This is a genomic window from Leptospira brenneri (assembly GCF_002812125.1).
In the GTDB taxonomy this organism is placed as follows: Bacteria; Spirochaetota; Leptospiria; order Leptospirales; family Leptospiraceae; genus Leptospira_A; species Leptospira_A brenneri.
The window spans coordinates 230001-287671 of sequence record NZ_NPDQ01000003.1; the positions used below are offsets into that span (position 1 = coordinate 230001).

General features: G+C 39.0%; 59 protein-coding genes and 2 tRNA genes (2 of these 61 cut by a window edge). 40 read left to right on the forward strand and 21 right to left on the reverse strand.

Annotation, left to right across the window (positions count from 1 at the left end; all coding sequences use genetic code 11):
* The 4 genes from CH361_RS07705 to CH361_RS07720 form a co-directional block, all read left to right on the forward strand.
* Positions 1–274: the 3' portion of a S41 family peptidase gene (locus CH361_RS07705; protein WP_165782233.1), read on the forward strand. Its footprint begins 1034 nt before the window's first position; the window shows 274 of its 1308 coding nt (coding positions 1035–1308); its start codon lies beyond the left edge, outside the window; it ends in the stop codon at positions 272–274.
* 1 nt (position 275) lies between these two features.
* On the forward strand, positions 276–1010 hold the full coding sequence (locus CH361_RS07710; protein ID WP_100790249.1) for an ankyrin repeat domain-containing protein: 735 nt from the start codon (positions 276–278) through the stop codon (positions 1008–1010).
* A complete protein-coding gene (locus tag CH361_RS07715) occupies positions 1011–2147 on the forward strand; it encodes an ankyrin repeat domain-containing protein (protein ID WP_100790250.1) in 1137 nt (378 codons plus the stop codon).
* Between the two features lie 103 nt (positions 2148–2250).
* Positions 2251–2574 carry a YkvA family protein gene (locus tag CH361_RS07720; protein WP_100790251.1) on the forward strand — a complete coding sequence of 108 codons (324 nt, stop codon included), beginning with the start codon at positions 2251–2253 and terminating at the stop codon, positions 2572–2574.
* A gap of 100 nt (positions 2575–2674) precedes the next feature.
* Here the strand turns inward: CH361_RS07720 and CH361_RS07725 are convergent, their stop codons facing one another.
* The 3 genes from CH361_RS07725 to CH361_RS07740 form a co-directional block, all read right to left on the reverse strand.
* On the reverse strand, positions 2675–5836 hold the full coding sequence (locus CH361_RS07725; protein ID WP_100790252.1) for an efflux RND transporter permease subunit: 3162 nt from the start codon (positions 5834–5836) through the stop codon (positions 2675–2677).
* Positions 5837–6067: 231 nt separating this feature from the next.
* Positions 6068–8785 carry a PAS domain S-box protein gene (locus CH361_RS07735; protein ID WP_100790254.1) on the reverse strand — a complete coding sequence of 906 codons (2718 nt, stop codon included), beginning with the start codon at positions 8783–8785 and terminating at the stop codon, positions 6068–6070.
* A 22-nt stretch (positions 8786–8807) separates the two neighbouring features.
* Positions 8808–9374, reverse strand: coding sequence for a Tll0287-like domain-containing protein (locus CH361_RS07740; RefSeq protein WP_100790255.1), 567 nt, complete (start codon positions 9372–9374; stop codon positions 8808–8810).
* Positions 9375–9490: 116 nt separating this feature from the next.
* Between CH361_RS07740 and argC the strand changes: the two genes are divergently transcribed.
* Positions 9491–10513 (forward strand): N-acetyl-gamma-glutamyl-phosphate reductase, encoded by a 1023-nt coding sequence (argC, locus tag CH361_RS07745; protein ID WP_100790510.1) that lies wholly within the window; start codon positions 9491–9493, stop codon positions 10511–10513.
* Positions 10500–11105, forward strand: coding sequence for a phosphorylase (locus CH361_RS07750; protein WP_100790256.1), 606 nt, complete (start codon positions 10500–10502; stop codon positions 11103–11105). Before argC ends, CH361_RS07750 begins: the two co-directional genes overlap by 14 nt.
* A 54-nt stretch (positions 11106–11159) precedes the next feature.
* On the opposite strand, the gene CH361_RS07755 is transcribed toward CH361_RS07750, so the two are convergent.
* Together CH361_RS07755 and CH361_RS07760 are read right to left on the reverse strand one after the other, a co-directional pair.
* Positions 11160–11768, reverse strand: coding sequence for a glutathione S-transferase family protein (locus CH361_RS07755; protein ID WP_100790257.1), 609 nt, complete (start codon positions 11766–11768; stop codon positions 11160–11162).
* A 50-nt stretch (positions 11769–11818) separates the two neighbouring features.
* Positions 11819–12979 carry a deoxyguanosinetriphosphate triphosphohydrolase gene (locus CH361_RS07760; protein ID WP_100790258.1) on the reverse strand — a complete coding sequence of 387 codons (1161 nt, stop codon included), beginning with the start codon at positions 12977–12979 and terminating at the stop codon, positions 11819–11821.
* A 49-nt stretch (positions 12980–13028) separates the two neighbouring features.
* On the opposite strand from CH361_RS07760, the gene CH361_RS07765 reads away from it, so the two are divergent.
* From CH361_RS07765 to CH361_RS07790, 6 genes are all read left to right on the forward strand, one after another.
* On the forward strand, positions 13029–13649 hold the full coding sequence (locus CH361_RS07765; RefSeq protein ID WP_100790259.1) for a DedA family protein: 621 nt from the start codon (positions 13029–13031) through the stop codon (positions 13647–13649).
* A complete protein-coding gene (locus CH361_RS07770; protein WP_100790260.1) occupies positions 13646–14125 on the forward strand; it encodes an LIC11661 family lipoprotein in 480 nt (159 codons plus the stop codon). Before CH361_RS07765 ends, CH361_RS07770 begins: the two co-directional genes overlap by 4 nt.
* A gap of 170 nt (positions 14126–14295) precedes the next feature.
* Positions 14296–15198 carry a TRAP transporter TatT component family protein gene (locus tag CH361_RS07775; protein ID WP_100790261.1) on the forward strand — a complete coding sequence of 301 codons (903 nt, stop codon included), beginning with the start codon at positions 14296–14298 and terminating at the stop codon, positions 15196–15198.
* Positions 15199–15218: 20 nt separating this feature from the next.
* The gene (gene dctP / locus CH361_RS07780) at positions 15219–16226 is read left to right on the forward strand and encodes a TRAP transporter substrate-binding protein DctP (protein ID WP_100790262.1); all 1008 of its coding nucleotides are present in this window, start codon (positions 15219–15221) and stop codon (positions 16224–16226) included.
* 21 nt (positions 16227–16247) lie between these two features.
* Positions 16248–16943, forward strand: coding sequence for a TRAP transporter small permease (locus CH361_RS07785; protein ID WP_100790263.1), 696 nt, complete (start codon positions 16248–16250; stop codon positions 16941–16943).
* Entirely contained in the window at positions 16943–18244 is a 1302-nt protein-coding gene (locus CH361_RS07790; protein WP_100790264.1) for a TRAP transporter large permease, read from the forward strand. The genes CH361_RS07785 and CH361_RS07790 overlap by 1 nt, the downstream gene beginning before the upstream one ends.
* A 116-nt stretch (positions 18245–18360) precedes the next feature.
* Here the strand turns inward: CH361_RS07790 and CH361_RS07795 are convergent, their stop codons facing one another.
* Genes CH361_RS07795 through fliS form a run of 3 tightly spaced genes read right to left on the reverse strand, consistent with a single transcriptional unit; the run spans position 18361 to position 19742 of the window.
* Positions 18361–18891: a J domain-containing protein gene (locus CH361_RS07795; protein WP_100790265.1), complete on the reverse strand. Its 531-nt coding sequence runs from the start codon at positions 18889–18891 to the stop codon at positions 18361–18363.
* The gene (locus CH361_RS07800) at positions 18870–19283 is read right to left on the reverse strand and encodes a flagellar protein FlgN (RefSeq protein WP_100790266.1); all 414 of its coding nucleotides are present in this window, start codon (positions 19281–19283) and stop codon (positions 18870–18872) included. Before CH361_RS07800 ends, CH361_RS07795 begins: the two co-directional genes overlap by 22 nt.
* A gap of 12 nt (positions 19284–19295) precedes the next feature.
* Positions 19296–19742: a flagellar export chaperone FliS gene (gene fliS, locus CH361_RS07805; RefSeq protein WP_100790267.1), complete on the reverse strand. Its 447-nt coding sequence runs from the start codon at positions 19740–19742 to the stop codon at positions 19296–19298.
* Between the two features lie 77 nt (positions 19743–19819).
* On the opposite strand from fliS, the gene purN reads away from it, so the two are divergent.
* Genes purN through fsa form a run of 5 tightly spaced genes read left to right on the forward strand, consistent with a single transcriptional unit; the run spans position 19820 to position 24085 of the window.
* Complete coding sequence (purN, locus tag CH361_RS07810; RefSeq protein ID WP_100790268.1) at positions 19820–20434, forward strand: phosphoribosylglycinamide formyltransferase; 615 nt, start codon at positions 19820–19822, stop codon at positions 20432–20434.
* The gene (purH, locus tag CH361_RS07815; RefSeq protein ID WP_100790269.1) at positions 20431–21972 is read left to right on the forward strand and encodes a bifunctional phosphoribosylaminoimidazolecarboxamide formyltransferase/IMP cyclohydrolase; all 1542 of its coding nucleotides are present in this window, start codon (positions 20431–20433) and stop codon (positions 21970–21972) included. Before purN ends, purH begins: the two co-directional genes overlap by 4 nt.
* Complete coding sequence (locus CH361_RS07820; protein WP_100790270.1) at positions 21972–22673, forward strand: hypothetical protein; 702 nt, start codon at positions 21972–21974, stop codon at positions 22671–22673. Before purH ends, CH361_RS07820 begins: the two co-directional genes overlap by 1 nt.
* Positions 22674–22716: 43 nt before the next feature.
* Positions 22717–23388 carry a hypothetical protein gene (locus CH361_RS07825; RefSeq protein WP_100790511.1) on the forward strand — a complete coding sequence of 224 codons (672 nt, stop codon included), beginning with the start codon at positions 22717–22719 and terminating at the stop codon, positions 23386–23388.
* Positions 23389–23440: 52 nt separating this feature from the next.
* On the forward strand, positions 23441–24085 hold the full coding sequence (gene fsa, locus CH361_RS07830; protein WP_100790271.1) for a fructose-6-phosphate aldolase: 645 nt from the start codon (positions 23441–23443) through the stop codon (positions 24083–24085).
* Between the two features lie 154 nt (positions 24086–24239).
* On the opposite strand, the gene CH361_RS07835 is transcribed toward fsa, so the two are convergent.
* Both CH361_RS07835 and CH361_RS07840 read right to left on the reverse strand, forming a co-directional pair.
* Positions 24240–25265 (reverse strand): DUF1574 domain-containing protein, encoded by a 1026-nt coding sequence (locus tag CH361_RS07835; protein WP_100790512.1) that lies wholly within the window; start codon positions 25263–25265, stop codon positions 24240–24242.
* Between the two features lie 56 nt (positions 25266–25321).
* On the reverse strand, positions 25322–26065 hold the full coding sequence (locus tag CH361_RS07840) for a pseudouridine synthase (protein WP_100790272.1): 744 nt from the start codon (positions 26063–26065) through the stop codon (positions 25322–25324).
* A 49-nt stretch (positions 26066–26114) separates the two neighbouring features.
* Here CH361_RS07840 and lipA point away from each other — a divergent pair, with 49 nt between their 5' ends.
* Together lipA and CH361_RS07850 are read left to right on the forward strand one after the other, a co-directional pair.
* Positions 26115–27023: a lipoyl synthase gene (gene lipA, locus CH361_RS07845; RefSeq protein WP_208861407.1), complete on the forward strand. Its 909-nt coding sequence runs from the start codon at positions 26115–26117 to the stop codon at positions 27021–27023.
* Between the two features lie 15 nt (positions 27024–27038).
* Entirely contained in the window at positions 27039–27335 is a 297-nt protein-coding gene (locus CH361_RS07850; protein WP_100790274.1) for a hypothetical protein, read from the forward strand.
* A gap of 167 nt (positions 27336–27502) precedes the next feature.
* Here CH361_RS07850 and CH361_RS07855 read toward each other — a convergent pair whose 3' ends face one another.
* Positions 27503–28690, reverse strand: coding sequence for a lipoprotein LipL45 (locus CH361_RS07855; protein WP_100790275.1), 1188 nt, complete (start codon positions 28688–28690; stop codon positions 27503–27505).
* Between the two features lie 257 nt (positions 28691–28947).
* On the opposite strand from CH361_RS07855, the gene CH361_RS07860 reads away from it, so the two are divergent.
* Entirely contained in the window at positions 28948–30270 is a 1323-nt protein-coding gene (locus tag CH361_RS07860) for a radical SAM protein (RefSeq protein WP_100790276.1), read from the forward strand.
* A gap of 36 nt (positions 30271–30306) precedes the next feature.
* Positions 30307–32382, forward strand: a complete 2076-nt coding sequence (locus CH361_RS07865) for a PP2C family protein-serine/threonine phosphatase (RefSeq protein ID WP_100790277.1) — start codon at positions 30307–30309, stop codon at positions 32380–32382.
* Between the two features lie 17 nt (positions 32383–32399).
* Here CH361_RS07865 and CH361_RS07870 read toward each other — a convergent pair whose 3' ends face one another.
* From CH361_RS07870 to CH361_RS07875, 3 genes are read right to left on the reverse strand one after another with little or no spacing between them, the layout of a single operon-like run.
* Positions 32400–32828, reverse strand: a complete 429-nt coding sequence (locus tag CH361_RS07870) for a hypothetical protein (RefSeq protein WP_100790278.1) — start codon at positions 32826–32828, stop codon at positions 32400–32402.
* A 49-nt stretch (positions 32829–32877) separates the two neighbouring features.
* Entirely contained in the window at positions 32878–33033 is a 156-nt protein-coding gene (locus CH361_RS19680) for a hypothetical protein (RefSeq protein ID WP_165782234.1), read from the reverse strand.
* Between the two features lie 55 nt (positions 33034–33088).
* Complete coding sequence (locus CH361_RS07875) at positions 33089–34282, reverse strand: aminotransferase-like domain-containing protein (protein WP_100790279.1); 1194 nt, start codon at positions 34280–34282, stop codon at positions 33089–33091.
* 72 nt (positions 34283–34354) lie between these two features.
* Between CH361_RS07875 and CH361_RS07880 the strand changes: the two genes are divergently transcribed.
* Together CH361_RS07880 and CH361_RS07885 are read left to right on the forward strand one after the other, a co-directional pair.
* Positions 34355–35761, forward strand: a complete 1407-nt coding sequence (locus tag CH361_RS07880) for an aminotransferase-like domain-containing protein (RefSeq protein ID WP_100790280.1) — start codon at positions 34355–34357, stop codon at positions 35759–35761.
* 52 nt (positions 35762–35813) lie between these two features.
* Entirely contained in the window at positions 35814–36071 is a 258-nt protein-coding gene (locus CH361_RS07885) for a hypothetical protein (protein ID WP_100790281.1), read from the forward strand.
* Between the two features lie 7 nt (positions 36072–36078).
* Here the strand turns inward: CH361_RS07885 and CH361_RS07890 are convergent.
* Positions 36079–36151 (reverse strand) — tRNA-Phe (locus CH361_RS07890).
* A gap of 70 nt (positions 36152–36221) precedes the next feature.
* Here CH361_RS07890 and CH361_RS07895 point away from each other — a divergent pair.
* The 6 genes from CH361_RS07895 to CH361_RS07920 all read left to right on the forward strand — a co-directional run bounded on the left by CH361_RS07895 (position 36222) and on the right by CH361_RS07920 (position 41344).
* Positions 36222–37157: an alpha/beta fold hydrolase gene (locus tag CH361_RS07895; protein WP_100790282.1), complete on the forward strand. Its 936-nt coding sequence runs from the start codon at positions 36222–36224 to the stop codon at positions 37155–37157.
* Between the two features lie 86 nt (positions 37158–37243).
* The gene (gene coaE / locus CH361_RS07900; protein ID WP_100790283.1) at positions 37244–37864 is read left to right on the forward strand and encodes a dephospho-CoA kinase; all 621 of its coding nucleotides are present in this window, start codon (positions 37244–37246) and stop codon (positions 37862–37864) included.
* Positions 37861–38646: an SPOR domain-containing protein gene (locus tag CH361_RS07905; protein ID WP_100790284.1), complete on the forward strand. Its 786-nt coding sequence runs from the start codon at positions 37861–37863 to the stop codon at positions 38644–38646. Before coaE ends, CH361_RS07905 begins: the two co-directional genes overlap by 4 nt.
* Before the next feature lie 132 nt (positions 38647–38778).
* Positions 38779–39180 (forward strand): DUF2452 domain-containing protein, encoded by a 402-nt coding sequence (locus CH361_RS07910; RefSeq protein WP_100790285.1) that lies wholly within the window; start codon positions 38779–38781, stop codon positions 39178–39180.
* Between the two features lie 15 nt (positions 39181–39195).
* Complete coding sequence (locus CH361_RS07915) at positions 39196–39894, forward strand: VanW family protein (protein ID WP_100790286.1); 699 nt, start codon at positions 39196–39198, stop codon at positions 39892–39894.
* Positions 39851–41344 carry a hypothetical protein gene (locus CH361_RS07920; protein ID WP_100790287.1) on the forward strand — a complete coding sequence of 498 codons (1494 nt, stop codon included), beginning with the start codon at positions 39851–39853 and terminating at the stop codon, positions 41342–41344. Before CH361_RS07915 ends, CH361_RS07920 begins: the two co-directional genes overlap by 44 nt.
* Here CH361_RS07920 and CH361_RS07925 read toward each other — a convergent pair.
* Together CH361_RS07925 and CH361_RS07930 are read right to left on the reverse strand one after the other, a co-directional pair.
* Positions 41319–42077, reverse strand: a complete 759-nt coding sequence (locus CH361_RS07925) for an SH3 domain-containing protein (RefSeq protein WP_100790288.1) — start codon at positions 42075–42077, stop codon at positions 41319–41321. The genes CH361_RS07920 and CH361_RS07925 overlap by 26 nt on opposite strands.
* A gap of 108 nt (positions 42078–42185) precedes the next feature.
* Positions 42186–42587 carry a YidB family protein gene (locus tag CH361_RS07930; RefSeq protein WP_100790289.1) on the reverse strand — a complete coding sequence of 134 codons (402 nt, stop codon included), beginning with the start codon at positions 42585–42587 and terminating at the stop codon, positions 42186–42188.
* Positions 42588–42701: 114 nt separating this feature from the next.
* On the opposite strand from CH361_RS07930, the gene CH361_RS07935 reads away from it, so the two are divergent.
* Together CH361_RS07935 and CH361_RS07940 are read left to right on the forward strand one after the other, a co-directional pair.
* On the forward strand, positions 42702–43271 hold the full coding sequence (locus CH361_RS07935) for a dihydrofolate reductase family protein (RefSeq protein WP_165782235.1): 570 nt from the start codon (positions 42702–42704) through the stop codon (positions 43269–43271).
* Between the two features lie 181 nt (positions 43272–43452).
* Complete coding sequence (locus CH361_RS07940; RefSeq protein ID WP_244279703.1) at positions 43453–45222, forward strand: FG-GAP-like repeat-containing protein; 1770 nt, start codon at positions 43453–43455, stop codon at positions 45220–45222.
* 352 nt (positions 45223–45574) lie between these two features.
* On the opposite strand, the gene CH361_RS07950 is transcribed toward CH361_RS07940, so the two are convergent.
* A complete protein-coding gene (locus tag CH361_RS07950; protein ID WP_100790515.1) occupies positions 45575–46075 on the reverse strand; it encodes a VOC family protein in 501 nt (166 codons plus the stop codon).
* A gap of 484 nt (positions 46076–46559) precedes the next feature.
* On the opposite strand from CH361_RS07950, the gene CH361_RS07955 reads away from it, so the two are divergent.
* Together CH361_RS07955 and CH361_RS07960 are read left to right on the forward strand one after the other, a co-directional pair.
* The gene (locus CH361_RS07955; protein ID WP_244279705.1) at positions 46560–46994 is read left to right on the forward strand and encodes a hypothetical protein; all 435 of its coding nucleotides are present in this window, start codon (positions 46560–46562) and stop codon (positions 46992–46994) included.
* Positions 46994–47923 carry a hypothetical protein gene (locus CH361_RS07960; protein WP_100790291.1) on the forward strand — a complete coding sequence of 310 codons (930 nt, stop codon included), beginning with the start codon at positions 46994–46996 and terminating at the stop codon, positions 47921–47923. Before CH361_RS07955 ends, CH361_RS07960 begins: the two co-directional genes overlap by 1 nt.
* 347 nt (positions 47924–48270) lie before the next feature.
* Here CH361_RS07960 and CH361_RS07965 read toward each other — a convergent pair.
* Positions 48271–48352, reverse strand: a tRNA-Leu gene (locus CH361_RS07965).
* Positions 48353–48469: 117 nt separating this feature from the next.
* On the opposite strand from CH361_RS07965, the gene CH361_RS07970 reads away from it, so the two are divergent.
* The 3 genes from CH361_RS07970 to CH361_RS07980 all read left to right on the forward strand — a co-directional run bounded on the left by CH361_RS07970 (position 48470) and on the right by CH361_RS07980 (position 50574).
* Positions 48470–48892, forward strand: coding sequence for a cyclic nucleotide-binding domain-containing protein (locus CH361_RS07970; RefSeq protein WP_100790517.1), 423 nt, complete (start codon positions 48470–48472; stop codon positions 48890–48892).
* Entirely contained in the window at positions 48889–49404 is a 516-nt protein-coding gene (locus CH361_RS07975) for a Crp/Fnr family transcriptional regulator (RefSeq protein WP_100790292.1), read from the forward strand. The genes CH361_RS07970 and CH361_RS07975 overlap by 4 nt, the downstream gene beginning before the upstream one ends.
* 75 nt (positions 49405–49479) lie before the next feature.
* Complete coding sequence (locus CH361_RS07980; RefSeq protein ID WP_100790293.1) at positions 49480–50574, forward strand: PilZ domain-containing protein; 1095 nt, start codon at positions 49480–49482, stop codon at positions 50572–50574.
* Here the strand turns inward: CH361_RS07980 and CH361_RS07985 are convergent.
* Positions 50557–51261 (reverse strand): IspD/TarI family cytidylyltransferase, encoded by a 705-nt coding sequence (locus tag CH361_RS07985; RefSeq protein ID WP_100790294.1) that lies wholly within the window; start codon positions 51259–51261, stop codon positions 50557–50559. The two genes, CH361_RS07980 and CH361_RS07985, sit on opposite strands and share 18 nt — an antisense overlap.
* A complete protein-coding gene (locus tag CH361_RS07990) occupies positions 51258–52526 on the reverse strand; it encodes a diaminopimelate decarboxylase (protein ID WP_100790295.1) in 1269 nt (422 codons plus the stop codon). Before CH361_RS07990 ends, CH361_RS07985 begins: the two co-directional genes overlap by 4 nt.
* 57 nt (positions 52527–52583) lie before the next feature.
* On the opposite strand from CH361_RS07990, the gene CH361_RS07995 reads away from it, so the two are divergent.
* The 4 genes in view from CH361_RS07995 to CH361_RS08010 are tightly spaced (at most 59 nt apart) and all read left to right on the forward strand, a layout consistent with a single transcriptional unit that may run on beyond the window.
* On the forward strand, positions 52584–53654 hold the full coding sequence (locus CH361_RS07995) for a zinc dependent phospholipase C family protein (RefSeq protein WP_100790296.1): 1071 nt from the start codon (positions 52584–52586) through the stop codon (positions 53652–53654).
* Positions 53655–53679: 25 nt separating this feature from the next.
* Entirely contained in the window at positions 53680–56232 is a 2553-nt protein-coding gene (locus tag CH361_RS08000) for a penicillin-binding protein 1A (protein ID WP_100790297.1), read from the forward strand.
* Between the two features lie 59 nt (positions 56233–56291).
* Positions 56292–56696: a bactofilin family protein gene (locus tag CH361_RS08005; RefSeq protein WP_002974102.1), complete on the forward strand. Its 405-nt coding sequence runs from the start codon at positions 56292–56294 to the stop codon at positions 56694–56696.
* Between the two features lie 16 nt (positions 56697–56712).
* A protein-coding gene (locus tag CH361_RS08010; RefSeq protein WP_165782236.1) for a M23 family metallopeptidase crosses the window boundary here: on the forward strand, positions 56713–57671 show its 5' portion. The gene runs 166 nt beyond the window's last position; only the first 959 of its 1125 coding nucleotides appear in the window; it begins with the start codon at positions 56713–56715; the stop codon falls past the right edge of the window.

A 57671-nucleotide genomic window follows, 5' to 3' on the forward strand; every position in this document is an offset into this window, starting at 1 on the left:
AATTGAAGGGAATGGAATCATTCCCGACCTTCTGATCGAGGATAACAATCAACCTGAAGGAATTGAAAAGAAAAAAGATTATTGGAATGTTTTAAAAGCGAAAACAAATCCGAACGATCTAGCAAAAAATTCAAATCCGAATCTCATAGCATTCTTAAAAAAAATAGAAATGGAAAAACCCAAGATAGATGAAACTACCACAAAAGATATTTTGTTAGAAAAATCCCTTTATTATTTTCGTCAATATTTAGAAACAAATCCGGAAACACCGTAATATGAAACAGAAGTTACTTTTTATCCTTGTATTGTTTATACTTTTTTTTACCTACCAATGTAATTCGAGAAACCTAAGAATTGCAGCTTCTATAGGTGAAATCAAAAAAGTTAGGATCTATTTAAATGAAAAGACTAATACAGAAAATGCAAGTTTTAGCGGAGAAACACCGATCATTCTGGCAGCAAAATTCGGATTTGCAGAAATTGTTAAACTCCTAATCAAAGCTAACGCCAACATAGAAGCAAAAGACAACGAAGGCAAAACTGCATTATTTTGGGCTATAAAAAACAGATATATAGAAGTTACAAAAATTTTGTTAGAAGCCAAAGCAGATATAAATACAAGGACTAATCTAAATGTTACCCCTTTAGCCATAGCAAGCACGAATGGAAATCTGGAAATCATTAAACTATTAGTGCAACACAATCCCGATCCAAATATTGCAGGTAATTCAGGACTCACCCCTTTAATGTTGTCCTCCCTGAAAGGTTATCTAGAAATCACAAAACTTGTTTTATCACTTGGTTCCGATGTGAATATGCAGGACAATCAGGGTATGACAGCCATCATGTACGCTGCCAAAAATGGAAGGCATGAAATTTTCAAATTGCTATTGGAAAAAAACAGCAATCTGAACTTAAAAGACAAAAATGATCGTACGGTGGAAGACTTTGCCGCAGAATATGGCCAATCAGAAGTAATGATCCTTTTATTAGAACATGGAGAGAAGTAAGTGAAACTATACCTTCTAGTCGTTTTAAGTTTTTCGCTTTTATATTGTAATACTTATACAGTTAAAGGTGCGATCATCCAAAACAATCAAAACCTATTCAAACGTTATATCAAAAAAGTAGATGTCAACTGGGAGGATATGAACGGGCATTCCTTTCTTTATGATGCCATCAACCAGGGGAATACGGAAATTGTAAACCTTCTCATTGAAAATAAGGTAGACATCCATTCCCAAGACAGAATAGGAAATTCTGCACTCCACCTAGCTTCTTGTTTTGGTCACACAGAAATTGTAATCTCTTTAATTAAAGCAGGTGCCTCAGTAAACGAAAGAAATAGTTTCGGTTTTTCTCCCCTAATTTGTGCAGCCCACAACGGTCACACAGAAATTGTCAAAACCCTACTCCAACATGGTGCCAATATCGATGAAAAAGACAAAGAAGGTTCAAATTCACTTTTATATGCAAGCACCATGGGTCGACCAGAAGTCACCAAGATACTGATAGAGAAAAAAGCAAATTTGAATTTATTTGATAAATATACATGGAATGCTTTGACCATTGCAATCGACAAAGACCGGCTAGAAATCGCAAAACTTTTGATTGATGCAAAAATAGATTTAGAGGCGAAAGATGAAGACGGATTAACTGCATTAATTGATGCATCAAAGAAAAACAAAACAGACTTTATCCAACTTTTGGTTTCGGGTGGTGCAGACTTGAATACGAAGGATAAAGATGGAATGACCCCTTTGATGTACGCTGCTAAAAAAAATCAAACGCAAGCAATAGAAATTTTACTGAAAGCCAAAGCCAATCCTGAAATCAAAGATATATATGGAAGAACTGCATTAATCATAGCAACACAAGAAGGGCATTTAGAATCCATAAAAACCCTACTAAGTTTTTCAATCGATATAAATGCAAAAGATAATTATGGAATGACTGCCCTAATGTATTCAATCTATAAGGATCATAACTCTGCTACAGAGTATCTGATTGAAACTAATGCTAATTTATTTGCTAGAAATTACAAAGATACATCTGCTTTAGATTTTGCAATTGGCAAAAAAAACGATAAGATTGTGGAACTACTTCGAAAAAAAATGGCTCTGCTACAGAAAATGAAACAGAAATAAATTTAATTCCAGATTTTATTGAAAGGATGGGAAAATATCCATACAAAGAAAACGTAAATTTCCCTTGCTTCCGAGCTACAAATGACCTTAGAATGAATGGGATATGGAAGAAAACGAAAGACTCCAATTCATAAAAAACAACTTCTGGAGAAAAATCAAAGAAGTGGGAAAAAAAATCCCTTTTTTAAAAGATGTGATAGCGATGTATTACTGCCTGCTCGATGAAAATACTTCATTAACAGCCAAAGCATCGATTGCCTTGGCCTTGCTCTATTTTATTTCCCCATTGGACGCGATCCCAGATATCATTTTAGGTCTAGGATTTACTGATGATGCAGGAGTCATTGCCACTACTTTACTCATCATCAAATCCCAATTAAAACCAGAACACTATACAAAAGCAAACGAGTCCTTATCAGAAAACTAAACTGTCTTATTGTTAAATTTTGGATAAGACAGTTTTTAGAAAATTTAGATTTTACAAAAAAGAGAGTGAAACCTTAAACAAGGATTCACTCTCTAAGAAACTAACGGCTTCCAAAAATTCTTGAGAAAGAAATTTTCGAAAAGATATGTTTAAAGTCTTCTTTGATCCGGTATAACACGGGAACAAAAACCAAAGTTACCCCTGTAGCAAAGAACAAACCCCAACCAAAAGCAAGAGAAAGCGGTTGCACAAATGGATCAAGTGTTGGTATTCCATAAGCACTTGGCACAAGACCAATCACAGTACTAATTGTAGTCAAAAAGATAGGACGCAAACGAATCGCACCACCATTGATGATCGCATCTTCTATCGACATTCCTTGCATTCGTAATTCTTCAATAAAAGTGATCAAAATCAAAGTATTGGCAACGATCGATCCACTGAGAGCTACGATGGCAAGTGTGCTCATAAAACTCAGTGGCATTCCATGAGTCATAAGTGCAAAAAGTACACCTACGATTCCAAAAGGAATGGAACCTATGATCACTGTTGTGGTTCCCACAGAATTGAAATATACAATAAAGATTCCAAAAATCACAGCCACTGCAAGCAACATAGAAATCCCTAAGTCACGAAAAGACTTACCTGCATCTTCTTGTTCTCCCCCAAAAATGACTGAATAATTATCTTTTGCATATTTATCCACGTTGACTATATTTTTTAACTGACGATTCACATACAAAGATGTGATTTTATCCGTATCAACAGATGCCTCTAAGCGCACCACTCGTTGTAAGTCTTGACGGTTGATCATGGAATAATCGCGGTCTTTGCCAAAATAGGCAACTTGGTTTAATGGAATGAGTCTTCGGTTTCTGTTCTCGACTTTCACCAGATTCAGACTCGCCATAGAATGCCTTTCCTTTTCAGGAAAACGAACGAGGATATTGATTTTGTCTTCACCTTTACTGATTGTAGAAGCAACCTCACCATTAAATGCAGTACGCACAGATCGTGCTATGTCTCTGGCACTTACATCGGTTCTACCCGCAATTTCATCTTTTACAAAAAAACGATATTCTTCTTTTCCTAATTCTAAGTCGATGCGGATGTCAGAAACTCCATCCATCTTTTTTAGTTCTTTGATGTATAAGTCTGCAATTTCTTGGATGACATCAAAGTCAGCTCCTCGGATTTCCAAACTCACCGGTTTCCCAACAGGTGGTCCTTTGATCTTTGCATTTACATCATAAATCATTTCTTTGGGAAAAATACCCGATACTTTATTTTCCTCAATGTATTCGCGAATTTTCTTTACAAGTGCCCTTGCATCTTCCCATTCTTTTCTATCAGCCGCAGTCACCAGCTTCATTGTTAGGTGAGATCTATGAACTTCTAAACCGGGTTTTGGATCCGTAATGGGATTTTCATGAATTCCAATTCGACTTCTTAGGTGGACAAAATCTTGACCAGCCATCTTGGTCACTACTGGCTCCATTTTCTCAATGAGGTTTAGATTTTTTTCCAGAGTGGTCCCGATAGGCATCCAAATTTTAATTTCGATATCTTCTTCACTTCCCGATGGGAACATCACGAAAGGCAAAAATCTTCCCGCAAGAAATAAGGTGAAAAAGAAAATAAAAGTAAAAATAGATAAAACAAATACCCTATGTTTTAGAGCAAAAGTCATAGTTCTTTTGTATCCAGAAATCACATAACCAAATGCACCTTCTTTTTCCTCAATGGATTCATCTTTCTTTGTCTTACTTTGTAATTTTTTTGGTAAAAATTTATTTAACCAGTTTGGTAAAAATACCAGAGCAAACAAAAGGGAACTAGCTAGAGTGACTAGAACCACTGCTGGAATTCCTAAAATAAACTTTCCAATCACCCCACTCATAAACAAAAGAGGGAAAAATGCAGCAGAAATGACAAGAAAGGATACAAGAAGCGGAACGAGTACATCTTTAAAAGTTTGTAAGATGGCATCTCTTCTCTCTACTCCTTCCTGCATCAATCGGTATGTGTTTTCTGCCACAACGATTGAGTTATCTACCATCATACCAAGAACCATTACCATTCCAAAGATAGTAATGGTATTGATGGTAAATCCAAATTGTTTTAGGAAAATAAAAGCGATAAGAAAGATAAAAATGATCGCAACGCTAATCATAATACTTAATCTCATACCCAAAATAAAGATTAGAGATAGTAAAACTAGAACAAGACCCGTTTCAAAATTTAAGATCAAATCACCTAGTTGGCGACGAACGTCCCTACTTTTATCATCATAAATTTTTGTTTCTACCTCAGGAAAATTTCCCTCAACCGAAGACACTAAGGTTTTCACAGTATCTGCAGTGGTGATGATATCGGCTTGGTCTGTTTTCCAAACTCGTAAAATAATACTATTTTTACCGTTTAACTTTTCATAGGTCTTTTCTTCTTCAAACCCATCCACAACCTTTGCAATGTCTTTGAGAACTGTAGCAAAACCAAATTCGTTTCCAAGCATTGGAACAGAAAGCATATCCTTAGCTTCTTCAAAGTCTCCTCTTGTTCGAAGGAGGTATTCCGTTCCGTTTACTTTTAATCTACCTGAAGGTATATTGATATTTCGAGAACCTAGTGCATTCAAAACTGTGTTTAAACCAACTTCCTTAGCGTTTAAGGCTTGAGGACTAACCTCCACAAGGAACTCCCGATTCCGATATCCAATTTTTTCTATTTCCGCAATTTCTTTAATTTGAAAAAAACGATCTTCAAAATCTTTGGCTGCATCACGTAACTTCCGATAGTCGGAAATTGAATCATTTGATTCTTCCTTTAAGGAAAGAGCAAGACTAATCACTTCTTGTTTTTCTGTTGTGATTTCACGTACCTTTGGTTTTTGTGCGTTATCAGGAAGACGAACGGAATCTACGGCATCCTTAACATCATCCAATACTTTCTTTGTATTCTTAGTCCCTTCTACGATGAAGATCATGATGACACTGACATTTTCTAAGTTATAACTTCGAATTTTATCAATCTTTGCGACTGCTCTTAATTTTTTTTCGATGGGAATGGCAACCAGTCGTTCAATTTCTTCAGGGGTGGCACCCGGTAACGGAGCTTCAACGACAATTTTATCGAGGGCCACATTCGGGAAGGCTTCCCGGTGCATGGAAACCAAACGGGAAAATCCAATCAAAACGAGAAGGACTAAAATGAACTGAACGATAAGGGTTTTATCGGTGATGAATTTTGCAATGTTTTGCATTCGTGAATTCCCAAAAATTAGAATCTAAAACAAAAAAGTTGACTAACTGGTCAGTTTTTAATCCTGCATGGGAAAAACAACAGATTTTGAGGGAGGAAAGAGGAAAACGAAGAGATATAAAACTAACAAAGCCCTGCCTGAAAGTTTCTTATAAAAACAAACTCGGGGATTCCGAAGGAGAATAGCCTATAATTTTGGACAATTAGTCCAATCGCCAGCTCGAAGAGTAGATTAAAACTCCAACCACTTAAAAAGTGCCTGTTTTAAGTTTTCCTTTTGGACTGGTTTACTGATATAATCATCCATTCCGGCTTCAAAACATTTTTCTTTTTCTCCCGCAATGATCCCAGCGGTCACTGCGATGATGGGTAGTTTCTCTCCGTTGCCAAGTTTTCTAATTGCCTTTGTGGCATCATAGCCATTCATTACAGGCATTTGGATGTCCATTAGGATGAGCGAAGGTAACTCTTCTTGAAACACCTGGATCGCCTCTTCCCCATTTTGAGCTTCCAATATCTTTGCTTCTGGTAGGATTCGTTTGATAAAATTTTTCATCAGCCCTAAATTGACTGAGTTATCTTCCACAATTAAAATCTTAAATGCTTCCCCAGACTTGGAACGATTCTTCAACGCAACTTCTGACACTTTCGATTCAGATTCCAATGGTTTGAGCCCAGGATCAAATTCAGGAATTCTCAAGTGGATATCAAAATAGAATTCACTACCTTCGTTTAATTTACTTTTTAATTGTAAGTGGGACTTCATCAGAGTCAGGAGTTGTTTACAAATGGCAAGACCGAGTCCAGTTCCACCGAACTTTCTCGTAGTGGAAAAATCTTCCTGAGTGAAAGAATCAAAAATCTTTTCCTGGCTTTCTTTTGCGATTCCAATCCCAGTATCTTTTATAGAAATTCTTAGATTCACTTTATTTATCTCTAAAGAATCTAAACGTGTTACTTGACACTCTACAGAACCAGATTCAGTGAATTTAATCGCATTTCCAATTAAGTTCAATATAACTTGCCGCAATCGATTGGAATCAAACATCAGTAAAGAAGGAATACTTTCATCGATATGAAAATGAATGTCTAAACCCTTGATTATGGCTTGGATATTCATAATTTTAATCGCCTCCAAAACCATTTTTTTTAGATCGTTTGATTCTTCTGCTAATTGTAATTTTCCGGCTTCTGCTTTGGAAAAATCTAAAATATCATTTACAATATTAAGAAGTGCATGTGCAGATTGTTTCACAATTTGAGCATATTCACTGTAAGAAGAATTTTCTAGTGTTTCCGCAAGTAGATCGGAATAACCGATGATTCCATTTAGTGGGGTTCTAATTTCATGACTCATATTGGCCAAAAATTCTGATTTCGCACTGTATGCTTTTTCCGCGAATTCTTTGGCGACTTTTAATTCTAATTTTGTTTCATAAGCTTCTGTGATGTCACGGGTAAACATAAGTATTCCGCCGATTCCACCACCTAACTGCTTCCACGGACGAATTTCCCACTGTAAAACTTGATCCTTTTCCCAACCTGGTGGTCGCCACACATCCTCATCTCTTTTTAAAACTTCACCGCGTAAACCACGAGAATGAATATCTTTCCATTCCTGGCCAATATTGGGAAAAATTTCATAATGGCTTTTTCCGAGGATTTCTTCTTTAGATAGATGAATCCGATAGTCTTCAATCCATCGTTGGCTAAGCGCTACATAACGCATTTCTTGGTCTAACATAGCAACCGCGGCCGGTGCATGTTCCACAAAAGACCATAAAATGGCAGTTTGTGCGGCAAGCGCCATCTCCCATTTTTTTCGTTCATTGATGTCCTGGATGATTCCGTAGATCTTTACAATTTTTCCATCCTCATATTCCGCACGTCCGATAGTCCGAACCCAAGTTTGGTTCCCCTTGGCAGTCACCATTTCTAATTCTAAATCGTATTCTTTCCCTTCTTCCAAAAGAAGGGTTACCGCATCCGAAATTTTCTTCCGACTTTCTTCAACTTGATAAAACTGAATCCCACCTTCTACACTGGGAATAAAATCATCTCCAACTTCGTGAATTCTTTTCGTAACATTTGTCCAACTGGCTTTATTAGTTTTGATATCCAAATCCCAACCACCGATTTTTGCAAGGCCTGCCACTTGGTCGAGGAGTCGAGATAGATTTTGTAATTCCATCTCTGCTTGTAAAGACTCAGAGATATCTAAAATTTGGGATAGATAATAAACAGGATTCCCTAAATGGTCTCGAATGATGGACTTGTTTAACACCGCCCAAATCATACTGCCATCTTTTGAAGTATAACGTTTTTTAATTTGAAAACTCTGGATGTTACCCCTATTTAGTTTTTCTAAAAAAGAAAGTTCTAACTTTAAATCTTCTGGATGAGTGATCTCGGAAATGGATTTAGTTTTTAACTCCTCCGCAGAATATCCCAACCATTGACAAAAAATTGGATTGGCTTCAATCACTTCCCCATGTGGATTTTCAATTTCCATTCCAATGCTGGAACTAAGAAAAGAGGAAGAAAATAAATCTCTAGCTAATTCAGTAGATTGTAATACATAAGGACTTGTATTTTTTTGTAACCCCACACTGGAGTCGAGGACAATGATTACATAACTTTTTCCAGATTCATTAAAATCTTTTAAGTACATACGAAATGGAAATCCGGCACTATTACTTGGATCAAAACAAATACGGCCAAAAGTCGACCCCTTCTTACCTAGTGCAGATTCTAAAGGATCCCCTGATTGAGTAAGAATACATTCGGCCGGAAAAGATTGATCCTCCGTCATTCCCATCGATTTGGACGCGACAGGACTTGGATACACGATACCGATTGCGGTATCCCATACTAGAAAACCATGAAGGCCATTTTCCAATACCAACTCACATAACTCTCGATTGCCTGCGATCAATGTAATTGGATTCATCACTATCACTTGCCCAAAGGCTTTATTTCGGAAACTTTACCGAAAAGAGTCCTCTCAGTTCCCCAACTTTATAACCAATGGCTTTATCATTGGGATATTCTTGGTTTAGAATTTGTTTTGTCTCTTTCTGAATCTCATTGGAGTTTCCATGGCATTGGAGGCAAAAACCCATAACAGGAATTGGAATGTAAAAGGTCACAGAATCATCCGACGTTCGGGTTTGGTGTGGAAATACACCTTCATTTGTTTTTAATTTTTCTATTTCTAAAAAAATCTTCTCTTCTTCTGGGGAAAGAGAATTCGAGATATTTCGAGGTTTACTTGTGATCCGGCGAAGTTCGACTTTATGTTTCTGACCGAGCTGGTTTGTAAACCCAACAGCATTCAATTTACAAAACGGTATGGCCTGTTTGGTTCCTCCCTCTGCCATTGCTGCTGTCAGTTTTTTTACTAAATTTGATTTGGCTTCATTCGTAATGGAAATGGCAATTTCTTCATAGTTAGGTTTCTCTTTTTGGCATTGCCAGAGAGGGATCAAAACTAGGAGCCCAAAAACAAGTTTCAGAACAGAGAAAAGTAATCTTATCATACAAACTCAAATTCTTATCGATGGTTTTCATTCTGCAACTGGTAAAATCAAACCAACTCCCGAAAGACCCATTTGACACTACGGACTCATCCCAAAATCTTGACTTGGTTCCTATTATGAAACAAACAAAATTGGCAATCATTGGTGCTGGTGGTCTTACCGGTAAAGAACTCACAAAACTCATTGCCCACCACCCAGGTTTTGAGTTAGTGCACGTCACATCCAACCAAGTCGATGGAAAACATATCCGTGAGGTTTTTCCTGATTTGAGTCATTTGCCAGATTTAAAGTTTCACAAACATGATGCTCCTGTCCCTAAGGATGCCGGAATTGTCCTTGCCACTCCGAATGAAGCCTCACTCGAAAAAGCCCCGGAATTTTTAAAAGAAGGTCGCAAGGTCATAGACCTTTCCGGAACCTTCAGGCTCCACAACCAAACTAAATTTGAAAAGGCATACCAATTTTCCCATACTGAGTTTGGACTCATGGACCAAGTGGTTTTTGGTTTGCCGGAACTCTTCCGAGAGAAATTAAAAAATGCCAACTTCGTTTCGAATCCTGGCTGTTATGCGACCTCTGCCATTCTCCCTATCGCCCTACTTGGAAATTTGAGAAAAGAAATCCAAGGTCCAGTCATTGTCGATGCAAAATCAGGTGTCAGCGGTGCCGGGGGAAGAACGGAAGAAATCAAATTTGCTTATACAAATGTATATGAAAACTTTAGAGCGTATAAAATCCTCACCCACCAACATGAACCAGAAATGGAAGAGTATGGATTTGTAGGAACAGAGGAAAAAGAAATTCTTTTCACACCGCACCTACTTCCGATTTATCGAGGAATCCTTGCGACCATTTATATTTCTTTTCCAAAAGGAATTGATCCCAAACAAGTAGAAGAAAAATTTCAAGTGGCAGCATCAAAAGAACCTTTTGTTAGATTGTATTCCTCTCCTGAAGAAGTAGAAATCAGAAAAATACAAAATACAAACTTTTTGGATCTGGGATTTCGAATCAAAGGAAACACTCTCGTCATTGTATCCGCACTTGATAACCTTATGAAAGGAGCGGCAGGACAGGCCTTACAGAATTTAAATTTAATGTATGGGTATCCTGAAACGGAAGGACTTGTTACCCTTTAACATTAACCAAACACTAGTTACCGGGGCATTCGAAGGCGAAGTTGGACTCCTTCGGGCTTCGGGAAAATTTCCTCATCTCCAAGTGATGGGGATTGGGAATTTGGAGGCAGCGGTCAATTTATCTGATTATCTCTTTCGAAATAAAGAGATCAGACATATTGTTTTTTTTGGATCTTGTGGGGCTTACGAGTGGAGTGGGATTCCAACAAAATCCTTCGTTTCACCAAACATTATTTATACGAAAGAACTGGGCCATGTTTTAAAATTATCTAAACAAATTCCCGAATCCCCAGAGTTTTATCAATTGGTTCCGGACAAAACCTTTCGAACCGTTCAAGGTAACGCCCCCACTACCATCACTTTAAAAGAATTAAATTCACCTCCCGAACCTTCCTGGAAAGATTTAGAAGTAGAAAACCTAGAACTTTTTGGAATCAGCAAAATTGTTTCCAGATTTTCAATCACTGCCACTGCCTATTTAGCAGTGACCAACCAAGTAGGCCCAGAAGGATCAAAGGATTGGGCCGAGAATTGGAAAGAACTCTCCCATTCATTACAAAATCAATTTTTGGAAAAAATGCGTTCCATTTAAAAAAGTAAAAACTCTTTCCAAACTTGATGGAAAAGCAACTTAACCCAAACCAACCTAAGTCTCCAAAATTCTAGCGACACTTGGTTCGGACAACACACGTTTCCTCCAATTTTCTATTGAAACAGGTATCTTTATTTCCAACATTTGAATGTCTTGAATAAAAGGTGCATAAAGAACTTCTAAAATACCAAACCTGTTTTCATGTAAATATTCATTGGATTCCAAAATCTTTTCTAAAATATCGAAATGACGTCCAATGCGTTTGCCAGAATCTTTCATTCGGTTCTGATCCCATTTCTCTTCTGGAACAAATTTCTTCGTAAAATAAATGACACTTCCCGGAAAACAAAACTCGGATTCACAACGTTGGATGGCTTGGTTTAAAAGGGCTCTAGATTGGATCTCTTTCGAAAAAAAAGGAGATTCAAAGGAATGTTTTTCTTCCAGATAACGAATGATTGCCTGTGATTCAGCAAGTAAAAAGTCACCATCCTTTAATACAGGAACCTTTCCATAAGGATTGATTTGTAAAAACGGTCTCTTTCTATTTTCCAATTTTTCCAAAGCGACGGTAACAGTTTCATAAGGAAGGTTTCGATACCCCAAATAGATATGAACACGTTTACTGTAAGGGGAACGAGAATTGGAATACAATTGATACATTCAAATTTCTCCAAAATTTTTATCATCTAAAGCCATATTGTTTTTTTCTATTAATAAGGAAACCAGAGGATTCCTTCGCGTTTTAACTTTTCAATCGCATAACGGTCTGTCATCCCTGCAATATAATCACAAATCACACGCATACGACCGTCTTCTTCTTCTCTTTTCCTGTAAGACTCTGGAATGGATTCGGGATGGGATTCAAAATGTTTAAAAAGTAAAAATATAGTTTCTTTTCCCCTTTCACTCATCCGAGACACTTCTGGGTGACGATAGAGTTTTCCAAATAAAAAAGATTTTAATTCTCTAAATTCATTTTGAAATTCTTCTGAGAACTGAACTAATTTATTTTGTTTCTGAAAACTTAAAGCGAGATCCTCTCTAGTTTTGATGGAAAATTTTTTTAGGACTTCGTCGATACTATCGATCAAATCAGAAACCATCAAATTCAACACAACTCGACCGACAGATCGTGAAACCGAATCAATATCCGATGAATTGATATTGGGAAGAGCATCTTCAATTCGTTTCCAAACTTTTAATTCTTTAACGTCAGAAAGTTTAAGAAGTCCACTTTCCAATCCATCTTCTAAATCATGAGCGCTATAAGTGATTTCATCAGAACTATCCACTACCATTGCTTCCAGAGAGGGACCTTGGTCTCGGCGTACATCCAAAAGTTCAGACCTTTCATAATCACCTCCATGTTTCATGATTCCGAGTAAAGTTTCCCCACAAAGATTGAGTCCGGGAAATTCTGGATAACGTCTTTCTAGTTTTTGTACCACACGTAATGATTGTTTGTTGTGTTCAAAACCGCCCTTTCCTCGCATTAATTCAGAAAGGGCTTCTTGACCTGCATGACCAAAAGGAGAATGACCCAAATCGTGAGCCAGAGCAATGGTTTCACTTAAGTCTTCATTCAGACCCAGTACTTTCGAGATCGTTTTAGAAATCCCCGCTACTTCTAAGGTATGAGTGAGACGATTGCGAAAATGGTCCCCTTCCGAATAGACAAACACTTGGGTTTTATAGTCTAATCTTTTGAAAGCATGAGAATGAATGATACGATCTCTATCCCTTTGGAAAGGGAGTCTGTATGGATGCTCAGGTTCTCCATACTCACGTTCCCCTGGATTTCTACTCTTTACAGCATAAGGAGCAAGGTTTTTTTCTTCATCGGCAAGGAGCTCGTTTCTCCCTTTCTTCATAAATCTCTTTCCTTTTTGAACGAAACCATAAAATCAGTATAAATCCCTCATGGACTTTCTACAAACTCTAGTTTCCATTTTTATGCAATACGGTTATTTTGCCGTTTTTGGAATTCTGATCCTTTGCGGATTTGGTCTTCCGGTTCCTGAAGACATTTCTCTCACCGCTGGTGGAGTGATTGCAGGCCTTGGTTATGCCAATGTGCATGTTATGTTTTTTGTCGGAATGGCCGGAGTATTACTGGGCGATAGTTTTGTTTTTTGGTTGGGGAGTTATTACGGCGAAAAAGCTCTCACCCTACCTATCCTAAGGACAGTCCTCCATCCAGAACGATTTGATAAAGTTCGGGAACAATTCAAAAAATACGGACGCTGGGTGGTCTTTTTTGGGCGTTTTATGCCTGGACTCAGAATGCCCGTGTTCTTTACAGCAGGCACATCCAAACAGATTAGTTTTATTCGTTTTGTTTTGACCGATGGGTTTGCAGCTCTCATCTCTGTGCCTATTTGGGTTTATTTGGGTTATTATGGGGCCCATAATTTTGACCAACTGATGGGTTGGGTGCGAAATGGCCAAACCATCATCCTGACACTCGTAGCAATTGCGGTGGTAGTAGCTGTATTTTTCTGGTGGCGGAGGAAACAAAAGGAGCCAAGAGGAGAAAAATGAACATCGCTCTGTTTTTGCCCCGGCTTCTTCTTGCCGGATTTGTTATTTTTAGTTTTGGTTGTACAAATTACTCCACGACCGCCTCAGTCCAGGCTCCTCCTACCTTAATTTCCATCACAAACAACGGAAATTCCAATTTTACCCTCAAAGTGAGGGCTCAAAACCCGGAATTTATCTTCCAAGGTTACCGTCTTTATTCGGGAGCCACAGAAACCCTGGCCCAAAATCCGCCTGACCTGAATGCCGGGGACGCTTGTCTGCTCGCCCAAGCCACCATTGTCCAACCCATCGAATATACCTTCGAAATCGATCCTTCAACCAATGCCAACACAGCCGGGGTATCCTGTCGGATCTTTTCCACCCTGACCCCAGGAACGTACATTGCCATGCGAACCCTAGGACTTTCGGTCAACCTTCAAAATAGCTCCAGTTCCTTTAAGGTTTCGATCCCCTCTAACGCTCTTATTGTCCCTTAAAATAAAACTTTCTTGCATTTAAGTCAAATGCGTGTATTTTTTTCCGGAATCATGGGAAAACTTTGCGTTCTTTTTTAGAATTACTCTAAAAGAGGGCAAAGTACTAAAGCATGAGGACACAAATAAAAAAGAACACTATGTTCTATCAATCTTTTGGAGGATGATACAAAATGTACCAAACAAAACATTGGTCAAAAATCGCAATGGCAGGTCTCGTACTCGTTTCTGTTGTTGCTTGCGGAAAATCTAGACAAACCAAAATCTCTGACTCAACCGTAGAAAGAGCAACGGCACCAGCAAAACTTCCTGCTGACGTTGAAAAACTCTGGAAAAACAGACATAACGAACAAGACCTTAGACTTGCCCTTGTTGGTTTAGAAAAGTTCGCGGCAGAGAACCCTCAGTACTCTGACGTAAAAGTTTTACTTTGCCGAGGAAACTATCTTTTAAGTGACGGACATCTTTGGTTAAAACTTACAGGTGATGCCGATGCAGACGAAAAAGTAAAAGAAGAATCCATCCAATTTTACGATGCTGCTGTGACCTGGTGTGAAGCCGCTCTAGCATTAAATGCAAAATTTAGAGACAAAGTAGTCAAAGAAAAACTAGCGATTGAAAAATCTTTAGATGTTCTTGGCCCACAAGACATTGATGCACTCTACTGGAGATATGCATCTCTTGCAAAATGGTCTCGTTTAGTAGGATTTACTACATTACTCGCAAACCGTTCTAATTTTTCTGCCATGATCAATCGAGCGAAAGAAATCGAAAAATCAATGGGTAAAGAGTATTTCTACTCTGCAACACTCCGATACGATGCAGCAAGTAACGCTCTTTCTCCAACAGGAGACAAAAAACTAGCAGCAAAACTTTTTGAAGAAGCAATTGCAAAACACCCGAACTATTTTGCCGTACGTGTATTGTATGCAGAAAGTAGCCTCAAAGGGAACGAAGACAAATTTAAAAAACAATTAGATTATGTAATCAAAGGTAAAGCGGCTTCTCTTCCTGAAATCGAAGCAGATCAAATCGTAGAACAACGTAAAGCTAAGAAATTACTAGACGAACTATAGGCATTAACTAGGAGAACTAGATGTTTTTAAGACAATTAAAGTATTTAGTTTGTGTAAGTGTAGCCCTCACAATCAGTGGGGGTTTATTTGCTCAAACAACCGTTAAGTTGGCAACAGTAGCACCGGAAGGATCTCCGTGGGCGAACGAACTTGCCAAAATCAAAAAGAAAATTGAATCAGAATCACAAGGTCAAATTAAGTTTAAAATTTATCCTGGTGGACAAATGGGTGGAGAAAACGAAATCCTCCAACAAGTCATCCGTGGAAAACTGCAAGGTGCTGGTCTAACTGCCGGAGCTCTTGCAAACACTGTCAAAGAACTAAACGTACTTGAAATTCCTTATCTATTCAGTTCTTATGCGCAAGCAGACTGCGTTTTAGATGATCATTTACAAGAAGACTTCCGTAAACTTTTTGAAGCAAAAGGTCTAATCTTTGTTACTTGGGCAGAAAATGGTTATCGTTCCATTGGAACTAAATCTGCTCCTGTAAAAACTCCAGAAGACTTAAAAGGTGTTAAAATCAGAATCCAAGAATCTCCAGTTCACATTGCTTATTGGAAACAACTAGGTGTGAGTGGAATTCCAATTGCGATTCCAGAAGTTTTACCATCTCTTCAAACTGGTGTGGTAGAAGGATTTGATAACACTCCTCTTTTCACACTTGCAGCAGAATGGCAAACAGCGATCAAATACTTCACTTTGACTCGCCATATTTACCAACCCGCAGCCATCCTTTACTCTAAAAAGTTTTGGGACACTCTTAACGACGAACAAAAGAAAACTCTAATGGGTGATGGAAACAAACTCGCTCCAGGTGCAAGACAAGCAGTTCGTTCGATTGAAAAGAATATGATCGCAACTCTTAAAAAAGCAGATGTGGTAGTTTATGAACCTTCAAGTGCTGATTTAGCAGGGTTTAAGTCTGCTGCCAATGCAGTTTCCGGCCAAGTGGTGGGTAAAATCGGAGGTCAGTCTAAACAGATCTACGATAAAATCCAAAAAGCCAAAGCAGCTTGCGGCGGATAAGTTAAGGAAGGATATAGATACATGAAATTCGTCGAACGAATTCTAAATACTTTAAGTTTCGGCGAGAAATGGGCGGGAGGGATTTGTTTCCTTCTGCTCACTCTTCTCATGATTGCTGACGTTTCGAAACGAGAAGTAATCGACACCGTATTCAATTGGATTATGGAAATTACAGAAGCCTATCCCAAAACCAGTCTTGCTGGTGCCGTTGGGGATTGGAGTGTTTACATAGCTGAATCCATTCACGGAGGAACCTCCGGATTTTTAGAATGGCTCGGTCTTGGTGGAATCATTTGGGCACAAAAACTTTCCCTTTATTTTATGTTATGGGGAGGATTATTTGGTTCCGCACTTGCGAGTGCTAAAGGTTCCCACTTACGTCCCGAAATTGCAGACAAATTATTACCAAAAAAATTGTTACCTTATGTGAAAGTTGCAGAACAGTGGGTAATTTCTTTTTTCTTTTTATTCCTAGCATACCTATCAGTCATTTATGTTCTAGAAAGTATCAGTTTAGATGAAGTGAATCCTGTAACAGAAATTCACTTATGGAAAGTACAAGTTATTTTTCCTTACATCTTTATCTCTATGGGTTTTAGACATTTGTGTTATGGAATTTTTCCGGCACTCATTCCTTCCGATATCAATGAAGCAACAGAAGCATTGGAACTTGCGGAAGCAGAACTTTCTGAATCAAACTCAAGGGGGAATCACTAATGGGTTCTTGGGGAATACTCCTACTCTTACTTGCTTTAATTTTACTCAGACAACCTTTGATTGTACTTATGGGTGCGATCACAGTGTACTGTTATTATTTTTTACCGGACCCTCCGTTAGAGTCATTCCAAGAACTGAATAGTATCATTGGAGATTTGTTTTTTGCCGGTGATAAAGAAATCCTACTCGCGATTCCACTATTTATCATCGCTGGAAACTTGATGACCCATGGAAGTATCGCAAGACGACTCATTCGGATTGCCCAAGCCATGACAGCTCCCATTCCTGCGGGACTTGCCATTGCAGGGGTATTTTCTTGTGGAATCTTTGCTGCTATCTCTGGATCTTCACCTGTCACTCTGATTGCGATTGGTGGACTCATGTATCCTTCCTTAACTAAGGCCGGATACCCTACTCAATTTTCAATGGGACTTCTTGCCTCAGGAGGAACTCTTGGGATCATCATCCCTCCGAGTATTCCAATGATTGTGTATGCGATTATGGTTGGTGTCTCTGTAACCGATCTTTTCATTGCGGGAATAGGACCTGGAATTTTACTAATGACCCTACTCATGATCTACTCCGTGTTACGTGCCGGAAATGTAGGTCGTGGGAAATGGGACTGGGCAGAAATTCGTACCGCATGGAAGGAAGGTATTCTTGCCCTTCTGATGCCAGTGGTGATTCTGGGCGGAATTTATTCTGGATTCTTTACTGCTACTGAATCGGCTGCGATTGCAGTTTTTTATGCCATCATTGTGGAAGTATTCATCCATAAAGAACTTAGTTTCCCTAAGATTCCAAAGATTATGGCGGAAAGTGCGGAGATGCTTGGAATTCTGTTCCTGATTCTAATCTTGGCAGTCAGTTTGAACAAGTTCATGATCGAAAACGAAATTCCTCAGAATTTAGTTGCGACTATGTCTGGACAGATTTCGAGCCCAGTTACTTTCCTCATTGGAGTGAACATACTTTTACTCATCGTGGGAATGTTTATGGATATCATGAGTGCGATCCTAGTTCTTGCACCACTCCTTGCTCCTATGGCCATCAATTACGGTATCAATCCAGTTCATTTCGGAATCATTATGATTGTGAATTTGGAAATTGGATATTTGACTCCGCCAGTGGGTGTGAATCTATTTGTGGCCTCAGGTATCTTCAAACAGCCGTTAGGAAAGGTGATCCAATCAGTGGCTCCGATCGTGGGATTATTCCTCATTGGTCTTATCCTTATCAGTTGGATTCCTGAAATCTCTCTTGGTTTAGTGGGCGGAGAAGCAGCAGCTCCCACTCCATAAGGACCAAAGTGTTTTAGGATTTTGTTTTACAAGTGGTCTAAAAATTTCAGATCATTTGTAAATGAAGAGCACTTACGAAAGAACGCTGGAGAGTTTTCTCCGGCGTTTTTTTTACTCTATTTACTCCACCACACTCGTAGACGTTCTAAAGAATCTTTAGCGTCCTTGGCCCAAAGGCTATTTGTATGATTTTTGACAATTTCAGCATAAACAGAAATTACGGGTTCTAAATCCTTTCTGAGTTGGACAAGTTCCTTATTTAAGTTTTCAGAAAGTTCGATAGGATGAAGGTTTCTTTTTTCATAATAACGTAAAATGGCTTCCGTTTCTTTTTCCTTTGCCAATTTGTATTCATGAAAAACTGGATCTTTCGATGGTTTCGTGATGTTTGGACTTTCTGAAAAATCAAATCCATCGACCCCTTCCCGAAAACTAGTATCCTCTTCTGGATGAATGAGAAGGTAATCTTTTAAAGATTCGTAATGTTTGTTTAACTCCAAGAACATTACATCACTTGTAAATTCTCCCGAATCTGGATGGTATTTTTTCGCTAACTTATGATAAGCTTCCTTAAGTTCTGACTCAAGGAAACCTGGTGAGAGACCTAAAAAATGGAGGGAATCATTTAACAGTAATTTTTTGTCCATGAGAGGCCAGAAGACTGCATCAAATGTGATTTTAATCTACGTTTGATACTGAATTCCCAATATTCTTTTTTACTCTCATTCATTTCAAAAACAAGTAATTCTTGAACTTTGTTTTGGAGGTTTCTTGCTTCATCCAACCTTTCAAATACAGTTTCTGAAATACCAATCTCGTCTGCTGTATAAACTTCCTTTTCTTGTCTTTCCCAAAGTTCTCGATCCACCTCTTCCAATTTGCGGACAAGGATTTCGTTTTTGAATTCTAACTTCACTGCTGAATCTGCATCGCGATAAGAAAGTAACTCTTCTTCTCTTTTTAGATGAGTAATCAGGGAATCTAATAATTGAATTTTCTTTTCTAAAAGTTGTTTAGTAGAGTGTTTGCTGGAAATCATAAATAAACAAAATTACCCTGTGATTGAAATTCCAGTCGGTCTTACCCCTGGTGCCGTATTTGGATTCGGAGTGTCTTTTTTTTCTAACTCTTCCCAGGAGATTTTTAACTCAATGAGGATTTTAATACATTCTTCAATGATTGCTTTGTCCTTTCTCATATTGGCTTCTAACAATCTTTTTTTCAAGTAAACGTATAATGACAGGAGATTATTTGCGACTTCTTTCCCTTCTTCCATATTGAGCGAAAGCAAGAGTTCTGTAATGATATCTTGAGTTTTGATGATATTATTGTTCACAACATCATACTTCCTAGGAGTCATATTGTCTTTGGCCACACCAAGGAATCGGATGGCCCCGTCAAAGAGCATCACAATCAATTTGATTTGGCTAACGGTAGATATCTCATTGGCTTTGTATTCATTGTAAGCAGAGGCACCAGTTTTTCTCGCAAGCGACATTTTTTTCTCCTGAGTATTCCCATCGACCAAAAAGGATACTTGCTTAATGACCCAAGTGAATATTCTTAGAATATCACATGGGAAAAATAAAACGCGTCGTTTTTTTGGCCTCGGGAAGAGGGTCCAATTTTACCGCTTCCGTCGAGTACATTCGAAAAAAAAAGCTAAAGCTCGACCTGGTTGCCCTAGTGACAGACAACCCGGAGGCAAAGGCTCTGGGTATTGCCAAATCTTTTGGAATTCCCACAAAAGTAGTCACTTACGCTACTTATACACAAAAAACAGATTATCATAAAGATTTACTCTTTGCTGTGGAAAATCTAAATCCTGATCTCATTGTGGCCTGTGGGTATATGCGAATTCTAAAACCAGAATTTGTACGTAAATTCCAAAGCCGAATCATCAATGTCCATCCAAGCCTACTTCCTGCATTTCCTGGTCTAGACTCTCAAAAACAGGCTCTCGATTATGGGGTGAAAGTTGCAGGATGTACGGTTCATTTTGTGGAAGAAGGTGTGGACACGGGTCCCATCATATTGCAAAAAGCGATTGCCATTGCCCCCGAATGGAATGAAAAAGAACTATCCCTTGCAATCCTTGCGGAAGAACATAAAATCCTCCCGCTCGCCATACAACTGTTTTGTGAAGATAAATTAAAAATCAAAGAACGAAAGGTAGAAATCCTAAAATGATCGAAATCAAACGAGCACTCGTATCCGTATCCGACAAAGCTGGAATCACGGAAATCTGTTCCTTCCTAGCAAAAAACGGTGTGGAAATTCTTTCCACCGGTGGAACCTATGATGCCCTCTCCAAAGCGGGAATCCCGGTAAAAAAGGTAGATGAGTTTACTGGTTTTCCAGAAATCCTACATGGTCGTGTGAAAACCCTCCACCCCAAAATCCATGGTGGACTTCTCGGCGATACAACAAACCCCGACCATGTCAAACAAATGGAAAGTAATGGAATTGTTCCCATCACTCTTGTGATCGTAAACCTATATCCATTTGTCAAAACAGTGATGAAACCAGATGTCACCCTCGAAGATGCGATTGAAAATATCGATATCGGTGGACCATCTATGCTCCGTTCGGCGGCAAAAAACCACAAAAACGTAGTTGTATTAACTGACCCGAAAGACTACGAATCTTTCCAATCCGAATTTACCGCAAACAAAGGAAAAGTATCTCGTGAAACAGCATTTAAATATGCAGCCAAAGTATTTTCCGAAACCGCATCTTATGACTCAGCTATCTCCACTTTCTTTAATAAAAAGTTAGATATCAAATATCCTGATAAAATCACTTTCGCTTTTAACAAAAAACAAAAACTTCGATACGGTGAAAACCCACACCAAGACGCTGCCTTTTATGAACCGCTATTTATCAAATCACAGTTCGAAGCCTTACAAGGAAAAGAACTCTCCTTCAATAATATGTTAGATTTTGATGCGGCATTTCACGTGGCAAGCCTACTCCCAAAAAACGCAGTTTCTATTGTAAAACACTTAAACCCATGTGGAATTGCATTTGGAGAAACAGTCCTTGAATCATTTGAACTCGCAAGAAAAACAGATCCTATTTCTGCCTTTGGTGGAATCATTGGAATTCATGGACGAGTGGAAAAAGAATCTGCAGAAGAAATCACAAAGAATTTTGTGGAAGGTGTGATCGCAGAAAGTTTTTCAGAAGAAGCCTTAGAAATATTTTCCAAAAAACCAAACATTCGTTTGATTCCCATCGCAAAATTTGACGAAGCATTGGATGAATTAGATTTACGTTCCCTTCACCATGGACTTCTCATCCAAAATCGTGATTATGATTTGATTACCAAAGACAAACTAAAAATTGTTTCCAAAAAACAACCCACCGCTGATGACTTAGAAGGTTTGATGTTTGCATGGAATTGTGTGAAATTTATCAAATCCAATGCGATTGTATATACCGACCAAAACTCTACTCTTGGAATCGGAGCAGGACAAATGTCTCGAGTGGACTCGGTGGAACTCGGAGCTATGAAAGCACAAAAAGTAGGACTTTCTGTTGTCGGATCTTATGTGGGTAGTGATGCATTTTTTCCTTTCCGAGATGGAATTGATTCCATTGCGAAAGTCGGCGCCAAGGCCATCATCCAACCAGGTGGATCCATACGTGATGAAGAAGTCATCCAAGCAGCTGACGAACATGGACTCATTATGGTCTTTACTGGAATGAGGCATTTCCGTCACTAATGGAATTTTTTCTTTTCCTCCTATTTCTCACATTCTTTTGTTTGGTGACTGCTGTAATCGTTTATTACGTTAAGATCCTATTCTTTTCGGCAAAAACAAATTACAGAAGAGAGGAACTAACGGACATTCGCGGGGATGTTTTCCGCATTTGTTTGGATGTATTAGAATCAGGAGGAAATTTGCTCTATGGAGCTGGGGTCTTTTTTACCTGTGCCCTCTTTGTTTGGCTTTGGTCTTTACTTGGTTCCCTCCTTGGGGAAAAAGGACCAGGGCCTTTTGAACATATCTTCCATATGCCGATTTTCTTTTTGGCATTATTTTTTTCCTTTCCGTTTTTAAAAGACACCTACCGCGGAGAAAGTTATCTTTCTTTAGCCAAACCTGCTCTCTCGGGTCTTGCCTTAGGAAATTTGTCTGCGGGTGCTGTCCACTACGGCCTTGACCGAGATCTTTTCTTTTTATTTTATCTCCTTCTCGTCCTCTTACAAATCCCGGTTCTTGTTTTCCTTTGGAATCGCGAACCAATCTTTGGGGTCAGCTTTGAAGAAGCAGAAACTTCCATTTATGAAGAAGACTGGGGGTCCCCCTCCCAAACAACCGAAACGAAACCCTCCGAGTGGGAGGAAGAAGACGGCCCTTTTTCCGATGAACCGGATGACTTTGGTTTGGGCGATGACCCCTTCTCTGAAGATTTTAAGTAAGAAACCGGTTCTCTTTTTTCTCCGTTTGACCGATAGAAATGATATGAAGAAATACCTGATTTTCCTTCTTTTTTCCCTTCCTGGCATTCTTTCTGCCCAAACAGAAATCCCAAATAGTTTGGATGGATTTGCTGAAGCCTCTTGGGGAATGACCTTTGAATCCGTTCGCGAAAAATTTCTATCGATGGCGACCAATCCCGAATCCAAGGAAAAAATCGAACTCTTAAATGAAAAAAAAGAGGAAAGCCTTCTCATCAAAAGAAACGGAATCTTCTATCTTTACCGCTTTTATAAAACTCCAGAACTTTTAAAAGAAGTCCGCCCCAGAAGAGAGGGAGGTTCTGAAACCGACCCTTCCATTGATGGGCAGACAGAATTTCGCGAAAATGGAATTCTTTTCTCTGTAGGTGTAACTTTCAACCTAGTTCCCTCGGAAAAGATCAAAGAGAAGATGGAAAAGAAATATGGAAAACCTAGAAAGGAAGCCATCGGTGATGACAAAGTTTCTGGGGCAGCTATTTGGGAACTCGTGGAAAGGAGAGAAAATCCTCCTCGCGGTGGGTTTGCCGTAGTTTGGAGAGAAGGATACAAAAAAGCTCCTTACACAAGACGAATTGATTATTTCTCTGCCAATCTCAAAGAGGTCATTGCCAAGGATTATGTCGATTTCTTCAGCGTACAAGAAACAAAAACCTTGCGGGATTTAATCCCATAGCTACCCTGTCTCGTGAGGCTTGGCAATTTGAGTGCCAAGCAGACGAGGCAAAATGAATTTATTCTTAGACACAGCCAACATAGACGAAATTAAAAAAGTCCATGAACTTGGTCTCCTTGATGGGATTACTACCAACCCATCCATCATCGCAAAATCCGGTCGTAAATTTACAGAAGTCATCAAAGAAATTTGTAGTTTTGTAAAAGGACCCGTGAGTGCGGAAGTCCTAGCAACTGATGCACCCACCATGATCAAAGAAGGTTTAGAACTTTCTAAAATTGCAGAAAACGTAGTCGTAAAAGTCCCCCTCATTCCAGAAGGAATCAAAGCAGTAAACGCATTTGCAGAAAAGGGAATCAGAACCAATGTAACTCTTTGTTTTACTGCCAACCAAGCATTACTTGCAGCCAAAGCTGGTGCTAGTTTCATTTCCCCTTTTGTCGGTCGTTTGGATGATATTGGTTATGATGGACTTGAACTTATCTCTGAGATCCGAGACATTTATGACAACTATGGAATCGAAACACAAATCCTTGCGGCATCTGTTCGTCACCCCATCCATTTCAAAGAAGTGGCTCTTCGCGGTGCTGATTGTGTGACTCTTCCTTATTCCGTATTTGAAATGCTTTTCAAACACCCACTCACGGACAGTGGACTTGCAAAGTTTGTAGAAGATTCTAAAAAACTAAACTGGTAAAAAATTAAAACCACACCACCGGATACTTTCGGTGGTGAATCAAATGACTCACTACAAGTGGGTTCACAACTAGAGTCATTACCTCGGGTAAATGCGGGAAAAAAAGAAAATCCACCCCCGCCCTACAGGTCACTCCACGGGAATGTTTTTAAACCTACTTTTCAGCGTAATTTGTCCAAATCTCCTTCATTTGATCGATAAAACAAAATGCTGACTGGTGAGAAGCATCATTGAATAAATCACAGGTGCCTTCCTTGTTCCAATTCAAACTATAAGCTCCGTAAGAAGTGGTCAGAGATTCAATTGGATCCCACCAAACTTCTTTTACATGAAACTTTTCATAGTATTTATAATAATCACCATATACCTTTGGCCAAAGAACCAGAGTTTTGATTTTGTTTTTCCGCGTGAGTTCCAAAAATGCTTCTACATAAGGCTTCTGAGATTCTCCCAAAGTATAGGAACTCATATACAAACTTCCAATCCGTAGAGTGTCTTTTCTAATTTTTTCCACCGGGTTGGATTGTACACCATACATCAAATATTCACCTTTCGTATAATTGATGAGTTGGAACTCTTCATTATACAAAGATTTGTATTCTCTTAGCTTCCCTCGTTTGAGTCTTGAACTAAGAAGTGATAAGTTTAATTCTACACTTCGAATGGTAAAAACTTTGTCTAAGAGATAAGTCCATTTTTCCTTTAGAGGGATGTCCTTCCATACAATGTCCAAACAGTCCTGATCACACCCCATACGAAGAAATGGAGAAAGAATAAAACCTTTATTGTCATCAAAGGCTTCTGGACTAAGCGAAAGAATTACAAACTCCGGGTTCACTCCTGAATCGAGTAACTTCTTCAACTGGATATAGGAATTCATTGGAATTCCTTGGGGACTGCTGAAGTTGTATAAAGTCCAATTTTTATGATAAGGTTCAGGGATTCCCAATTCCGAAAAAGGATAAGAACGAGAGTCTCCAAAAACAAGGGCTAGGTTTTTGATTTTGGCTTCAGGATCGTTTAAAAGTCTTTTTTCTAAAACCTTTCTTTGAAAATAGAAAACAGAATTACCTGCTTGGAGAAATTCATCATGAAAGACTGGCAAAAGGAAAATTTTATCTACAAGAAAGATAAATAGAAAAAGAGCCACTGGATATAATAAAAACGGTTTTGATTTCAAAAACACAAATCCCCTAACCTCACCATTTTATGAGCGGATTGGATTCTTCAACCAAATTAAGCACTCGGCTTTCCCAGAACCTGCTCTTCGGTGACGACTTTGTATTTGCCTTCATCCAGAACAAAATCTCTGAGATCGAGTTTCCCGATCCGAATCCGATAAAGATCAAGAACGACCATATCTTTCGCTTTACACATCCTACGGATTTGCCGTTTTTTCCCTTCTTTTAAAATGATACTTAGATAACTCGTAAACCCAGGAGCGGTTTTTTCTGGAACAACATTTGCAGGTTTTACAGAAAGTGCACGAAGTGTCTCTCCACCCTCCCTAACACCTAACATAAATTCATCGGCAATTGGTTTCCAAGCTACAGGTTGTTTCAAACTAATGATATATTCTTTATCGATTTTATTTCTGGGATGGGTGACCTTCTGGATAAAATCCCCATCGATGGATAAAAGCAAAAGCCCACGAGAATCCAAGTCCAAACGACCGGCATAATTGTATTTTTGGAAACCTTCTGGCAAAAGTGAGAAGATCGTGTTTTCATGAAACTTATCTTCATGGGAAGTAAGGAAACCAGGAGGTTTGTTGAAAGCGATGATTTTCGGTCGTTTCAGAGATTCCTCTTCCATCTGGATAGATTTCCCATCAAAGCTGACGGAATCGACTTCGGAGACTTGAAAGGAAAGATCCGTGATGGTACTCCCGTTTACCTTGATCCGACCAGCGAGGACCAATTCTTCCACTTTCCGACGGGAACCAAGACCTAATTTGGCTAGAAATGCGTTGATCCTCATGATTTTCCATTTTACAAAGTGGCCTCATTTCAAAAAGTCTAAAGAAGGTATGAATCCGCTAAAAAAGAAACCTCGCTCTAAAAATATCAGCCCCAAAGTAGTCCACCCTGAGTGGATGAAAGTGCGAGTGAGTTTCCCGACAGAGGGAGATGCCCTCTCGAAAGTGCGGGAAGAGGTAGAATCTAAAAAACTCCATACTGTTTGCGAATCTGCAAGTTGTCCGAACCTCAACCATTGTTGGAATCGTAGGACAGCCACTTATATGTTGTCTGGTGATATCTGTACAAGACGTTGTCAGTATTGTGATGTGGCCTTTGGGAAACCAAATCCTCTCGATCATGAAGAACCAGAACGTGTGGCAAGGTCTGTGGCTGAATTAGAACTTCGCCATGTGGTGCTCACGGCAGTCAACCGAGACGACTTAAAAGATGGTGGGGCTAGTCACTTTGCAGAAACCATTACGAGAATCAAATCATACCTTCCCACTTGTTCGATCGAAGTTTTAATTCCAGATTTTAAGGCCAAGGAAGAATCCTTACAAATTCTTTACACCGCAAAACCCAATATCATCAATCATAATATCGAAACTGTGGAACGACTATTTCCCACAATCACTCCCCAAAAAAACTACAAACGTTCTCTGGAAGTTCTTTCTCATATTGCAAGACATGGATTTCTTACGAAAAGCGGACTGATTCTAGGACTCGGTGAAAAGGATGAGGACGTCAAACAGTGTTTAGAGGATCTCTATTCGAACGGAGTTCGGATGCTCACCATTGGCCAATACCTCCAACCAGGCCCGACCCACTACCCAGTTCAGGAATTTGTTCGACCAGAAGTTTTTGAATTTTGGAAAGAGGAAGCATACAAAATTGGATTCAAAACGATTGCCTCAGGTCCACTCGTTCGCTCCTCCTACCACGCAGACGAATATTTTTCAGACCAAACACCAAATTAGTCCGAAAGGATAGATATGGATCAGGAAGAATTGGAGGCATTTAAGGAAGAACTCGCTAAAACTTTCTTTCTCTCCATCTTAAAAGATTTAAGCGAAATTGGAGAAGCTCTTTCTGATTTTGAAATCAAAGTCCTCATCCAAAAGGCATTATCTCATTCTTCTGACTTACAAGTGGAATGGGGAGAAAAAGACCGGTTTGGGAATAGCACTCTACTTGTAAAATACCAGTCCAACCTACTTCTCATTGAAGCAAGCCCACTCATCAGTACAATTAGAATTCTTTGGAACGAATACAAATCCAAAGAGAACTAACAATCGTCATACCTTTATTTAAATTTCTAGTTGGGTACCTTAGATAATTCTCATCAAATCTCTTGATTTTGTTAGGTAAACTAAGGGAAGACTCTAGAATTTGTACATAAAAAAAGCCCGAAGGACTTACTCCTCCAGGCTTCTTTTCTACTTAAGGGTTGGTTTATTTAGAATTTAGATTTTTGTTGAAGGTCGTAAATGACTTCTTCTACATTGTCCATATCAATTTTTTTGACCCCATTTTCAGTGTGAACAATCAACTGACCATTTTCTTGGTTGATGATCGCTCCGATCACTGTTTTACCATCTACAAGAACGATTTTTTCAATTCTTTCGTAGTAGTTTACGATGTCTTTTTTAGATTTAAATTCTTTAGGTTGGTTAGCCAAAGAGTCTTCGAATTTTTTCTTCTCTTCTTCTTGGCGTTTTGCAACTTCCCCCTCGATCGCTTGTCTCTTAGCATCAATTTCTTGTTTTTTCAACTCATCTAACTTTTCAGTTTGAGCAGATTCGCTAAGTTTTACGATCTCTTGTGCAGTTTGTTTGTCAACTGTCACAATAGTTCTGATTTCTTGTTCTTCGTTTTTAGTCAGTTTTGCACTTTCTACAACAAGTTTCTCTTTCTCAGAAGTTTTGAATGCTTTTGACAAATCCAAAGTTTTGATGTCAGCAGCGCCAGACTTCGCTAGTTCAGCAGATTTTGCCGATTGAGTAGAAGCTTGGTCTTTTTCTAAGATTACTTCTGCTTTCGCTAAAGATTCTTGGAGTTTTTTCAAGTCTGCATTTCCAGCAATTTCTTCTGTGGAAAGTTTTTCCAAAGCAGGAACTCGTGGAGCAAAGGCAACCGCACCTTCCACTACTTTTACTTTTGCAGGTTTTCCATCAGCAGATTCTACGATAAAAGACGTTCCTCGCACACCCGCAATCGCAGTCGGTGTTACGACAGTAAAGTTGTCTTCTTTCTTAGCTTTGTTGACTTTCGCAAATACCTTTCCAGAAACTAGAGCAATTTGAGTGTCTGTAGTTCCAGAATTGTCTTGGGAAAGTTTTGCAAAGTCAATCGCGGACTTTGGAGAGATACGAATGCTCGATCCATCCGCAAATTGGATGTCTACTTTTCCATTGTCGCCTGTGACTACGTTATCCCCGGATTTCAGAAGGGCACCGAGTTGTGCTTTTTCTTCTGTTTGGTCTGCGTGTTGGATTTTTGAATCTCCTACCGCAAATACGACTACCGCAGATAAATCTGCTGGTTTTTTAGGTGCTTCAGACACTTCTGCGTCTGGTTTCTTACAAACTGTAAGACCAGTGAAAAGAAGCGCAAGGCCCATTATGGTTAGTTTCGATGCTTTCATATCGTCCTGTCCCTTAGTGAAATTCAACTTTCGTTATTCTAATCAACAAACCGGGGTATGAAAAATTCCCAGCTTTTTGGTATTTTTTTCCAGAATGAAAAAAATTTCATTAGTTCGGAAAAAAAATAATTTAGTGATGAGATTTGTAAACGAATATTCAGTATTTTTCCCCGAAACCAGCCATTTTAAAGGGAAAAGAGGGGTAATTCTTTGGAAAATCGCTTTGTCTAAGATATAGGAAGAAAAAAACTCCCATTATGGCTGAAACCTCTACACTGAACCAAAGACCCGCCTCCTCCATTAAACTCCTAGAAGAAATGGAAAGGTTGTACAAAGACATTCCGATGGAAGCCATTGTCAAACAAGACATCTTAAGGCAAGGGATTCATTTTTTGCCAGAATCCTTCCAAGTCAAAGATCCTTATAAATCCAAAGATTATTTTATCTTTTCCTTTGATCATATCCCTCTTGCTGACTTAAAAGATGGGGCGGATACAAAAGCTCCCGAGGAGATCAAAATCTCCGGAGGTCACTTTGGGCTTTTAAAAACAGTGATTTCCACAAGAAACAACCCAAACTCTCCTTACAAAATGAAATCAAAGGAAGGGATTCCTACTTTGTTTTTAGAAGAGACTGAGATTGGAAGTGCTGAGTATCCTCCCATTCCCTCTTGGTATAGACACAAAACCAAATCAGGGAAATTGCCAGGCGAAGTCGCTCCCGTGATCGAATGGGGTTATCTATTGTATCTCACTGTCTTTCGAAACTGCCAGTACTTTGGAAAAGACGAAGAATGCGCTTATTGCGATATCAATCATAATTACCGCCAACAAAAAGGTGCGGGTCGGCCCTATACCGGAGTGAAGGATGTAGAAGATATTTTAGAAGTCCTTTCTTGGGTGGATGCCGAAGACCAGATCGCAAAAGTATATACCATTACTGGTGGATCGGTTCTGACCAATCTAAAGAAAAAATCAGAAGTAGATTTTTACCTCCAATACCCAGAAGGCATTGAAGCAAGGTTTCCCAAACGTTGGATGGGGAAACTTGTAGCCCAAGCCTTTGAAAAGGAAGATTGCCAAAGGTTCAAAGATGCAGGGATTCAAATTTACCATCCGAATTATGAAGTTTGGGACAAGGCTCTCTTTGAAAAGATCTGTCCCGGAAAATCAAGTTGGATTGGTTATGAAAACTGGATTCGCAGGGTTGTAGATTCTGCAGAAGTATTTGGTCCAGAAAATGTCATTCCTAATTTTGTGGGAGGCGTAGAACTTTCCGAACCTTGGGGATTTAAAACAGTTACAGAGGCCATCACTTCCACAAAACAAGGTTTAGATTTCTTTATGTCGAAAGGAATTGTTCCTCGTTTTACCGCTTGGTGTCCGGAACCTTTTACAACCCTTGGCCAACAAGCAGGACCACCTCTGGTTTATTTTTGTGAACTACTGCGTGCGTGGAAAGAAACCTTTGAAAAGTATGGTCTCCCCACTCCTCCGGGTTACGGAGAACCAGGCCCAGGTAAGGCGGTGTTTTCCGTTTCTGCTTTTATGGACGTGATAGGATATTCTGGACGAAATTAGTCCTTTCCTGTACAAAGAAAAAACTAAAATCCGTTTATGCGAAAATTAATTCTACTTGCGGGAGTTTTTTCTCTCCTGTTATTACAGTCTGCTTGTTTAGGTCCTGAACCAGAAGAACAACATCGGTTCCGAAAAGGGGTTCTGGACATTCGTGACCTAACTTTTAAAGAAAATACCATTGTTGACTTACATGGGGAATGGGAATTGTATTATGGAGATTTCCACTACCCTCCTTTCCATGGAGAAAAACCTCTCACAGGATACCTAACCATTCCGAACTCTTGGCAAGACGAAGAATTTGGAGGAAAGGAATTACCAAGAACCGGCCACGTCACCTTACGAGCATTTGTTCATCTTAGCAAACAAACCATAGGCCAAGAATTAAGAATTTATATTCCAGACATTGCCTCATCGTACCGGTTCTTTGCCAACGGAGTTTTGATTGGTGGTCAAGGGAAACCAGGGATCAACAAATTTGATGATACTCCCAGAATCAAATCCAAATACTACACTCTGATTCCTGATGAAGAGGTGGTTGAACTCGTATTTCATATTGCAAATTATGATAATAATTTTGGTGGATTCTGGGCCATCCCGAGTATAGGAAATAAAAATGCTTTGGACCGAGAAAAGATGCTCTCCAATGCACGTGAACTTTTTTTACTTGGAGCTCTAGTTCTCATTGGTCTCTATCATTTCGGATTGTACTTTTACAAAAGAAAAGAAACTTCGATTTTTTACTTTGCCCTCTTTTGTTTTTTACTGGGGATTCGTCTAGCCTTTACAGGGGAAAGGTATATCTTAGAAGTATTTCCAAACTTCCACTGGCCAACAGCCTTTCGGATTGAATTTGCTTCTTTTTATTTTGCAGTACCAACATTCTTATTGTTTATCCATTCGCTATTTCCAGAAGAATCCGATTGGCGATATGTTCGTTATGCATTGATCGCAAGTACAGTCTTTGCTCTCACACTTATTTTACCAATTTCTGTATTTACCATTTTATTATATGGATTTCAAGTTTTAGCATTTTTTACAATTGGGTATGTCATCCATATCAATCTAAAGGCAGTATTCAATAAACGCCCCAATTCCAAATTGTTTTTTTTAGGACTTCTCATTTTAGCATTTTCTGTTGCCTTTGATATTTTAAGGCATAGTGTCAATAACAGAGGGATTGGACTCACTCCTTACGCCCTACTATGTTTTATCTTTATCCAATCACTCATTCTCTCTAGTCGTGTGGCCAATGCATTTTTACGAGCAGAGGAACTAGCAATGAGTTTAAAAATTAGTAACGAATCTTTACTCGCAGTGACAGAAAACTTGGAACAAATCGTTTCCGAGAGAACGTATCAATTAAACTCTTCTTTGAATCGAATCAAAAAGGATCTACTTCTTGCTAAAAAAATACAACAAAAGATTCTTCCGGAAGATGGAATCAAATTTGAACATTTAAAAATTCATTTGTACTTCCAACCACAAGGCGAAGTTGGTGGAGATTTTTATGATATCTTTGAACTAGATAACGGAACGGTTCGTTTTTTTGTCGCAGATGCCACAGGGCACGGAATCCAAGCAGCCTTGTATACAATGGCGATCAAATCAGAATATGAAGCCATCAAAAGGTTTATCACCAAAACAGATGATCTCATGAACCATCTAAACCAAAAGATTCAAAATAAATTCTCTGGACTCAAAATTGTTTTTTCTGGATTTTTACTCGATATAGACACAAAAACGAAAACCGTCTATTACTCGTCAGCTGGTCACCCAAATCAAATTTTTCAAAAAAATGGGGAACAAATCATCCTGGAACGAACAGGAAATATCATTGGTTTAAAAAAAGACCAACCCTATACGCAAAAACAATTCCAGATTGCCGAGGGGGATCGAATCCTTTTGTTTACGGATGGAATGTTGGAACAAAAAAATGAATCGAGAGAAGAATTTGGAACAGAACGAATCCAAAAGATCCTGAGTGATTATAAAGAGAAGGAATCCGAACGTGTGCTTGCGGAACTTGTCATCCAATTATTTCTCTTCCAAGGAAAAGAAGAACAAGAGGATGACCAAACGATGGTTCTTGTCGAATGGGAAAAACCTTCTTAAGGCTAATCCCGTTTCCTTTATTTTTTTAAGAAAAGATTATCCACACCATTCTTTTCAAATTCAGCATCGTATTTCTCTGCTTCTTTTGCTACTTTGGTTTCATAATCTTCTGGGCTGAGGGCTTCTAAATCTTTCGCAGATACCTTTTGTTCTAAATCTCTTTGAGCAAGTTCCGTAGAGAGATCCGTCCAAAAAATATCATCGTTATAAGGTTCAATGTAAGATTCAAATACTTCTTGGAAGTATTCTTCCGAGATGGTATAGAGTCCATTTTCAGAAACGATTGCACCTTTTTCGCCAGAAGCAGAAAGTTTTTTGAGAAGGGATTGGACAAACTCATCCACAGAAGGGTCTGTCTCTTCGTGAGGGGAATTACTCACCCATTCGAACACAGCAAGTGCATTGAGAAGCTGTTTTGTTTCTTGAGCGTTTAGATCTAAATTCATGATTACCTACTTTGTTTCCATGGAAACAGGAATCCATAGCTTAGGCAAATCAAAGAATGACGGTGGATCGGTTTTCCTTATAGTTTTGATACATTTGGTCTACAAGAAGACGAAAGGCAGGATCTTCTTTTAGAATTTCCAATTTCTCTTCTAGGCTGAGGACAGAAAACTTAAGGCACAAAGCTTTGGTAATCGCAGGCTTCATACCTAATAAGTAAACAAGTGAGTAGTATTGTCAAGGAAAAAATACTAAACACATGTCACGTATTTATGTCTCGATAGGCTTTTGCGATTCGTTTCACACCTATTTCCATTTGGTTGTTATCTAAAAAACTAAAGTTCATTCGAAAAAAAGAAGAAGACAGACTGGCAGGTGAAAACTCAGTTCCGGGAACCATGGCCACACCGCTGGCAATACATCTTTCCATTAGTTCCTTTGAAGATACCTTAGGATACTCAACCCAAAGAAACATTCCTCCCTCTGGCAGAGAAAACCTAACTTCGGGAAGGTGCTTATTTAGTAAAGAAACCAGGTTTTCCTTTTTCTCTTGGTAAAAGGACTGAATGGCTTGGAGATGAGTTTTAAAATCCATCACTTCTAAAAGTTTTGATATCACTACTTGAGAAAACTGATTGGAATTTAAGTCATTTCCCTGTTTGACAGCAGTAAACAAAGAAAGATAAGGATCAGGAACCAAAACCCATCCCAAACGAAAACCAGGTGAAATTACTTTCGAAAAACTCCCCAAAATAAACGTTAACTCTTTTTTGTTGCGAAAAGAACTTACCGATGGGTAAACCTTACCATCAAAGTCTAAATACCGGTATGCCTCATCCTCTATGAATAAAATTTCTTTATCATCCAAAATCTTTGCTATCTGTTTTCTTTTTTCTAAAGACCAAGTATAGGTTGAAGGATTTTGATACGAAGGATTTGCATAAAAAACATGGATTTTATTTTGAGATAAAATTTCTTCCAACCAGTAAAGATTGGGACCATCAGGTTCCATAGGAACACTAAAAAAATTAGGTTGGTAAGGAGAAAAAGCCTGCAAAGCTCCTAAATAAACAGGATCTTCTAATAACACATTGGTATCCGAGTCCATAAACATCTTTCCCAAAATATCCAAACCTTGTTGGGAACCATGAGTGATGATGGTGGAATCAGATTTTGCCCAAGAGACATCTGTTAACTTTTCGATGATTTGAAACCGTAAGGCCGCGTATCCTGAGGAATCTCCATACTGAAGTGCAGTAGAAAGATTTTCATGGATTACTGACTCCATTACAGAACTTAATATTTCTCTCGGAAATAAATTTGGATTAGGAAGTCCTCCCGCAAAGGAAAGGATATCTGAATTTTTTACTGTTAATTTTAAAATTTCACGAATGACGGATGTCCGAACAAAAGAAGTTCGTTTCGCAGAAAAAATACTTGGCAGTTCCGTTTCCATGGATATAGAATATCAAATAAAACCAAAACTGTCCATATACAGTTTATTTCATCTATTAGTATACAGATTAATATGACAAAATACAAAACCCTAGCAGAAGACCTAAAAAAGGAAATCCAATCAGGATTTTACTCTGAAAAAGAAAGAATCCCTTCTCTTCGGGAAATTCAAAATTTAAAAGAATGTAGCCTTACTACAGCAAAAGAAGCCTATCGGATCCTAGAAGAGGAAGGATATATTTTTGTAGTCCCTCAGTCGGGATACTTTGTACATCCGAATATTAGTTCGGTCATTTCGGGACCACAAAACGAATTTTATCCAGCAGTAGAAGCTGATGATAGAATCCAACAAATCATGCGAACTGTAATGGATCCCAAACTCATTTCTTTTGGAGCAGCCATTCCTTCTGATTTTTACCTTCCTTTGGGTGGGATTGTCTCCTCATTTAAAAAAGCACTGAAACACAAAGAAATTTTTTCCTATGGAGACTTACAAGGAAACCCTGAACTACGAGAATGGATTAGCAAACGTTTGTCGATCCAAGGTTACAGGGCAAACCCAGACCAAATTCAGATTACAAGCGGATGTACAGAATCCATCACATTTTCTTTACTGAGTTCCACGGAACCTGGAGACACAGTCATAGTCCCCTCTCCTATTTATGTTGGGTTATTTCAGATTCTGGAAACTCTGAAACTGAAAGTGGTAGAAATTCCTTATAGAAAAGAAGAAGGAATCTCTGTGACCGAATACGAAAAACTAATCAAACGTCATAAACCGAAAGTTTTTTTATTTTCGGCTAACTTTAATAATCCGAATGGAATTTTACTAAGCGAAGAAAACAAACAAAATTTAGCAAAACTTTCTTACCAATATGGAATCCAATTGGTAGAGGATGATATATACGGAGATTTATATTTTTCAGGAACAAGACCAAAACCCCTGGTTAGTTATTTTCCCTCCGATTCCAAAAGTCCAAAATCGTATTTATGTTCTTCCTTTTCCAAAACAATTTCCCCAGGACTTAGAATGGGTTGGGTTGCTTCCAAAAATGGAATCAGAGATTTAAGCAAACGTACACGGGCCTATAAAATTTCAGAAAATAATCCCACCCAAATGGCAGTCCTTCAGTATTTAAAACTACAAACTTTTGAAAGGCATCTTAAATTCTTACGTTCTGAATACAAAAAACTTACAGAAGAATATATAAAACTTTTAAGTTTCTATAGCGAAGGAATTTTAGAAATTCAAAAACCAGATGGCGGTTTTGTTTTGTGGATCAAATCTCCGTTAGATGGTGACAAACTCCTTACGGAATCTAAAAAAATCGGAATGGCCATAGCACCTGGTTCTCTTTTTGGACTTTCCAAACACTGGGATCACCATTTTCGATTGAATGTATCCGTAGGATTTTCTCCCAAAATCAGAGAAAAACTCATCCAGTTCTCTAAGTTGTTTTTAAAAAAAAGGAAAACTTAAATTTTTTAGTTTTTGATTGCAACGATAAGAAAGAGAAACAACGTTTCAGAATATGTCAGAAAATACACGCAAGTATCTGGAAACTTCTCAGATCATCCCTTCCAAAGGAATGTCTTACACTATGTATGAAATCGAAGGCCAAGATACCATCTTAAGAATGCTCACCTTCATCCCAGACAATGATGAGATCCATATCTATCCAAAACCGCCGGTAAAGAAACTGTATAAACCAGAACTTTGTAAAAAGGTAGAGGAAAACGAATTTTTGGGTCTTTGGTCAATGGGAGAAGAAAGAAAGGCGGGAAATTAGGCAACCGTGGCCCCGGACAGAATCGAACTGCCGACACGAGGATTTTCAGTCCTCTGCTCTACCGACTGAGCTACAGGGCCTTCGGTTACGACCAAGGTATTTTTCCAGATCACCCTGTCAACGAACCTTTATATTTTTTGTGAGGATACTATGAAGACCCCCAGGAAATCAGTTTCTACCAGCATTTTTTTTGCACTCCTATCCCTCCACTGTGCATCAACTCTTCACAAAACAGGAATTAGCCTAGAAAGATTCAGATCCAGTTTAGAAACAAAATCGATTCTTGTTGATGGCCTAAACTGGAAATACACAGAAAAATTTGGAGAAGGAGAAACCTTACCCGTAATACATGGGTTTGGTGGAGACAAAGACCATTGGACCAGGTTTTCAAGACACCTGCCTGATAGGTTTCGAGTCGTAGCTCCTGACCTACCCGGTTTTGGGGAATCAGACAAACCAGAAGGAATCAGTTACACCCAAGAAGCACAAGCAGATAGGCTCAACCAATTTGCCGAGGCACTCGGGCTGGAGCATTTTCATATCGCAGGGAATTCTATGGGTGGTGGAATCGCAGGAATCTTTGCAGCCAAATATCCAAATAAAGTAAAAACTCTCATTCTATTTGATAATGCAGGAATCAAAAGTCCCACTCCGAGCGAAATGCAAACGATCGAGATGGCAGGAAACCCAAGCCCCCTCCTTCTCACAAGTCCGGAAGACTTTGATCGTTTGATTTCCTTTACCTTTGTCAAACCACCTTACCTTCCCTCATTTTTAAAAACATATTTCGCCAACAAATCTTTTGCAAATAGAGATTGGAATGCTTCCATCCTAAAACAGATACGCAAAGAAGGTTACTTTTTAGAAAAGGAACTGGAGGAAATTAAGTCACCAACTCTTGTGATTTGGGGAAAAGAAGACAAAGTAATCCATCATTCCGTAACGGAAGTATTAAAGAAAAAAATAAAAACCAAACTAGAAATCGTAATCCTAGAGAATATGGGCCATGCTCCTATGATCGAAGATCCCAATTTATCCGCACAAATCGTACAAAACTGGATCGGCAAATTAAAAATAAATAACTGATTTGTTCCAAATAACTTTAGTATTTTTTTTCTAATCTAACTAAAAAAAATACTTGTACTTTCACGGGTTTTTTATGTTATAAACCCGTGAGTCCAAAACATAACAACAAAACTTTAATCGGAATTACCGGATCCATTGGTTCGGGAAAGTCGACTGTACTTGCTATGTTTGGCGAGCTTGGTGCGGAAGCAGTAAGTTCGGACTCCATTGCTCGTCAATTCACCGAACCAAATAGTCCCGTGATTAGCGAACTTGTATCCATTTTCGGCAAATCCATTCTGGACGAAAAAGGTTCTCCGGTAAGATCCAAAATTGCAGAACTTGCTTTTTCCGATCAGACAAAGCTAACAGCTCTAAATGGGTTACTCCATCCACTCATTCGTAAATCTTTTCACGAATTTTTAAATTCAAGGAAAGACGGAAGCATCATTGCCTGGGAAGTTCCTCTCCTCTTTGAAACCGATGCCCATACACTCTGCGACTTTACAGTTACCATTGCCGTAAGTCCAGAAGTAGCTTGGGAACGAGTCCAAACTCGCGGTGGGATGACGGAGGAAGATTTCAAAAAACGAAATACCGCCCAAATGGATTTAGAGAAAAAAAAGTCTCTCTCCGATTTCGTCGTAACGAACGATAATCAAAGGGAAGAGTTAAAAAAACAAATCGAAATTATTTATAAAGAAATTCAACAAAGGATTCAAAAATGAAAGAAAGAGTATTTTACGTGATCAACTTAGACAAACAAAGAATTGGAGTTTTGTCCCTCTTTCTTTTTGCCTTATTCTTTTCGATTTTTTTCCTGGGTGTTTCTGTCGGCAAAGGAAAAGCAGAGGAAACACAAAGCCTCTACAAGAAGGCCGAACTGACACAAACGACAGAAGCGAGTGATGCATCCATCCCTGCTCCAACTGCGGTAACACCGAATCCTGCAGATACGGCAACGGGAACTAGTGTAGCTTCTTCTCTTGTACAAGGAACAAAAACCAAAGAACAAACGAACTTGAACCAAGAAATTCCAATGGCAGATGTTGGAAATAATCCCTACTTCGTAGAAACTTCCACTGCCAAAGATGAAGAAGAAGAGAAAAAACAACAAGTAGTAGATTTAACCAAACGTTCCGAAAAACGAAGTTTGGCCAACAAACAGGAAGAACGATTTAAAAACTTGGCTCCTAGTTCCAAACCAACAAAGTCACATAAGAATTCAGAACAAACTTTAAGTTCAAAGTCGGAAGGGAAACAGTTTACGATCCAACTAGCTGCCTTTACCAGCAGACAATCGGCGGAAACATTTTTATCACAACTAAAATCAGATAACCATGGCAAACTCACTGCTAAAACATTTATTGTAGTAAAGAACGGTTTCTTTGTGGTCCAAATGGGTAAATCCAAAGACAAAGCAACTCTTTCCAAAACTCTATCCAAAACTTCCATGCCAAAAGAAATCAAATCCAAGGCTATGGTTGTCACTTACCAACCGCTTTCGTAAAAATAGAGATCGTCAAAAACCTTGGCTTTCGGCTTTCCTAATTGATTTTAGGAGAGCCTTTTTCTAATTTCCACCGAACTCAGGTGAGAAATTATTTGCAAATTCATAATAGAGAGATTCTCTAATCCTAGAATGGAAGAATCGGAAATTCCCCACCACAGTCTCACCTACGGGACCAGTCGATTGGCACCCTCCATCAGTCTTGTTGATCGAGCCAAAGAAATTGAAATGGCGGAAGAATCCGTCAAACTCCATGTCCACGGAAAATTAGAAATCATTGCAAACCAAATCAGACGCTTGAAAGAAGAAGCGGAACAGATTTTAGAACAAGCAGAAAAAGATATCGAACTCCACAAAGCTCGGTGTCAGTTTGAAAAGAAACCGGGTCAAATTATTCATCTGTATGAAAAAGAAACTGGGACTTATTTTTCTCTTCTGTCACCGAATGATTGGGGAAAGAACCCACCCCATCCTTATAAAGGATCTTATACAATGAATCCTGATAGAAGTTTTATAGAAATTCTTAAATCTTAAAAATAACAACTAACTTTGATTTCTCGACTCAAACTGATCATAAAAAGTAGTAGAAGAACCCTCGGAGCGATTCTAAAGGGAAACTACTTTCAGTACGGGCTACAACCAAATAAAATTTCAGAATGGAACGAAGAAACAACGCTTAGTCTACCCATTTTTGATTCACCTTTAAAAGTAGGAAAACTTCAAAACCTTCGCATAGCCATTGCCAACTTAAACGGCCGCATCCTATTTCCTGGAAAGATTTTTTCCTTTTGGTATGAACTGGGAAATCCAACTCTTGCCAAAGGTTACACTGAAGGACGTGTGATTCGAAATGGACTCGTTGGTTCCGAAATTGCCGGTGGCCTTTGTCAATTATCAGGAATTATTTACTACTTATCTTTAGAACTGGGACTAGAAGTTTTGGAACGTTTTCCACACTCTCGTGATTTGTACACAGAAAATACGAGGTTTACACCTCTGGGAACTGATGCCTCAGTCGTTTATCCTACAAAAGATTTAAGGATTCAAAACAGTTTTCCATTTCCTTTATTATTCGAATTTGATCTTACCGATACGGTCCTAAGATTTCGCATTCGATCAGAAAAACCATTAAAACGAGCGAAACTTTACTTCCAACAAACAAATCACAATGGACATTCGAATGTCCAAGTATTTCGAGAAACAAATGAAAATCCCATCTTATGTTCTTCCGATGATTACCTTTTATAAACAGAAATCACTTGTTACCGGTCTTTTTCTGCTAGTCGTTAGTTTACAACTCACCGTTCAATTTAGTTCGTCTTTTGCGTTTGGAGCCGATGGTTACTATTATGCTGCACAAGTAAATTCTTATCTTACGAAAGGAAGGTTCTTTAGTCCAGATGTATCACCCGTTTTGTATGGACTTGTTTATTTTTCAAAACTGGGAACCGATATTGTCGTTACAAACAAGATTTTTGTTTCGTTCCTAGTAGGATTTTTATTCCTTGCGGGTTACCGCTTGGCGCTAGAACTCACCCAAAAAGAATCTATTTCCGTCCTTCTTGGACTCATCTTAGTTTCTTCCTCATATTTACCACATTTCAGTTTTAACTTTATTAAAAACTTAAGTGGCATTCTCTTTTTCATCTTATTTCTCACAGAACTGTATATTTTAGAACGAAATGAAAACAAAACTAAGTTAGTAAATTTTTTCCGTTTGGGACTTAGTTTTCTATTGGTATTTTTTAGTCATAAACTCACCGCAGGAATTTCCTTTTGTTTTTTATTGCCTCTCGTTTGGAAAAAAATTCCCATCCCGAAAATCTACAGAATTTCTATTCTTTTCGGATTACTAATCATTCTGGTTTGCCTGAATTTTGTTTTTCCCAATCTCCTCCACTGGAAAGATCTAAAAACCGTTTTTACAGAAAATTTAGAATTCCAATTTCTATCTCCGTTTTATCGATACGCCGAGTTATATCCTACATTTACCTTTGAACAAATTTTATTTTTCCTTTCTCCTGTGTTCTATTTATTCACAAGATCAAAATTAAATAAGGAAAAAAAATCATTTTACGACTCATTACTGATCTTATTTTTTTTCATTTCCTTACCTATCTTTAGTTATACGGCCTTTAGTTTTCCATTTCGATTGTTTTTACTTGTTTTTCTACCGGCAAGTTTCTTATTTCTTCCTTTTCTTTCAAAAATCAAATCAGAAATCATCATAGGAATTCTAATCCTTTTAGTTCCAATTTATCAGTATTTTACATTAATTCGCGGGAAAGAATTCAACAACCAAGACTATAAACTTTATTCCATCTTACTTCCTTTATTCCAATTTCCCCCAAATACTCTTATCATCGTTCATCAAGGATTTGATTATTTTATTTGTTATCATAAAGCGGGGGATGCTTTTCACTTTTTACCGGAAGAAAAACACAAAACGAGACCCATCTACCGAATTGTGTACGGAGTGTCCGCAAGCGATTATAAAAACTATCTTCCGAAAGATACGAAGATCCAATATATGCCAGGATTTTATTCTGTTTTAGAGGAAAGAGTATGGCAGGAATTTTTAAAAAAACTTCCTGCCGAAACAAAAAACCGTATTTTAGATTGGAGAAATCCTCATACGTCCAGGACGGATTCTATGATAAGAAATGAATCCTTTAAGGGGAAGAGTAAGAAGATTTAGTGTAAGCGTATTCACTTTTACAAGCAGAATCTTTTTCTTTTTTCTCAATGAGTAACAACAGTTTTTCGTTACAAACGTAAAAATACAAATCTTGTTTTCCGGTAACAGGGTAAGTGCTAAGCGAAACTAAATGACTATCTGAATCCGAATATCCGAAATAAGCATTATTGTAAGCAGTTCTTTCTTCCTCCGTTTGTGGGAATTGGATAAAAATGGAAGGACGAACCAGTCGAGATTTTGTATCCAAAACTAGATGGTCTGAATAGACATCAAACACTCCTTCTAATTTTTCACTGATGCCAGAATATTGATTAAACATACGGAAAACAAAACTTTCTCCATCAAACTCAATTGTATTCGAACAGTCCATTCGGTCAGGGATTGTGCAGAAAACAAAATTCCCTTGAACTGCTGCAATTATCGCATCCCTCGATTCTACTTTGGTAACGGATAGATACCCACCAAACACCCAACCAGTAATTTCTTTGGATTGAATGCGGTACCAAAAAGCAGAAATTCCATCGATTTCGACATCCTTCTCCGATCGCTCCAAAACCTTAACCTCATCCCCAAGATTAAATTTTCCAACCTTCTCTCCATCGAGTGTGGGAGTTTTTCGAGCATTTAGCACTGTAGCAGAAATAAATACATTTTGACCGACTTCGATTGTAGGTGTTTTTTTACACTGAAACAAAACCAGGGAAGTTAAGAAAACAAGGAACAATTTCTTCATGGAAGGAATCGTCTTTTTCTAGAGAAATTTTGGCAAGACAAATTGTAGGTGAATGAGAAAGAATTACCACCTAATTTTCCATAGGTGGTTTGGTTTAGAACTTCGGACCTATTTAGTAAACAGGGAAGCTAAAGAAGAAAGCTGTGAAGTGATATCGTTCGCAGGTTCTTTTCCATCAGGAGAAAGTTTATCGATCACTATTGGCAATAAATTTCCAATGAGACCCGCAGTTGCATCTGAATCTAACCCCACTTTTTTGGCTAATTCTTGCACAGAATCGCTTCCTAAAACCTTCATCACATCTGCGGCACCAATGTTCACATTGTCTCCTGTTCCCACCCATGAGGAAGCAGCTTCCGCAAACCCTTTATCTTTGAATTTTTGGACAATTCCAGAAACCCCTCCATTGTCTTCGATGATCTTTTGGATTCCAGAAACAATTTGGGGATTGTTTTGTACCAGCTCTACTGCCTGAGCTGCAACGGCTTTCAAACTTTCAAAAAAACTCATGCGAAAGATTCTCGTAAAAAGTTTGGAAAAGAAAAGTTCTTTTTTGGGAATGCTATTTTTTATTTCCTAATTTTTACATTGCGAATGAACCTCCCGATCTTTTCTAATGACTCTATGAAAACCCAAGGAACCCTTTCTGCATTTTTATTTTTATCACTCGATGGATTTTATAAAGGAGAAAACGAAGATATCTCCTGGCATTCTCATGGTGCAGAGGAATCTAAATTTTCAGAAGAAAATCTAAACTCAGGAAACACCCTGCTCTTTGGAAAACGAACCTTTCTAATGATGGAATCGTTTTGGACAAGTCCAGATGCCTTCCGAATTTTTCCCATTGTCACCGAACAAATGCAAAATGCTCAAAAACTAGTCCTTTCGCATTCAGAACTAAACACTACTTGGGAAAACACAGGCCCTCTTGCAGCCAACTGGAGAGACGACCTAACAAAGCGGAAAGAGAAAGGTATAAATATTACAATTCTCGGAAGTGGTGAAGTCTTCCGGCAATGTTGTGATCTGGAAATCATAGATCACTTTTCCCTGATGATTGATCCCATAGCCATAGGGAAAGGTGAATCTCTGTTCGGGGGACTAAAATCTATACAATCTTTTACACTCGAATCATCAAGAACCTTTGCTAGTGGATCGGTATTATTGAATTATAAAAAATTAATAAAAAAATAAATCATTGCGTCCCGATTGACCGAACCAAACATTAATCCATTGTTAGTTTATGCTAAAAATGGGATATAGAACATTCATTCAAAAACGGAACTATTGTTTAAGATTTCTTCCTCTAGTTCTGTCTTTAGGTTTTTGGGGTTGTTGGGCCAATCCTTTTACGCACCCGCCAATTGAATGTTTGATGAAACAATCCAATTTTCTTTGTCCTGATAAAGATCCCTTCAAACGATGGTCGCCGGCCCAGTATTTACTTCTCTTACCTGAGTCCACGGTTACCATCTCCAACCTAACCAACAACTCCATTGTCGAAACAGGTTTTGTTGTCGGAACCGTTCCCCCTGGCCCCACCTTTGTGAATGTGGGAATTGATGATGCAATGCCTACCCAAGTGCCGGTGATCAATGGAACTTGGCGGTACGCCCTGCCTGCAAAAGCCGTTACCAATACGTTTTGGACTTACGGAAGCCTTCATACCATCTATGCCCATTTGCCCTATGAAAGATCCAATACCATCCAAGTGCGCATGGGAACCAATCATGATACGAATGGGGATGGGTATCCGGATTTGATTGTATCGGCAACCCGCATCAATTCAGACCAAGGTTATGCGTTTGTATACAATTCGAATCCCATTACCAAACAACTAGAAACCGCACCCAGCACAACGATAACGGATGGAACCACAGGCACTTACTTTGGAAGCAAGATCAGTTCTGGTGATTTTAATGGCGATGGCTACGCTGATTTAATTGTCGGTAGCCAAGCGTATGCCGGCATCATATCCTACGGGGGAAGAGTGTTACTTTTCTACAGTGAAGGACAATCTGGGATACCATCTAGAAATCTAAATGCAGGAGGTCTTGCTGATACTATCCTATCTGGCATTACGCAAGATAGTAGACTTGGCAGCTTCGTCAAAGGTGCAGATATTAATCATGATGGTTATGACGATGCAGTACTAGCCTCACCTTGGAATGATGATGTTTTTATTTTCTATAGCCAAGGATCTAGTGGTGTGAATTCACAGAATACAAACTCGGCAAATATGGTTTATAAACCAGGAGTAAATGATAATTTTGGAACTAATGCTTATGCGGGTGATGTCAATGGAGATGGATTTCAAGATTTAGTAGTCGGAGCACCATTTTACTCATCAAAGGTAGGCCAAATTTATGTATTCCTTTCCAATCTTGGAACCTTATCTAACATTCCTCAGCAGAATCTCATTGCTCCATTAGAAGTTTCCAATTGTCCAGGAGCAAATGGGTGTCAGTTTGGAACTAGCATTGTTTTGGATTATTTTAATTCTGATAAATGTATTGACCTTGCCGTCGGCGCTCCGACTTTCAATTCTGGACAAGGAATTGTTTTTGTTTTTAATTCCACTTGTGACGCCATAAATCCCTACTCGAACATACCAAATTCGATCCTTATAGGACCACCAACTACTAGCTGTGATGCGAATATTTGCTCATTCGGAGCTACCTTAGCTTCTGGCGATACAAATGGAGATGGATTGCCCGACTTACTGATCGGAGCAACCGGTGCCAGTGCAGGAATCGGTGACGTTTACTTAGTGTTAAATGATCCAATCACCGGATTTCGCAATATGAACTTAAGTGCCGGCGGATCGGCCGATAGCCTTTTTTCTGGCTTCGCTACGGGTAGCAATTTCTCGCAAGGATTACAGTTCCAAGACACCAATGCGGATGGCCTCCAAGACATAGTAATTTCAGAACCTACGGCTACAAACCGAGTCTACACATTTCATAGTGTGCGTGGTGGTTTACCGACAAACCAAAATCTATTTAACGGCGGAGTGACAAGCCAAACCCTTGCACCACCAGCAGGAAATGGGTTTGGAAATTCCATTGCCTTATGGAAAACGAAAGCAGAATCTTTCCTTTTGGCAATTGTTTTAAAAACAAAAAGAATTTTAGGTTTTTCATAAAGGTAAGTTTACAATTCTTTGGGGCATCTAATGAATCGAGGTTTTCAGTCTCCCTTCGCATTTTTTTCTCTGTGCATCCAATGCCACACAAGAAATTAAAAATAAATTCTGTCTTTGAACGGAATCGGAACATAGACTTGTATTCGAACAATTTTCATCGACTACTCTCATGTAGAGAATCGGATTACGACATTGTAATGTAATTGGGTTTTCATTTAAACATTCTTCTTTCCCTGACTGACAATGAAAGATTGAAAATGAAATACACAAAATCAATAGAATATTTTTTACTCGAACCATCATCTAACAAAAACTACCGATATATCAATACAATTCACCTATACAACTAAAGTTATTCCTGCGAATGTAACCCCAATTTATTCCCTTCACTGTCCAAGAAAAATGCATAATAACCCATCTCAGGACTAATCAACGTTTTTTTGAGAAGGATTTTCCCTCCATTTTTCTCGATTCTATCCAAAACAGGTTGTAAGTCCTTACCTGGATTGAGATAAACCAATACACCATTTTTAGTAGGTATATAATCCTTACCCTTTACGAGAACCACACTCACGGCTCCTTCTGAGGAAGGAAAAACACCGAGTTCTGTATCTTCCATCGTCATCTTCTCTATGGCAACACCCAGAATGGATTGATAAAATGGAATTGCCCGAGCCATATTGACGACAGGAATTTCGACAATAGAAACCATATTCTTTGTACCTTGGTGGAGCCCTTGCTCTGTATTTTTTCCATCAACTCCACTAGAAACTTCAGAACTCTTTTCCTTTTTACAGAAAACAAACCCCAAACTGAATGAACCAACTAATATCAATTTTACGAATGCATTCATGATTTTCTCCCAAAAGCCTTCCCTAAGCATTTTATCCTATAAAATCTAAACTCACATCATTCTGCAAGCAACCACAATACCATCATACTGAGGTCTACAAAAGCTTGAATTGTTATCATTGATAATGAGACAAACCTGGTATATTTTCCAGGCACCGGAGCAAGCCTTTGATCCAGATCCCGTCTCTTCCTGTGATTTACATCCCATTGGTAATAAAACTAATAAAAATATTAAAAGAAATTTCATTAAGTGAATTCGTAAACGAAAGGCTCCACGACCTATTTCCCAAACGTACAAAGATTGCATTACTTCATTATCTACAAAATTATTTAAATATTGTCAATCATTCCGTATAAAGTTAAACGACTAATTCCAAGAGAAAGTAGATCCTATTTTTGTTAGGTGAACGTAAGCCAAAAGTAACTCTTAAACAAAAATATTCGTAGACCCAAAGTGGAAAAACAAAATTAATGGGAAAACAAGAATGACCATGATAACACCTGTTCGATCCGTCATCCTACTGTTTGTCTTTGCTTTCGCTTGCAGGCTCCCCATAGACAACCCAAACACAGAACTGACCATATCTAAAAAAGAAACAGAAGACAAAATAACAGCTTACACCTTAATTAAAACAATGAGTTGCCAGTTTGACGGATTACAATCCTATCTTTTTTCTGAACTCGGAAATGATGAAGACCCTAGACCTGATTCCAATAACGAAACAATATATTATGAAAAGAGAGCCGTGCGTGCCTGTTTACGGAGTATTCTTGCAATTCCCTGCCCCACCTACCCAAGAAATACAACCCAAGCCGTTTCGGAAATGACAGCTCATATTACGACCAATCGATTGCAAAACTGCACTTTTAAAGTGGCCCGTTTTTTTGAATTCGAAAAACCCTTTTATGGAAATTTCTAATGTTACAAACCAATAGATTACAATTCTATTCATTCTTTTTGAGTATCTTATGGATCACCAATGACTCTATTTTAAAAATAGTCTATCCGGGATTGGTTACAGGTAAAATTTCGGATTTGATTGGAATCTTACTAACTCCTCTAGTCCTAACCGGTATTTTTTCTACATTTCTAAAAAAACACCACCTAAACATTGTATTTTGGACTTCCTTAGTATTTACTGATCTTTTATTTCTATGCATCAACCTATCACAAAATTTCAACAATGCCTTTTACCAGCTGATTGGTTCTAAGGAAACAATGAACTTAGCTGACAGATCCGATTTATTTTTATTACCATTATCCTTGGTAACCATTTATCTATCCAAACAATCGATTCCATTCTTAAGAATTAGTTTACTTAGAAAATTTTTTATTTTAATTTTTCCGACTCTTGCCCTGATCAACACGTCCTATCCGCAAGGAAGATCAGACGTGGAATCCATTATCTTACTTTCAGCTTTAACAAATGATACAATCATCCAACTCGACCCAAAAGAGGTGGCGATCACAGACGCTAACTATATTTTCAAATTCCGATTTATCGGAATGAACAACGAAAGTAGTCCAAAATCCACCGAAATTCCCAACCAAAGTGCAACCTGTCCGAACCCATCCGATCTACCGATTGAAAAACCAAATACAGAAAGTTCCTATTCAAAGTCAGGTAAATTCCAAAACTATCGAATTGAGTTTTCTAAGAGCAAAAACTTTGAAACCATTGATAAAACTTCCGATTGTCTTGAAACCGAATGCACAATCGATTTACAAGTTTTAAGCTCAGGAGATTATTTCTGGAGAGTGCGGCTTCGGTACTTATATATCAGTGAATGCAAATTGTATCTGGAAAATTTTACAATAAAACAAGAGATTCATTCTTTTACGAAATAAGAGCTATGATTGCTTCCTATGGATATGTGAAGAGAAACTGTCTGAAAAGAATATATTAGATAAAGAATATCTGATTTCAAAAGGTTCCTTAAAAGATCCAATTGGTGATTCAATAAAGATTGTATCTTGAGATGAAATTGCTACGGGACTTGACCTCTCCGCTGCAAACACTTCCTCTGTTTGCTACGCTTCGAGGCACGGTTTTGCTCGACGTTTGCCTTCCTGGCAAACTTTCATAAACAATGACTCCCTATGGGTCGTCACAGTTTATGCTCGCAAGAACTGTTCAAGTTCCTCTGACTTTGTATTAATTTGATTGTTTGAACTTTAAAAAGGAAAGTTTGTTTTGCGGGCGGAGGGACTTGAACCCCCACGCCTCTCGGCGCCAGAACCTAAATCTGGTGCGTCTGCCAATTTCGCCACGCCCGCTTGTGGTTGTATAAGCAGGTTTTTGTACTAGGGAAATCTGTCTAGTGAGATTTTGTGATTCACTTGCCTTTGTTTTCATTTTTTATTCTCATGTCAGATACTGGTAGGACTACTCCGATGAACATACTGGAATTTATGCAAAATATCTCTACGCAAGTGTATTTGCGCGGCGATGTGATCTTTCGTGAAGGAGATCCCCATGACGGAAGTATGTATTGTATCATGAGTGGGATGTTTGCTGTCACCAAACGACTGCCAGATGGAACACAAGAAGTCATCAAGGGCCTCGGGCCTGGGGAATTTTTTGGAGAATTATCCCTACTCACAAGAAGACCTAGAGCGATGACAATTAGTGTTGTTTCGACCAATGCTCGGGTGGGAATCTTACGAGATGATCAGTTTGAAAAACTAGCCCGGATCAATACCCATTTTTTATTCCAACTCACCAAAAGTACGGTAGAAAAACTCCATAGGGCGGAAGCAAGACTCACTGAACTTGATAAAATGTTAGAAGAATTCACAAAGGAAGAAGAGAAATGAACGTCGACCATTTGCGAAAGTACATCACCGAAGTAAGAATCGACCACTTTGCCGAGGGAACCAAAGTGTTTTCAGAAGGTGAGGATTCCAACGGCAAAATGTTTTTTGTATTTGCAGGCGAACTCCAAGTCTTTAAACGGAAAGCGAGTGGAGATGACCAATACGTTCGGGACATTGGACCTGGAGAATTCTTCGGAGAGATGGCACTCGTATTTCCTTCCCCTAGGGCAGCAACCGTTGTTGCTTCCGCAGAAGACACGAAAGTAGGAATCATTACCAAAGAGATTTTTTTAGCCATGGGAAAAGAAAGTCCAGGATTTCTTTCCGTCATCCTCCATAGTATGATCAACCGCCTAACAGCAGTCGAAGACAGTATCTCCGAAAGACAACAAGAGTTACATACACTCATCAACACAATGCCATCCTTACGGACAGAACCATCTACCACAGAATCCGTCACGACGAATGAGGAGAAAACACAAGATCCAGAGAAATCGGAAAAGGAGGAATGACAAGATTCGTCTCCTCCAAATCCCTAAGTTTCAAAAATAAGTTGACTAAACCTAAAAATCGAATTTGATTTGCGGGTGACTTTGCGGTTCTTCAACTATCCCATCCCTGTTCTTTTGGTTACCCTCGGTTTTTTCGCCGTGCCCTTCCTTAATTTTTTTGCCATTGCCACCTTATACGATTTGGATCTGGAACATTTCAGCATGATCCTCTCTCGAATCCAACCTTGGCAGTACGTTTTGTCTGCTCTTAGTGCCATCATTGCTTATGGCCTCATTGCCAAGAAAAAATTTGGTTACTACCTGTTCCTCATTTTTAGTTTTCTCATCCTTACTTACAATGTATGGATGGTTTTGTCCGTTACACTAGGCAAAAAAATCTTTCTCGCAGGCATTCGCATCCATACATCCGATGTGATCTGGAATATGGTCACCACAACTCTCTTACTGGGGATTGTATTTTATTTTTTACGGAGAGAGATTGCAGCCCCTTACCTGAGTGGAAAACGAAGAGGTTGGAGAACCAAATACCGAGAAACCCATCCCATCCCTTTTCATTGGACCAATGCAGATGGGGAACGGGAAGGAGATGGGCAAACCATCAATATTTCAAGAAACGGAATCCTCATTCCCATCCCAGCGCATCACTTTCTAAAGGTGGGAGACCCCATCAACCTGCTCTTAAAGTTAGAAAAAGAAAACAGGGAACCTGTTTCTATCTCTGTCCAAGCTAAAATAGTCCGTATCGACGAGGAGAGTGATGGATCAGAAATTGCTGGGGTTCAACTTTTTTTCCCCATCAACCAAAGAGAAGAAAAACAAATTTATGAAACCTTTCTGGCTCGTGTCTTTGCACCAAGGTATCCTGTTTCCAATCCTGTAAACTTTTCAGGAAAGAACAACCAAATGAACCAAGGGACCTTACTCAATGTTTCATTGGAAGGATTGTATATTGAAACCAGTGCTGTCCTAGAACAAGATCAAATTTGTACTGTGAAAATCCAAACAAGATCAGGAGAAATTTCAGTCGGTGGAGTCGTACGTTGGTCCAACCCACAAGGTAAATATGGAAAACCAAGTGGATTTGGAATTCAAATTGATTCCATTGAAAATAAAAACCTATTTCGTGTATGGATTTGGAAACAACGATTTAAATTATTCCACGGTCGGTAAATCTTCCCAAAACAAAGAATCGGCAAGTTCTGTATCCCCAGGACTTGTTACTTTGATATTGTGATAATCTGTTTCCACAATTCCCACCCTTCGTCTTCCCATCCAAGTACAAAGATCTGTTGGATGTTTTTTGATATCTGGATCTAAACCTTCCTCCAAAAGTTCTCGAATCATAAACCCTGCGATGGTTTGAGGGGTTTTGACAGAATACACTTCTTCCCTTTTTAAGGGTTCTTCGGTATAGTTCACATGCATTCGAACTCGCACCAAACTTTCGGTAGACTTTGCCACAAGGCTTGCTCCCCCAAAAATTTTTGTTTGTTCGACTAACTGATAGAGTTCATTTTGTTTGAAGTTTGGTCTTGCCACATCATGGATAAAAAATATATCCTTTTCATCATAGTTAAAAGATCCAATTCCCGCTAACGTAGAGAGATGGCGAGATTCACCACCAGGAACAATCCGGTCATTCCATTCCAATAAATCACTTAAATCTTTTTCTGTTTCAAAAATCCAATCAGGATGAGAAACCACAATGATGGATTTGATCAGACCAAAACGACGAAATCGTTTCACTGAATGACGAAGTAACGACTCACCTCTTACTTTTAAAAACTGTTTGGGAACCAGAGTTCCCATCCGAGTCCCTGTCCCACCCGCAAGTAGGACAACATAAAGATTATTCATTCAACAACGAGGATTTCGTTTCGAAAGATTTCTAATACTGGTTCTTTTTTACGAATCAGTTTTCCCTCTCCATTCTTACGAAGTAATACCTCTGAAGTCTCTGGAAAACTATTATAGTTCTTTGTGGACATACTTGCACAGTAGGCACCCACAGCTTCCATCACCACATAGTCTCCAATTTCTGCTTCACCAATCAAACGAGTGATTGGCTCCCCACCTTCTTTTTGGGTGAAGACGTCTCCTGACTCACAACAGTGGCCTACAACTACGTATTCTACACTGGATTTCGGACTCCCACCGTCTTTTTTCACAGTGACGAGTGGATGTCTTGCACCATATAACGAAGGTCTGGTGTTGGAATCCATCCCTGTATCAAGTTTTAAAAATCGAAATCCTTTGGAGCCTGTATCCACCAAATCATCTACAGTAGTAAGAAGTGCCCCACATAAAGCGATGAGATAGGTTCCTGGTTCAATTTCTAAAATCAGTTTTCTTCCGTGTTTACTAGCAAATTCTTCAAATTGAGGTTTTACAGGAGCACCAATCTTTTGTAAGTCGGTCGATTTTTCATCTTCCATCCTACCTACTTTGTAACCACCACCAAGGCTCACTACAGTGACCGTAGGAAAGGCTTCTGCATATTCTAAAGTATACTGAGCTACAGCTTTCCAAACTTCTGGGTCACTACCCGAACCAATATGAGTGTGGACTTTTTCTACTACGATTTTGTATTTTTCCACAATGGCTTTAACTTCGGGTAATTTTTCATGCCAGATTCCGAAGGAAGAAGTGACTCCCCCTACATCTGTTTTTTTGGTATGTCCCGAACCTAGGCCCGGATTGAAACGAATGGATACCGACTTACCAGGGAAGGCCTTACCAAAGGCTTCTAATTGGCGAAGGGAACAAGCGTTGAACTTTACCCCTTTTCCAATGAGTTCGGCGAAGGCTTTAGGAAATTCCTGGGAAGTGAGCATGATGGATTCTGGTTTGAATCCAAAGTGAAGGGCACGCACCACTTCATGTTCTGAGGATGCGTCAATGAGAATGCCTTTCTTTTTCATGATTTGAAGGATATTCGAATTGGGATTTGCCTTCATCGCGTAACGGACTTGTAATCCAAAAGCGTTCGGAAACGCCAAGGCCTCGTCACATTTTTGTTCAATTTCTTTCTCGGAATAGACAAAGACGGGTGTGCCGAATTCTTTTGCTAAAGACCTGACTTGGTCTTCTTTCAAAAACTTTAGTTTTTCGATTGATGTCATAGGATTTAAGATAAACCTTTCAATAGGTTCCATTCCATAAAGTCAAAAAAGTAGAAAATGGCAGGAAAGATTACACATATCGAAGCTCTCTCCCAAGTGAAAAAACATTTGGAACATGGAAATGCAACCCAACGTAGGATTGCTACCTTACTTTCACGCCCAGATGTTGCGTCCTATGCTAATCTTGGTGCCGTGGCTCCCGATATCTTTTACTTTTATCATGTGTTGCAACCCAAACGAACGAAAAAAGCCGCTTTTTTTGGTGACCTTGCCCACCACCATAAAGTAGCAGAACTGGTTTTAAATTTTTTAGACCAAGTTCATGACACCGAAATGGGACTCTACCGGGACCGTTTCCTTGCCTTTACTTTGGGATATATTTGTCACTGCGTGGTAGACATCCAAACCCATCCTTATATTTTTTATATCTCAGGGGACTACTATAACAACGATAAGAAGATCTCTTACCAAGCACAGGTCAACCATATGAAAGTGGAGTTTGGGTTAGATACACTTCTTATCAACCATCGTTGGGGAATGAGTGCTAAAGAATATGATTTTCCACAGTACATTGACATCCGCCACAGAACAGTAGGGATTAAAAACAAAATGGATCCAGTTCTTTGGAACTTTTGGTTGCAATCCATCAAAGAAACTTATCCTGAAGAATTTGCTTCCTCCTATTTAGGTTCCGAAAAAAAAATCATTCCGGGTGATATCTTAAATGAATCCTATCTTGGGTTTTACCGGTTCACTTCCACCTTAGATTCGAGAAGTACGTTTATGCGAGGGCTTGTAAGTGTAGTGGATACACTGACCTTTCATAAATACAATGCCAGTGTCCTGATGTTGCCTACTCTCGAGAATATCAATCCCAAGATCATGAATGATGAAAAAAGGGAATGGTTTTATCCCGCTGACCCAAAACGTAAGTTCAATGACTCATTTATCGAACTTTTGAACCAAGCAAGCCAAGCCTGCAAAGAAATTTTAACGAGAGCCTACGAATATAGTTTTTCTCCGGAAAGCAGATCGAAAATCCTGGATTCTCTTGGTGGTTATAATTTGGATACGGGTCTCCGTTACCACGGAATTGATCATATGAAGGAATTTTCTCCACTCGTTTGATGTGGAATAATGTTAAGGGAAATGTATGAAACAAGAACCCGTTGGGCTCTTTGAAAAATATTTTATCATTTGGTTTCGAATTGTCACAGAGAGAATTTGGATCGGAGACAAAAAATTAAGAAACACGACCATTGCCATCTTTGCCTTTGGTGCTTTAAATGTTTTTTTACTCACAGGTTCTGTAAAAGACTTCTTTCGTCTACAGGAAGCTGCCGATTATGATATCCCATCCACTTTGTATGGTTTGAACGACAAAGGGGAATACGAACCCATAGCCGAGTATTATAAATTCTCAAGGATTCCTGTTCATTTAGAACAATTAAAATCAGAAGAAACATCTCTTTCTCCAGATAACAGACACAAGGTGATCCAATGTTTTTTATCCACTGAGGATAATTCATTTTATTCCCATAATGGAATTGATTTAAAGGGAATTGCTCGTGCCTTTGTTGTGAACCTTATGGCGGGGCGAGTGAAGGAAGGTGCCTCCACCATCACCCAACAAGTAGCAAGGCTCAAGTTTTTATCCATAGAAAGATCCATTGCAAGAAAAGCTCGTGAGGCTTGGCTTGCGATTTTACTCGAACTAGTATATCCCAAAGATAAAATTTTAGAAGTGTATTTGAATGAAATTCCCCTCGGACATGGAACCATTGGCGTTGGTGCGGCTTCTCGGTTTTACTTTCGAAAGGAAGTACAAGATGTAAGTTGGGGGGAAGCAGCCATCCTCGCCAGTCTCACGACAAGACCCACCCAATTTAGTCCCATTGTTAATCCTGTTTCGAGTATGAACAAGGTACGAGTCGTATTCCGTAAGTTAGTTGAGAATGGAAGAATGTCCGTAGCCGATGCAGAAAAAGAATATGCGGCTCTTGAAGAATATTACACCAACTTAAACCGTTCTCCCAATGATTCTGCGTTTTCGGATCGACTGAACCGATTTCCCTATGTCACGGAATACATTCGAAAAAACTTAATTCGTTCCATTGGTTCCGGTCGTTTGTATAACGGCGGGCTTAAAATTTATTCCACCATCCAAATTCGTCACCAAGAAGAAGCAGAAAAAGCCCTTCTCCCTGCCCTCCAAAGACAAACGATAGAATCCAACCAAAGAGCGTTTCGTAATATAGATGCTTTTGATGATTTGTATGGAAGTGGATATTCTCTCATTGCAGATTTGCATGACTTACCTGAATTTAAATTTCGAATCTCTCGTACAGAACGTACGTTTTCTTCTGCCTACCAAGAAGACATACGGGATGAATTCTCTGCTTTAAACCTACTTACTGGTGATGACTTTCTAGGTGATTTGATCGATAAAAACTACACTTCACAATCGACAAAAGACCACCTCCTTCCTGTGGAAGGTTCTCTCATTGCCATTCGTCCGGAAACGGGATACATCACAGCCCTTGTGGGTGGTTCTGGTTTTCGTTCCGACAACCAACAAATTCGTCCCTTCCAAGCATTCCGCCAACCGGGTTCTGCTTTCAAACCAGTTCTTTATGCAGCTGCTATGGACTACTCTGGAAAAAATCCTGACCCAGAAAAAAATGTAACACCCGCTACACTGTTTGCAGACTCTCCCCTCCAATACTTAATGGAAGATGGAGACGAATGGGCTCCTGAAAACTATAGTAGCGAATACTCTGGTTTTATCTTACTCAGAAAAGCCCTCGAACAATCCAAAAACTCTGTGGCTGTTCGTGTATTGGAACAGGTCGGACTTTCTCACATAATGGATAGTTTGCGAGGTCTCTTACAACTACCAGGGCGAGACATTCCCTATAACTTCAGTGTTTCTCTCGGTTCTTTTGAACTCACACCTTATGAACTCACAAGAGCCTATGCAGCACTTGCCTCTGGTGGAAAAACAGTAAATCCTATCTCCGTTTTGTATGTAGAAGATAATGCCGGCAAAGTCATCAAAGACTTTCGTAAGGACTTTGATGATACTGATCGCAAACAAATCATATCAAAAGAAGCTGCCTTTCTCATCACTTCGATGATGCGAGATGTGGTGGAAGATGGAACAGGACGCGGAGCTTTGTCTTATGGACTCAGTCGCAAAGCTTATGGAAAAACAGGAACGACGAATAACTTCCGAGACGCTTGGTTTGTTGGTTATACCCCAGAACTTGTCACTTCGGTTTGGTTTGGATATGATGTAGGAACCATCTCTCTGGGACGAGGGATGACGGGTGGCAAATTAGCGGCGCCTGTTTGGGGTCGTTTTATGGCGAGAGCCCTAGACCGTGAGCCTGCCATCGACTTTCCATGGCTTCCTGAGGTAAAAGTAACCAAAAAAACAGTCTGCAGGATGTCTGGAAAACTTCCGGGATCTCAGTGCCATGACCTATTCGAAGAGTATTTTATCCCACAAACAGCACCAAAAGACGTATGTAACGACCATGGGTCCTCATGGAACGTAGTAGAAACAAGGCAAACGGTTCCATCCTCTACGGTTGTGCACACAGAAAAGAAAAAACCTGAAAAAGTAGAAAAACTCCCCCTCTCCACAAAGCCACCGAAACGAAAAAAGTCGGTCTTTAGCGGAGATGAGGAAATCGACTACTAAAAAGGCTTGTCAAGAAGACCGAAAATTTTGATTCTCACAGAAGGGGAAAAGGAGCAGGAATGGCAATAGGTAAGGATTCCATCAATAGCGTTATCGGACCAGGGTCGATATTTGAAGGTAAGTTTTATATCGCAGGTTCACTTAGAATCGATGGAAAATTCGAAGGTGATATCAAAACAGAAGACGCACTTGTTATCGGGGAAACTGGTAAAGTAAAAACTAATATCAGTGCAAGAGAAGTCATCGTATCTGGAACCCTCATCGGTAACATCAAAGCCGAAAACGAGGTTAAACTCGAAGGTACTGGTCGTATGTTAGGTGATATTACAGCTCCTTATTTAGAACTCCAAAAAGGTGTAGTTGCAAAAGGAAATATCACAATCACTGGCGGTCAGAAAAAAGACGTTCGTAAGATTGTTGAAGAGTCCTTTGGCGGTATTAAATCCTTAGATACCAAGGATTAACTAAGTCTATCCACACATGCTACTGCGATCACCGGAAAAATCTACGATCGGTAAGCATGTGTTACGCTGGGGAAACGTAAATGTTATCCAAGTTTCCCCCGGTAAGTATTTTTATAATCTCCAATCACAATCCAGCGTTCTCCACGGCACCATAGATCTTAACCGGAAACGGTATAGAATCCTTCCTCTACTCTTATCATCTTTTATCTTAGCCTTCTTTTTATCTGTCCTTCTCGACAAACAAACCTACGAAGAAAGTTTGATGGAAAAAGAGTTCCTCAGTATGTCTACCGAGGTGGAAGAAAACGACGTAAAGGATAAAGAAGCAAAACTTGCGGATGCCAAGTACCTCCAAGAAACAGAAGATAAAAAAATGGCCATCCTTCGGTCTGCGGATTTGGATGCTTTGGCCGAAAACAAAAACAAAAAATTAAAAGTCACTCAATACAAAGTCAAAAAAAACGAAACTCTTTCAGACATTGCTCGTAGATTCAAACTTTCTGCAGAATCCATTGCCGGAAGTTCCGGAATTAATCCAGAAGTAACCATCATCCCTGGACAAATTCTAAATATCCCCAACAAACAAGGTTTAGTGTATAAACTAAAAAAAGGGGATACACTCGCCAAAGTTGCAGACTACTATAAAGTAAAAATTGATGATATCTACTCGGAAAACCAATTAGAAGATTATGATTTATTCAAATCTGGACAAAAGGTATTTTTACCAGGAGCAGTCATTCCGGAAACAGGACCTGTTTGGAGAATCCCGGTTGTTTCCAAAGTCATCACATCTGGATGGGGAACCCGCTCTTATCCTCAATACAAATTTCATATGGCCCTTGACTTACGTGCCAATTACGAATCTGTCTATGCAGCAAGGAAAGGGAAAGTTACCTACTCTGGTTGGATGGGTGGGTATGGAAACGCAATCATCCTCACTCATGATGATAATTACCAAACTTTATATGCGCACAA

Excerpts from the sequence above, each read along its gene's own strand:
- CH361_RS07710 (WP_100790249.1), top strand. The coding sequence starts at position 276 with ATGAAACAGAAGTTACTTTTTATCCTTGTATTGTTTATACTTTTTTTT.
- CH361_RS07720 (WP_100790251.1), top strand. The coding sequence starts at position 2,251 with ATGGAAGAAAACGAAAGACTCCAATTCATAAAAAACAACTTCTGGAGA.
- CH361_RS07725 (WP_100790252.1), bottom strand. The coding sequence starts at position 5,836 with ATGCAAAACATTGCAAAATTCATCACCGATAAAACCCTTATCGTTCAG.
- CH361_RS07735 (WP_100790254.1), bottom strand. The coding sequence starts at position 8,785 with ATGAATCCAATTACATTGATCGCAGGCAATCGAGAGTTATGTGAGTTG.
- CH361_RS07740 (WP_100790255.1), bottom strand. The coding sequence starts at position 9,374 with ATGATAAGATTACTTTTCTCTGTTCTGAAACTTGTTTTTGGGCTCCTA.
- argC (WP_100790510.1), top strand. The coding sequence starts at position 9,491 with ATGAAACAAACAAAATTGGCAATCATTGGTGCTGGTGGTCTTACCGGT.
- CH361_RS07755 (WP_100790257.1), bottom strand. The coding sequence starts at position 11,768 with ATGTATCAATTGTATTCCAATTCTCGTTCCCCTTACAGTAAACGTGTT.
- CH361_RS07760 (WP_100790258.1), bottom strand. The coding sequence starts at position 12,979 with ATGAAGAAAGGGAGAAACGAGCTCCTTGCCGATGAAGAAAAAAACCTT.
- CH361_RS07765 (WP_100790259.1), top strand. The coding sequence starts at position 13,029 with ATGGACTTTCTACAAACTCTAGTTTCCATTTTTATGCAATACGGTTAT.
- CH361_RS07770 (WP_100790260.1), top strand. The coding sequence starts at position 13,646 with ATGAACATCGCTCTGTTTTTGCCCCGGCTTCTTCTTGCCGGATTTGTT.
- CH361_RS07775 (WP_100790261.1), top strand. The coding sequence starts at position 14,296 with ATGTACCAAACAAAACATTGGTCAAAAATCGCAATGGCAGGTCTCGTA.
- dctP (WP_100790262.1), top strand. The coding sequence starts at position 15,219 with ATGTTTTTAAGACAATTAAAGTATTTAGTTTGTGTAAGTGTAGCCCTC.
- CH361_RS07785 (WP_100790263.1), top strand. The coding sequence starts at position 16,248 with ATGAAATTCGTCGAACGAATTCTAAATACTTTAAGTTTCGGCGAGAAA.
- CH361_RS07790 (WP_100790264.1), top strand. The coding sequence starts at position 16,943 with ATGGGTTCTTGGGGAATACTCCTACTCTTACTTGCTTTAATTTTACTC.
- CH361_RS07795 (WP_100790265.1), bottom strand. The coding sequence starts at position 18,891 with ATGGACAAAAAATTACTGTTAAATGATTCCCTCCATTTTTTAGGTCTC.
- CH361_RS07800 (WP_100790266.1), bottom strand. The coding sequence starts at position 19,283 with ATGATTTCCAGCAAACACTCTACTAAACAACTTTTAGAAAAGAAAATT.
- fliS (WP_100790267.1), bottom strand. The coding sequence starts at position 19,742 with ATGTCGCTTGCGAGAAAAACTGGTGCCTCTGCTTACAATGAATACAAA.
- purN (WP_100790268.1), top strand. The coding sequence starts at position 19,820 with ATGGGAAAAATAAAACGCGTCGTTTTTTTGGCCTCGGGAAGAGGGTCC.
- purH (WP_100790269.1), top strand. The coding sequence starts at position 20,431 with ATGATCGAAATCAAACGAGCACTCGTATCCGTATCCGACAAAGCTGGA.
- CH361_RS07820 (WP_100790270.1), top strand. The coding sequence starts at position 21,972 with ATGGAATTTTTTCTTTTCCTCCTATTTCTCACATTCTTTTGTTTGGTG.
- CH361_RS07825 (WP_100790511.1), top strand. The coding sequence starts at position 22,717 with ATGAAGAAATACCTGATTTTCCTTCTTTTTTCCCTTCCTGGCATTCTT.
- fsa (WP_100790271.1), top strand. The coding sequence starts at position 23,441 with ATGAATTTATTCTTAGACACAGCCAACATAGACGAAATTAAAAAAGTC.
- CH361_RS07840 (WP_100790272.1), bottom strand. The coding sequence starts at position 26,065 with ATGAGGATCAACGCATTTCTAGCCAAATTAGGTCTTGGTTCCCGTCGG.
- lipA (WP_208861407.1), top strand. The coding sequence starts at position 26,115 with ATGAATCCGCTAAAAAAGAAACCTCGCTCTAAAAATATCAGCCCCAAA.
- CH361_RS07850 (WP_100790274.1), top strand. The coding sequence starts at position 27,039 with ATGGATCAGGAAGAATTGGAGGCATTTAAGGAAGAACTCGCTAAAACT.
- CH361_RS07855 (WP_100790275.1), bottom strand. The coding sequence starts at position 28,690 with ATGAAAGCATCGAAACTAACCATAATGGGCCTTGCGCTTCTTTTCACT.
- CH361_RS07860 (WP_100790276.1), top strand. The coding sequence starts at position 28,948 with ATGGCTGAAACCTCTACACTGAACCAAAGACCCGCCTCCTCCATTAAA.
- CH361_RS07865 (WP_100790277.1), top strand. The coding sequence starts at position 30,307 with ATGCGAAAATTAATTCTACTTGCGGGAGTTTTTTCTCTCCTGTTATTA.
- CH361_RS07870 (WP_100790278.1), bottom strand. The coding sequence starts at position 32,828 with ATGAATTTAGATCTAAACGCTCAAGAAACAAAACAGCTTCTCAATGCA.
- CH361_RS19680 (WP_165782234.1), bottom strand. The coding sequence starts at position 33,033 with ATGAAGCCTGCGATTACCAAAGCTTTGTGCCTTAAGTTTTCTGTCCTC.
- CH361_RS07875 (WP_100790279.1), bottom strand. The coding sequence starts at position 34,282 with ATGGAAACGGAACTGCCAAGTATTTTTTCTGCGAAACGAACTTCTTTT.
- CH361_RS07880 (WP_100790280.1), top strand. The coding sequence starts at position 34,355 with ATGACAAAATACAAAACCCTAGCAGAAGACCTAAAAAAGGAAATCCAA.
- CH361_RS07885 (WP_100790281.1), top strand. The coding sequence starts at position 35,814 with ATGTCAGAAAATACACGCAAGTATCTGGAAACTTCTCAGATCATCCCT.
- CH361_RS07895 (WP_100790282.1), top strand. The coding sequence starts at position 36,222 with ATGAAGACCCCCAGGAAATCAGTTTCTACCAGCATTTTTTTTGCACTC.
- CH361_RS07905 (WP_100790284.1), top strand. The coding sequence starts at position 37,861 with ATGAAAGAAAGAGTATTTTACGTGATCAACTTAGACAAACAAAGAATT.
- CH361_RS07910 (WP_100790285.1), top strand. The coding sequence starts at position 38,779 with ATGGAAGAATCGGAAATTCCCCACCACAGTCTCACCTACGGGACCAGT.
- CH361_RS07920 (WP_100790287.1), top strand. The coding sequence starts at position 39,851 with ATGAAAATCCCATCTTATGTTCTTCCGATGATTACCTTTTATAAACAG.
- CH361_RS07925 (WP_100790288.1), bottom strand. The coding sequence starts at position 42,077 with ATGAAGAAATTGTTCCTTGTTTTCTTAACTTCCCTGGTTTTGTTTCAG.
- CH361_RS07930 (WP_100790289.1), bottom strand. The coding sequence starts at position 42,587 with ATGAGTTTTTTTGAAAGTTTGAAAGCCGTTGCAGCTCAGGCAGTAGAG.
- CH361_RS07935 (WP_165782235.1), top strand. The coding sequence starts at position 42,702 with ATGAAAACCCAAGGAACCCTTTCTGCATTTTTATTTTTATCACTCGAT.
- CH361_RS07940 (WP_244279703.1), top strand. The coding sequence starts at position 43,453 with ATGAAACAATCCAATTTTCTTTGTCCTGATAAAGATCCCTTCAAACGA.
- CH361_RS07950 (WP_100790515.1), bottom strand. The coding sequence starts at position 46,075 with ATGAATGCATTCGTAAAATTGATATTAGTTGGTTCATTCAGTTTGGGG.
- CH361_RS07955 (WP_244279705.1), top strand. The coding sequence starts at position 46,560 with ATGACCATGATAACACCTGTTCGATCCGTCATCCTACTGTTTGTCTTT.
- CH361_RS07960 (WP_100790291.1), top strand. The coding sequence starts at position 46,994 with ATGTTACAAACCAATAGATTACAATTCTATTCATTCTTTTTGAGTATC.
- CH361_RS07970 (WP_100790517.1), top strand. The coding sequence starts at position 48,470 with ATGAACATACTGGAATTTATGCAAAATATCTCTACGCAAGTGTATTTG.
- CH361_RS07975 (WP_100790292.1), top strand. The coding sequence starts at position 48,889 with ATGAACGTCGACCATTTGCGAAAGTACATCACCGAAGTAAGAATCGAC.
- CH361_RS07985 (WP_100790294.1), bottom strand. The coding sequence starts at position 51,261 with ATGAATAATCTTTATGTTGTCCTACTTGCGGGTGGGACAGGGACTCGG.
- CH361_RS07990 (WP_100790295.1), bottom strand. The coding sequence starts at position 52,526 with ATGACATCAATCGAAAAACTAAAGTTTTTGAAAGAAGACCAAGTCAGG.
- CH361_RS07995 (WP_100790296.1), top strand. The coding sequence starts at position 52,584 with ATGGCAGGAAAGATTACACATATCGAAGCTCTCTCCCAAGTGAAAAAA.
- CH361_RS08000 (WP_100790297.1), top strand. The coding sequence starts at position 53,680 with ATGAAACAAGAACCCGTTGGGCTCTTTGAAAAATATTTTATCATTTGG.
- CH361_RS08005 (WP_002974102.1), top strand. The coding sequence starts at position 56,292 with ATGGCAATAGGTAAGGATTCCATCAATAGCGTTATCGGACCAGGGTCG.